The 48057-nt window shown below is 62.0% G+C and carries 46 protein-coding genes and 1 pseudogene; 29 read left to right on the plus strand and 18 right to left on the minus strand.

Going from position 1 to position 48057, the window contains the following annotated elements; genetic code table 11:
* Positions 1 to 183 precede the first annotated feature (183 nt).
* From BGRAMDRAFT_RS27055 to BGRAMDRAFT_RS27060, 3 genes are all read left to right on the plus strand, one after another.
* Positions 184 to 543: a hypothetical protein gene (locus BGRAMDRAFT_RS27055; protein ID WP_006052077.1), complete on the plus strand. Its 360-nt coding sequence runs from the start codon at positions 184 to 186 to the stop codon at positions 541 to 543.
* A gap of 323 nt (positions 544 to 866) precedes the next feature.
* Positions 867 to 1016, plus strand: coding sequence for a hypothetical protein (locus BGRAMDRAFT_RS35095; protein ID WP_006052078.1), 150 nt, complete (start codon positions 867 to 869; stop codon positions 1014 to 1016).
* Positions 1017 to 1021: 5 nt separating this feature from the next.
* A complete protein-coding gene (locus BGRAMDRAFT_RS27060; protein ID WP_006052079.1) occupies positions 1022 to 1300 on the plus strand; it encodes an RNA-binding protein in 279 nt (92 codons plus the stop codon).
* A gap of 39 nt (positions 1301 to 1339) precedes the next feature.
* Here BGRAMDRAFT_RS27060 and nadE read toward each other — a convergent pair whose 3' ends face one another.
* Both nadE and BGRAMDRAFT_RS27070 read right to left on the minus strand, forming a co-directional pair.
* A complete protein-coding gene (nadE, locus tag BGRAMDRAFT_RS27065) occupies positions 1340 to 2200 on the minus strand; it encodes an ammonia-dependent NAD(+) synthetase (RefSeq protein WP_006052080.1) in 861 nt (286 codons plus the stop codon).
* 145 nt (positions 2201 to 2345) lie between these two features.
* Entirely contained in the window at positions 2346 to 3905 is a 1560-nt protein-coding gene (locus BGRAMDRAFT_RS27070; protein WP_006052081.1) for an ABC1 kinase family protein, read from the minus strand.
* 264 nt (positions 3906 to 4169) lie between these two features.
* Here BGRAMDRAFT_RS27070 and BGRAMDRAFT_RS27075 point away from each other — a divergent pair, with 264 nt between their 5' ends.
* The 3 genes from BGRAMDRAFT_RS27075 to BGRAMDRAFT_RS27085 all read left to right on the plus strand — a co-directional run bounded on the left by BGRAMDRAFT_RS27075 (position 4170) and on the right by BGRAMDRAFT_RS27085 (position 7195).
* Positions 4170 to 5699: a PAS domain-containing sensor histidine kinase gene (locus BGRAMDRAFT_RS27075; protein WP_006052082.1), complete on the plus strand. Its 1530-nt coding sequence runs from the start codon at positions 4170 to 4172 to the stop codon at positions 5697 to 5699.
* Positions 5700 to 5885: 186 nt separating this feature from the next.
* On the plus strand, positions 5886 to 6743 hold the full coding sequence (locus tag BGRAMDRAFT_RS27080) for an AraC family transcriptional regulator (protein ID WP_006052083.1): 858 nt from the start codon (positions 5886 to 5888) through the stop codon (positions 6741 to 6743).
* Between the two features lie 44 nt (positions 6744 to 6787).
* A complete protein-coding gene (locus BGRAMDRAFT_RS27085) occupies positions 6788 to 7195 on the plus strand; it encodes a DUF2000 domain-containing protein (protein ID WP_006052084.1) in 408 nt (135 codons plus the stop codon).
* Positions 7196 to 7355: 160 nt separating this feature from the next.
* Here the strand turns inward: BGRAMDRAFT_RS27085 and BGRAMDRAFT_RS27090 are convergent, their stop codons facing one another.
* Entirely contained in the window at positions 7356 to 8564 is a 1209-nt protein-coding gene (locus BGRAMDRAFT_RS27090; protein ID WP_006052085.1) for an acetyl-CoA C-acetyltransferase, read from the minus strand.
* A gap of 104 nt (positions 8565 to 8668) precedes the next feature.
* The gene (locus tag BGRAMDRAFT_RS27095) at positions 8669 to 9436 is read right to left on the minus strand and encodes a 3-hydroxyacyl-CoA dehydrogenase (protein ID WP_044021903.1); all 768 of its coding nucleotides are present in this window, start codon (positions 9434 to 9436) and stop codon (positions 8669 to 8671) included.
* Between the two features lie 216 nt (positions 9437 to 9652).
* On the opposite strand from BGRAMDRAFT_RS27095, the gene BGRAMDRAFT_RS27100 reads away from it, so the two are divergent.
* The 6 genes from BGRAMDRAFT_RS27100 to BGRAMDRAFT_RS27125 all read left to right on the plus strand — a co-directional run bounded on the left by BGRAMDRAFT_RS27100 (position 9653) and on the right by BGRAMDRAFT_RS27125 (position 17795).
* On the plus strand, positions 9653 to 10669 hold the full coding sequence (locus BGRAMDRAFT_RS27100; RefSeq protein WP_006052087.1) for an AraC family transcriptional regulator: 1017 nt from the start codon (positions 9653 to 9655) through the stop codon (positions 10667 to 10669).
* Positions 10670 to 10963: 294 nt separating this feature from the next.
* Entirely contained in the window at positions 10964 to 12652 is a 1689-nt protein-coding gene (locus BGRAMDRAFT_RS27105) for a tannase/feruloyl esterase family alpha/beta hydrolase (RefSeq protein WP_006052088.1), read from the plus strand.
* 210 nt (positions 12653 to 12862) lie between these two features.
* The gene (locus tag BGRAMDRAFT_RS27110; RefSeq protein ID WP_006052089.1) at positions 12863 to 14221 is read left to right on the plus strand and encodes an MFS transporter; all 1359 of its coding nucleotides are present in this window, start codon (positions 12863 to 12865) and stop codon (positions 14219 to 14221) included.
* A gap of 75 nt (positions 14222 to 14296) precedes the next feature.
* Positions 14297 to 15022 carry a nitroreductase gene (locus tag BGRAMDRAFT_RS27115; RefSeq protein ID WP_044021904.1) on the plus strand — a complete coding sequence of 242 codons (726 nt, stop codon included), beginning with the start codon at positions 14297 to 14299 and terminating at the stop codon, positions 15020 to 15022.
* 14 nt (positions 15023 to 15036) lie between these two features.
* Positions 15037 to 16689: an AMP-binding protein gene (locus BGRAMDRAFT_RS27120; RefSeq protein WP_006052091.1), complete on the plus strand. Its 1653-nt coding sequence runs from the start codon at positions 15037 to 15039 to the stop codon at positions 16687 to 16689.
* Between the two features lie 107 nt (positions 16690 to 16796).
* Positions 16797 to 17795: an NADPH:quinone oxidoreductase family protein gene (locus BGRAMDRAFT_RS27125; RefSeq protein WP_006052092.1), complete on the plus strand. Its 999-nt coding sequence runs from the start codon at positions 16797 to 16799 to the stop codon at positions 17793 to 17795.
* Between the two features lie 28 nt (positions 17796 to 17823).
* Here BGRAMDRAFT_RS27125 and BGRAMDRAFT_RS27130 read toward each other — a convergent pair whose 3' ends face one another.
* On the minus strand, positions 17824 to 18612 hold the full coding sequence (locus BGRAMDRAFT_RS27130; RefSeq protein WP_006052093.1) for an SDR family NAD(P)-dependent oxidoreductase: 789 nt from the start codon (positions 18610 to 18612) through the stop codon (positions 17824 to 17826).
* 175 nt (positions 18613 to 18787) lie between these two features.
* On the opposite strand from BGRAMDRAFT_RS27130, the gene BGRAMDRAFT_RS27135 reads away from it, so the two are divergent.
* A complete protein-coding gene (locus BGRAMDRAFT_RS27135) occupies positions 18788 to 19399 on the plus strand; it encodes a TetR/AcrR family transcriptional regulator (protein ID WP_006052094.1) in 612 nt (203 codons plus the stop codon).
* A gap of 30 nt (positions 19400 to 19429) precedes the next feature.
* Here the strand turns inward: BGRAMDRAFT_RS27135 and BGRAMDRAFT_RS27140 are convergent, their stop codons facing one another.
* The gene (locus BGRAMDRAFT_RS27140; protein WP_006052095.1) at positions 19430 to 19873 is read right to left on the minus strand and encodes a winged helix-turn-helix transcriptional regulator; all 444 of its coding nucleotides are present in this window, start codon (positions 19871 to 19873) and stop codon (positions 19430 to 19432) included.
* A gap of 89 nt (positions 19874 to 19962) precedes the next feature.
* Between BGRAMDRAFT_RS27140 and BGRAMDRAFT_RS27145 the strand changes: the two genes are divergently transcribed.
* Entirely contained in the window at positions 19963 to 20823 is an 861-nt protein-coding gene (locus BGRAMDRAFT_RS27145; RefSeq protein WP_006052096.1) for an oxidoreductase, read from the plus strand.
* Between the two features lie 43 nt (positions 20824 to 20866).
* Positions 20867 to 21868, plus strand: a complete 1002-nt coding sequence (locus BGRAMDRAFT_RS27150; protein ID WP_006052097.1) for an NADP-dependent oxidoreductase — start codon at positions 20867 to 20869, stop codon at positions 21866 to 21868.
* 12 nt (positions 21869 to 21880) lie between these two features.
* Here the strand turns inward: BGRAMDRAFT_RS27150 and BGRAMDRAFT_RS27155 are convergent, their stop codons facing one another.
* From BGRAMDRAFT_RS27155 to BGRAMDRAFT_RS27175, 5 genes are all read right to left on the minus strand, one after another.
* Positions 21881 to 23020, minus strand: a complete 1140-nt coding sequence (locus BGRAMDRAFT_RS27155; RefSeq protein ID WP_006052098.1) for an acyltransferase family protein — start codon at positions 23018 to 23020, stop codon at positions 21881 to 21883.
* 425 nt (positions 23021 to 23445) lie between these two features.
* A complete protein-coding gene (locus BGRAMDRAFT_RS27160) occupies positions 23446 to 24453 on the minus strand; it encodes a zinc-binding alcohol dehydrogenase family protein (protein ID WP_006052099.1) in 1008 nt (335 codons plus the stop codon).
* A 161-nt stretch (positions 24454 to 24614) separates the two neighbouring features.
* Complete coding sequence (locus tag BGRAMDRAFT_RS27165) at positions 24615 to 25562, minus strand: ABC transporter substrate-binding protein (protein WP_006052100.1); 948 nt, start codon at positions 25560 to 25562, stop codon at positions 24615 to 24617.
* Between the two features lie 48 nt (positions 25563 to 25610).
* Entirely contained in the window at positions 25611 to 26642 is a 1032-nt protein-coding gene (locus tag BGRAMDRAFT_RS27170) for an ABC transporter permease (RefSeq protein WP_029966054.1), read from the minus strand.
* Positions 26635 to 28194 carry a sugar ABC transporter ATP-binding protein gene (locus BGRAMDRAFT_RS27175; RefSeq protein ID WP_232292376.1) on the minus strand — a complete coding sequence of 520 codons (1560 nt, stop codon included), beginning with the start codon at positions 28192 to 28194 and terminating at the stop codon, positions 26635 to 26637. Before BGRAMDRAFT_RS27175 ends, BGRAMDRAFT_RS27170 begins: the two co-directional genes overlap by 8 nt.
* 239 nt (positions 28195 to 28433) lie before the next feature.
* On the opposite strand from BGRAMDRAFT_RS27175, the gene BGRAMDRAFT_RS27180 reads away from it, so the two are divergent.
* Positions 28434 to 29135, plus strand: a complete 702-nt coding sequence (locus BGRAMDRAFT_RS27180; protein WP_006052103.1) for a FadR/GntR family transcriptional regulator — start codon at positions 28434 to 28436, stop codon at positions 29133 to 29135.
* Positions 29136 to 29258: 123 nt separating this feature from the next.
* Here the strand turns inward: BGRAMDRAFT_RS27180 and BGRAMDRAFT_RS27185 are convergent, their stop codons facing one another.
* Positions 29259 to 30011 (minus strand): SDR family oxidoreductase, encoded by a 753-nt coding sequence (locus tag BGRAMDRAFT_RS27185; RefSeq protein ID WP_006052104.1) that lies wholly within the window; start codon positions 30009 to 30011, stop codon positions 29259 to 29261.
* 99 nt (positions 30012 to 30110) lie between these two features.
* Between BGRAMDRAFT_RS27185 and BGRAMDRAFT_RS27190 the strand changes: the two genes are divergently transcribed.
* Positions 30111 to 31031 (plus strand): AraC family transcriptional regulator, encoded by a 921-nt coding sequence (locus BGRAMDRAFT_RS27190; RefSeq protein WP_006052105.1) that lies wholly within the window; start codon positions 30111 to 30113, stop codon positions 31029 to 31031.
* A 34-nt stretch (positions 31032 to 31065) separates the two neighbouring features.
* On the opposite strand, the gene BGRAMDRAFT_RS27195 is transcribed toward BGRAMDRAFT_RS27190, so the two are convergent.
* Positions 31066 to 31899: an oxidoreductase gene (locus BGRAMDRAFT_RS27195; protein ID WP_006052106.1), complete on the minus strand. Its 834-nt coding sequence runs from the start codon at positions 31897 to 31899 to the stop codon at positions 31066 to 31068.
* A 108-nt stretch (positions 31900 to 32007) separates the two neighbouring features.
* Between BGRAMDRAFT_RS27195 and BGRAMDRAFT_RS27200 the strand changes: the two genes are divergently transcribed.
* The 8 genes from BGRAMDRAFT_RS27200 (at position 32008) to BGRAMDRAFT_RS27235 (ending at position 37502) form a co-directional block, all read left to right on the plus strand.
* Positions 32008 to 32988, plus strand: a complete 981-nt coding sequence (locus tag BGRAMDRAFT_RS27200; RefSeq protein ID WP_006052107.1) for an AraC family transcriptional regulator — start codon at positions 32008 to 32010, stop codon at positions 32986 to 32988.
* A 115-nt stretch (positions 32989 to 33103) separates the two neighbouring features.
* A complete protein-coding gene (locus tag BGRAMDRAFT_RS27205; RefSeq protein ID WP_006052108.1) occupies positions 33104 to 33415 on the plus strand; it encodes a hypothetical protein in 312 nt (103 codons plus the stop codon).
* A gap of 158 nt (positions 33416 to 33573) precedes the next feature.
* On the plus strand, positions 33574 to 34176 hold the full coding sequence (locus BGRAMDRAFT_RS33330; RefSeq protein ID WP_006052109.1) for a DUF4142 domain-containing protein: 603 nt from the start codon (positions 33574 to 33576) through the stop codon (positions 34174 to 34176).
* A gap of 110 nt (positions 34177 to 34286) precedes the next feature.
* On the plus strand, positions 34287 to 34469 hold the full coding sequence (locus BGRAMDRAFT_RS27215; protein WP_006052110.1) for a hypothetical protein: 183 nt from the start codon (positions 34287 to 34289) through the stop codon (positions 34467 to 34469).
* 111 nt (positions 34470 to 34580) lie between these two features.
* Positions 34581 to 34823, plus strand: a complete 243-nt coding sequence (locus tag BGRAMDRAFT_RS27220; protein WP_006052111.1) for a DUF3460 family protein — start codon at positions 34581 to 34583, stop codon at positions 34821 to 34823.
* 70 nt (positions 34824 to 34893) lie between these two features.
* On the plus strand, positions 34894 to 35232 hold the full coding sequence (locus tag BGRAMDRAFT_RS27225) for a DUF4148 domain-containing protein (protein ID WP_006052112.1): 339 nt from the start codon (positions 34894 to 34896) through the stop codon (positions 35230 to 35232).
* 139 nt (positions 35233 to 35371) lie between these two features.
* Positions 35372 to 36667: an MFS transporter gene (gene tcuC, locus BGRAMDRAFT_RS27230; RefSeq protein ID WP_006052113.1), complete on the plus strand. Its 1296-nt coding sequence runs from the start codon at positions 35372 to 35374 to the stop codon at positions 36665 to 36667.
* Between the two features lie 52 nt (positions 36668 to 36719).
* Positions 36720 to 37502: a substrate-binding domain-containing protein gene (locus BGRAMDRAFT_RS27235; RefSeq protein ID WP_006052114.1), complete on the plus strand. Its 783-nt coding sequence runs from the start codon at positions 36720 to 36722 to the stop codon at positions 37500 to 37502.
* 39 nt (positions 37503 to 37541) lie between these two features.
* Here BGRAMDRAFT_RS27235 and dctA (BGRAMDRAFT_RS27240) read toward each other — a convergent pair whose 3' ends face one another.
* From dctA (BGRAMDRAFT_RS27240) to BGRAMDRAFT_RS27250, 3 genes are read right to left on the minus strand one after another with little or no spacing between them, the layout of a single operon-like run.
* Positions 37542 to 38843 carry a C4-dicarboxylate transporter DctA gene (gene dctA / locus BGRAMDRAFT_RS27240; RefSeq protein WP_006052115.1) on the minus strand — a complete coding sequence of 434 codons (1302 nt, stop codon included), beginning with the start codon at positions 38841 to 38843 and terminating at the stop codon, positions 37542 to 37544.
* Complete coding sequence (locus BGRAMDRAFT_RS27245) at positions 38840 to 39769, minus strand: LysR family transcriptional regulator (protein ID WP_006052116.1); 930 nt, start codon at positions 39767 to 39769, stop codon at positions 38840 to 38842. Before BGRAMDRAFT_RS27245 ends, dctA (BGRAMDRAFT_RS27240) begins: the two co-directional genes overlap by 4 nt.
* Positions 39748 to 40683, minus strand: a complete 936-nt coding sequence (locus BGRAMDRAFT_RS27250) for a helix-turn-helix transcriptional regulator (protein ID WP_006052117.1) — start codon at positions 40681 to 40683, stop codon at positions 39748 to 39750. Before BGRAMDRAFT_RS27250 ends, BGRAMDRAFT_RS27245 begins: the two co-directional genes overlap by 22 nt.
* A 359-nt stretch (positions 40684 to 41042) precedes the next feature.
* Between BGRAMDRAFT_RS27250 and BGRAMDRAFT_RS27255 the strand changes: the two are divergent.
* Positions 41043 to 42373, plus strand: a pseudogene (locus tag BGRAMDRAFT_RS27255) (MFS transporter).
* 28 nt (positions 42374 to 42401) lie between these two features.
* Here BGRAMDRAFT_RS27255 and BGRAMDRAFT_RS27260 read toward each other — a convergent pair.
* Positions 42402 to 43364: a LysR family transcriptional regulator gene (locus tag BGRAMDRAFT_RS27260; RefSeq protein ID WP_006052120.1), complete on the minus strand. Its 963-nt coding sequence runs from the start codon at positions 43362 to 43364 to the stop codon at positions 42402 to 42404.
* A 119-nt stretch (positions 43365 to 43483) separates the two neighbouring features.
* On the opposite strand from BGRAMDRAFT_RS27260, the gene BGRAMDRAFT_RS27265 reads away from it, so the two are divergent.
* The 3 genes from BGRAMDRAFT_RS27265 to BGRAMDRAFT_RS27275 all read left to right on the plus strand — a co-directional run bounded on the left by BGRAMDRAFT_RS27265 (position 43484) and on the right by BGRAMDRAFT_RS27275 (position 47069).
* Positions 43484 to 44650: a mandelate racemase/muconate lactonizing enzyme family protein gene (locus BGRAMDRAFT_RS27265; RefSeq protein WP_006052121.1), complete on the plus strand. Its 1167-nt coding sequence runs from the start codon at positions 43484 to 43486 to the stop codon at positions 44648 to 44650.
* Positions 44651 to 44800: 150 nt separating this feature from the next.
* A complete protein-coding gene (gene dctA, locus BGRAMDRAFT_RS27270; RefSeq protein ID WP_006052122.1) occupies positions 44801 to 46159 on the plus strand; it encodes a C4-dicarboxylate transporter DctA in 1359 nt (452 codons plus the stop codon).
* Positions 46160 to 46277: 118 nt separating this feature from the next.
* Entirely contained in the window at positions 46278 to 47069 is a 792-nt protein-coding gene (locus tag BGRAMDRAFT_RS27275; protein ID WP_006052123.1) for an SDR family NAD(P)-dependent oxidoreductase, read from the plus strand.
* A 66-nt stretch (positions 47070 to 47135) separates the two neighbouring features.
* On the opposite strand, the gene BGRAMDRAFT_RS27280 is transcribed toward BGRAMDRAFT_RS27275, so the two are convergent.
* On the minus strand, positions 47136 to 48057 hold a 922-nt coding region (locus tag BGRAMDRAFT_RS27280; protein WP_044021906.1), incomplete at its 5' end, for a serine hydrolase domain-containing protein.

Consider the following 48057-nt stretch of genomic DNA (forward strand, 5'->3'; position numbering starts at 1 on the left):
AAAAAGGTTGAATGCGCCGGAACGCTCGATCCTGTCTCCAACTTTGCGGGCGTGACCCACAAACGCTTTTTGTCAGCGCGTGCCGCCAGCCCGCATTACTTACTTGTCGTCGCCGCTCGCCGTCTTTCAGCACGCGGCTTTCGCATCGAACTCGCCGAATCAACTCATTCCTGGAGAATTACCATGACTTATTCACGTCTTGCCGCAGCGACGCTTGCCGTGCTGAGCGTTGCATGCGCCGTCGGCGCCGCGCCCGTGTTCGCCGCCGAGCCGGCGCATTGCGGCAAAGCCGACGCGCTGCAAATTCGCGGCGATGTGCCCGCGGCCATCAGCTTCGATGTCTATCGTCAACTGCGTCCGCTGAACGCGCAGCGCATCGCGTTGTTCCAGTCGGCCGGGGAAGTGAAGCATCTGCCCGACGGACTTGCCGTGTGCGAAGTGGCGGACGACGGCGTGGACGATCCGTCCGCGGTGCTGGTCGCATTGCCGCAAGGCAAGAACGCGTGGTGGGTGAGCGCGGCCAACGTGCAGGACGCGGACTGACGCTCGCGCGGCGAGCAGCAGCTTCCGTTCGCCGATCGGCGCAACGAACTCCGGCATGCATGCCGCGGTCCGCTTCTTGCAACCCGCGTCTGCACGCGCAATGTTCAGCACAATTTCCAGGCGCCGCGGCGCAGTTAGTCAAAACAGTGTTGCTGCCGAACGGAAAGGGCGCGGTTCAGGTACAGTGCACATTGATCGTGCTACCCGGTGCGAGCTTGTCATGGTGACGCCGCGTCGCATCGCGTGTCCGATCGTAAGTGGCTATCCTTAAACAGGACCCCGGCGGGCTCATCGGAATACCGCGCGGAATATCGGAGATTCAAATGATCGCTTTCTACCTGTCATTGGCCGCGCTCGGCGCGGCGGGCGCCGCACTCATCCGCGAACTGGCCGCCGCACAGGCGAGACAACGGGCGGCATTGCGCCCGGCGCGCGTGCGCGTCGACAGGTCCGGCGGCAGCCGCCAGGAGTAGGCAGCATGAACCTGATCGTGCGCAACATCGCGCCGTCGTGCACCGAGCAGGAAGTGCGCGAATTCCTCAAGCACGAGCTGGGGCATTACGCGCGCAACGTCGAGGTCGTCGACGCGGGCACGCCTGGCGCCTACGCCACGGTCGAACTGGACGCGCAAGTGCCGTATGTCGGCGAAGTCATCGCGCGGCAGATTCATGGCAAGCACCTGGGCGGAATGGCGCTCGAGGCGAGCGCCGATCTTTTCACCGACGACTCGCCGCCCGCCCAGCCGCCCGCGCACTAAGCGCTGAGCTGCGGTTCGCGTTGCGGCTCATGTTGCGGCTCACGTTTCGCTCGTGGGCGCGGGCCAGTCGAACGGCGTGTACGGCAGCGCGCGCTTGTGCCGCGTCACATCGTGGAAACGCAAGATGATGTTGCGTGCCTCGTCGCTGACCGGTTTGCCTTCCAGGAAGTCGTCGATCGTCTCGTACGGTACGCCGTAGGCATCTTCGTCGGGCCGTTGCGGGCGCAACGCTTCGAGGTCCGCGGTCGGCACCTTGTGCGCGAGCGCGTCCGAGGCACCGAGCGCCTTCGCGACCGCACGCACGCGGCGCTTGTTGAGGCCCGCGAGCGGCAGCACATCGGCGCCGCCGTCGCCGAACTTCGTAAAAAATCCCATTAGCGATTCCGCCGCGTGATCCGTGCCGATCACCACGCCCGTGCGCGTGCTCGCCACCGCGTACTGCGCAATCATTCGTTGCCGCGCCTTGATGTTGCCGTGCACGAAGTCTTCCTGCGCTTCGTCCGCGAACGGCAGGCCGCTTTGATGCAGCGACGCGAGCATCGCGTCGGCGGCGGGCTTGATGTCGATGGTCAGCGTCTCGTCCGCACGAATGAAGGCGAGCGCCTGCTGCGCGTCGGCCTCGTCTTTCTGCTCGCCGTGCGGCAGGCGTATCGCGACGAAACGCGCGTCGTAATTTTCGGCGCGCAAGCGCTCGACGGCCAGTTGCGCGAGGCGCCCGGCCGTCGTCGAATCCACGCCGCCGCTGATGCCGAGCACGTACGTCTTCAGGCCGTTGCTGCGCAGATAGTTCGCGAGAAAAGAGATGCGGCGCTCGATTTCCTCGTTGGCGTCGAAGCCGGCGCTAACGTGCATTTCCGCCGCGATGTTGGTCTGAACAGTGGCTGGATCGGTCTGCTTCATGGTTGTCTTGCTCCTTGCTGGTGGCGCAGTGCTTTCTGATGAAGAACGGCTTCCGCGATCGTACGAGCATGTAGCGGACCCGCGAAGTTTTGATCGGCAGAACGCGACGGGCCGCGCAAGCACATCAACACATCAACGCATGACATCACCACATCAACAACACCGTGCCCGCGCCGAGGACGCCGCCGCACAACACACACGCCCACAACAGCGCGCGCGTGCGCCGATATTCGCGGCCGATCTCGGCAAGCAGTCGAGCGTTCTGCCCCGGCGAGCGCGCGCGATCGTGCTCGTGCTGCAGATAGCGCACGGCCAGTTGCGGCACGCGCGGCAGCATGTGCGCGAGATGCGGCAGTTCGCGTGAAATGCGCTTGAACCAGCCGCGATGATCGACGTCGCGCCGCGCAATATCCGCGAGCACACCGCGCGCGATATTCCATGTATCGACGCCCGGATGCAGCGCACGCGCCAGCATCTCGGCCTGCTGGAACGAGCGTTGCGCGGTGGCAAGGCGGCTCGATACGGTGCCGTCGAACGGATGCACCGCGTGCAGCAGATGATGAAACAGCGAGCCCGCCGAACGGTCCTCTGGCGCGGCCGCGAAATGCGCTTCGGCACGCGTGCGCAACTCCGCTTCGAGCAACTCGGCGCGCGTGTCGTGCGGCACGTGTCCCGCGTCGCGATGCAGTTCCGCGAGCCGTCCATAGTCCTGCTCGAACAGCGCAGTCGCGCCGTGCACGAAGAACTCGCGCTCGCCGGTCGACAGGCTCGACATGATCGAAAACTCGGCCAGCACGAGGCGGCCCAGCGAATCCGGTTCGATGCTCACGCGAACCCGCCGCGCGTCGAGCGTCGCGTGAAAGAAGCCGTGTTCGAAAGCCTGCTCGGTCACGACTTCGACGATATGCGCGGCGAGCGGCGCGAGTTTCACGTGATGCGCGTGCAGGCCGCTCAGGTCGCTCGCCGGCAGCGTGTCGATGCGCTGCATGGTGAGCGTGAGGGGCGTGCACAGGTCCCAGATCACGTTGGGCACGACGATGCGCGTGTCGCCGTCGAAATGATGGCCGGTCTGACTCAGGTTGGCGGCTTCGGCGCGCAGATCGAAGCGGCGCAGGATGTCGTCGGTGAAGGTTTGCGCGAGCGCCCGCAGCCGCAGGCGGCGCGCCGTGCCGGACACTTTTTCCAGCCAGCGCGCGACCCAGCGCAACAGCGCGAGTTCGTCGCCGATCTGCTGCAACTGGCCGGCGCGCAGCAGCTTGATCGCCACCTCGCGATGACCGTTGACCGGCATGATGAGCCGAGCGAAATGCGTCTGTTCGGCAAAACCGCTGCGCACCGGAACGAGGTCCACCGCGCTGAAAAGCGTGGCGAGCGGGCGGCCGAACGCGCGCGCCAGCGCCTCCTCGGATTCGCGCGGCGGCAGCGGCGTTTCCAGATGATCGACGGCGTCGATGGCGTCGTGCAATGTCGCGTTCGCCAGTTCCGGACGCTCGACTAGCGTCTTCGCGAAACGGCCGGCAAGCGGGCCGAGCGCGGGCAGCAGGCCGTGCACGCTGCGCGCGCTGTCCGCCGACGCATGCACGCGGCCGACGAGTTCGATCATCCAGTGGAGCTTGCGATCGGACGGCGCGGCGAGCCAGAGCAGGCGCGCGCCATATCGCAGTGCGTGGTAAAGCAGTAGTAAGCGGCGAAACAGTGGCGGCATCGGAGTTCGGTCGACGGCAATGCGGCGCGCGTCCAACTGCCGCGCCGCGGGGCCAGGACGCTCAGATTATCAGGGATGCGCGGTGTGCGGCGTGCGGTCGCATTCAACGACGTGTTGCCGAATACGCACGACCTTCGTCTTCAATTCGATAGCGGCGCCATCAGCAAGCAAACAGGCTTCCGCTTGCCGCCTGAACGGCCCGCGCATGCCGAGGGTAAAATGAGTCCGGTAAGTACATTTTCTTACCGATCTGGAACAACCCTTATGAGTCAGAGTGACGACAGGCAGGATGTGACGCGCGAAACAGAGGAGCAGTTCCGGATTCTCGTTCAGGGCGTCACTGACTACGCGATATTCATGCTCTCGCCTGCCGGAGTCGTCACGAGTTGGAACGTCGGCGCCGAGCGGATCAAGGGGTATCGGCAGTCGGAGATCATCGGCGAGCATTTCTCGCGTTTCTACACGGACGAGGACAAAGCAGCCGGCGCGCCCGCGCAGATACTCGCGATCGCGGCGAGAGAAGGCCGTGCCGAACGCGAAGGATGGCGGGTTCGCAAAGGCGGCAGCCGCTTCTGGGCGCACGTCGTGGTCGACGCGATCCGCGACGAAGCGGGTGCTCTCGTCGGATTTGCAAAGGTGACGCGCGACATCACCGAGCGCAAGGAAGCCGCGGCCGCGCTCGAGAAGGCCAACGCCGCGCTGTTCCAGGCGCAGAAGATGGAAGCGATCGGGCGGCTGACGGGCGGCGTCGCGCACGACTTCAACAATCTGCTGGCCGTGCTGTCCAACGGTCTCGAGGTGCTCGCGCTCCAGGCGCGCACGCCGCTCGACAAGAAAATGATCGATGGAATGCGGCGGGCGATCGACCGCGGCGCGTCGCTGACGCAGCAGTTGCTGTCGTTCGCGCGGCAACAGCCGTTGCAGGCGCAGGTACACGATCTGAACGGATTGATTCGCGAGTTCACGCCCATGCTCTCGCGCGCCGGCAACCGCAACACGCATGTCGAGCTTGGCCTGCATGCCACGCACGCTTTCGCATCCGTCGATGCCGCGCGTTTCGAGGCCGCTCTGCTCAATCTGGTTGTCAACGCGGTCGACGCCATGCCGACCGGCGGCGCGGTCACGATCACCACCGACACGGTCCAGTCGGAGACGGAAGTGACCCCCGCGCTGCCTGCCGGGCACTACGTCCGCATTTCGGTTGCGGATACCGGTAGCGGCATGTCCGAGGACGTGCTCGCGCAGGCGTTCGAGCCGTTTTTCACGACCAAGCAGCCAGGCAAGGGCACGGGACTGGGCTTGAGTCAGGTGTACGGGTTTATCGCCCAGTCGGGCGGCGACGTGCATCTATCGAGCGAAGTGGGCAAGGGCACGACGGTCGATCTTTATCTGCCGGTCGCGGAGCCGCCGGCAGCCGTCGGTCTGCCGTCGACGGCAAGGCATGAGACCGTTTTGCTGGTCGAGGACGAGCCCGACGTGCTCGGCGTTGCGTCCGAACTGCTGATGAACATCGGCTATGAGGTGGTGCCCGCGAGCAGTGCGTCGGAGGCGGCGCTGATTCTCGAGGAGCGGGCTGACATCGACGTTGTCTTCACCGACATCTCGATGGCCCACGGCATGAGCGGGCTGGAACTGGCGCAACTCGTCCGCTCGCATTATCCGGCGATCAGGGTGGTGCTCACGTCGGGCTATTCGCCGGCTCCGCTGCACGACGAGAAGAGTGAACTGCGGGATCTGATATTCGTGCAGAAGCCGTATCGGTTGGCCGATCTTGCGAAGGCGCTGCGAGCGTGAGCGTGAGCGTGAGCGGGAATTGCGGGAGCTCGCTTATGGTCCGCTTTGTCCGCTTTGGCTGATCAACGAGTCGCTTGCGAAGACGCGATACGGCGACTCATCGAGGTTCAGATGATCGGGCATAGGGAACGCATTTACGCAGTAGTCGTGCGCTAACGCAATATGCCGACACCATTGGAGTAAGCGATGACAGGCGCAACCGTGTTTAACGAGCGGACCGATCACTGGCTCGTCGCGCGGCGCGATCCCGAGACGGGCATTGAAGGGCTGCGTGCGCATTTCAGAGGCCACGCCTACGATCCGCACGATCACGACGACATGTTGATCGGCTACACGGAGCAAGGCGTCCAACGTTTTCAGTGCCACCGGTCTTTGCACACGAGCACACCGGGTCGGGCGATCCTGATCGAGCCCGGCGCGCTGCATGACGGCCACGCGCCGGAGGCGAGCGGCTTTACTTATGCCGCGTTGTATCTGCCGCAAGGCTGGGTCGAGCACGCGGCGCGTCAACTGAATCTTCCGGGGTTGCGCGGGGTTGAGGCGGCCTTTAGCCATACGCTGGTGGACGACCAATATCTCGTCGATGCGATTCGGGCCGCTTTTTTCGCCATTTATCACGATGAGGGCAGGTTGGCGCGCGACCAGGCGCTCGATCGCGTGCTGACGCAACTCAGCGGCCACGTGCTTGATGCGCCGTCGACGAATGGCTCCGCGATACCGCTCGCCGCGCTTCGCGTGCGCGATCTTTTGCACGAGCAGATGGCCGGCAACATCGGACTCGATGAACTGGCGACGGCTGCGGGCATCGACCGCTTCCGGTTGACGCGCCTCTTCAAGCGCGCGTTCGGCACGTCGCCGCATGCGTATCTGGTGCGTTTGCGTCTGCGCGCCGCGCGTCAAATGCTGGCGAGCGGTCATCAGCCTGCGCAGGTTGCGGCGGCTGTCGGGTTCTCGGATCAGAGTCATCTTGGCCGCTGGTTTCATCGCGCGTACCGGATGACGCCGGCGGCCTATCGGCGCATGTGCACAAACGTTCCAGACTGATCGCCGCGGATCGTGGACCATGAGCGTTCCAAGGAGGGACGTTCATGTTCGAAACGAAAGTGGCGCTGATCGTGCGCGACGATCTGGCTGTGTGGCAAAAACTCAACGTCGTAGCATTTCTCGCGACGGGCGTGGCGGCTGCGATACCCGATGCGCTAGGCGAGCCTTATGAGGACGCTGCGGGACGTCGGTATGGGCGCATGCTCGGGCAACCAATGCTCGTGTTCGCCGCTGATTTGCCCGGTTTGCAGGCCGCGCATCGACAGGCAGTTAGCCGCGAGCTCGAGATTGTGCCGTATGTCCATGCGATGTTTTCGACTGGACATGACGCGGCGAATCGTGAGGTGTTTCGTGCACAGGATGCCGGTAATCTGGATCTGGTGGGGCTCGCGGTGCATGGGGCGAAGAAGGCTGTGGATAAGGCGGTGAAGGGGTTGGGGTTGCATGGGTGAGGGGGGCGCGTGAAACGGGACGCGCTTGAAATGAGCTCCCGGTGCCACCTAAGGTCGCCGCTGTGGTTGCCTGTCGTGGGCGCGATTCTTCATGCAATCGTCGCCAAGGCTTCCAGTTCTGCCGCCCAAACAGCGCCTTGCAACTGACCCTGATCCCCCCTCACCCCACCTCCACCCCCACCGCCGTAGCCTCCCCCCCACCGATACAAAGACTAGCCACCCCACGCTTCCCCCCGCGTTGCCGAAGCGCACCCAGCAGCGTCACGATAACCCGCGCCCCCGTCGCGCCGATCGGATGACCCAGCGCGCAAGCACCGCCATGCACGTTCACGCGCTCGTGCGAAAGCGGGAGCTCGCGCATCGCGGCCATGACCACCACGGCGAATGCCTCGTTGATTTCCCAAACGTCGACATCGCTCGCCCGCCATCCCACCTTGGCGAGCAGCTTCTGAATCGCACCGACCGGCGCCGTCGTGAACCAGGCCGGTTCCTGAGAATGCGTGGCGTGTCCGCGGATCACGGCGAGCGGCGCCAAGCCATGCTCGCGTGCGGTCGACTGGCGCATCAGAACGAGGGCCGCCGCACCGTCGGCGATGGAACTGGAGTTCGCCGCCGTCACCGTGCCGTCTTTTGCAAACGCGGGTTTGAGCTTCGGGATCTTGTCCAGTTGCGCCTTCGCCGGCGCTTCGTCCTCGTCGATGAGTATCTCGCCGTTACGGCCCGGCACGGTCATCGGCGCAAGCTCCCAGCGGAACAGGCCATCGCGCTGCGCCTGCTGCGCGCGCAGCGTGGAGGTCGAAGCGAACGCGTCTTGCGCCTCGCGTGTGAAATCGAAACGGCGCGCGCAGTCCTCGGCGAAGGTGCCCATGAGGCGGCCATCGGAGGCGAGGCCGTAGTGATCCTCCAGGCCGTCGAAGAACATATGGTCGAGTACCTGGCCGTGTCCCAGACGCTGGCCCGAGCGTGCCTTGGGCAACAGGTACGGCGCGTTGCTCATGGATTCCATGCCGCCCGCAACGATCACTCGTTGACTGCCGCTGAGCAGCAGATCGTGCGCGAGCATCGCCGCCTTCATCCCCGAGCCGCAGACCTTGTTGATCGTGGTGCAGCCCGCCGATAGCGGCAAACCCGCGCCGAGCGACGCCTGGCGCGCGGGCGCCTGGCCGAGGCCCGCGGGCAGCACGCAGCCCATCAGCACTTCATCGACGGCGTCAGGTTGCAGTCCGGCACGTTGCACCGCGGCCCGGATCGCGTGCGCGCCCAGTACAGGCGCCGTCAGCGAAGCGAAGTTGCCCTGGAAACCACCCAGCGGCGTGCGGGCAGCAGCGACGATCACAACGGGATCATCGGAAATCGAAGAGGCAGTCATGCGAGTCTCCATTCGCCGCTTCATGGCGGCGTTGCAAAGGGTGAGGAAGGTGTCGTCGTCGATGAATCATCGCCACTCGAACCCGGCGGCGGCGATGACTGAGTTCACTTCGCCGCCATACGAATGGCGCCATCAAGACGAATCACCTCGCCGTTGAGGTAAGTGTTTTCGACGATATGCAGCACAAGTGCCGCGAATTCTTCCGGCCGGCCCAGGCGCGGGGGAAAGGGCACCATCTTCCCAAGCGCGTCCTGTACTTCTGTGGGCATGCCTTTGAGCATCGGCGTCTCCATGATTCCGGGCGCGACGGCGAGCACTCGAATGCCGTGGCGGGCCAATTCGCGCGCGACAGGCAGCGTCATCGCCACGACACCGCCTTTCGATGCAGCGTAGCCCGCTTGTCCAATCTGGCCGTCAAAGGCCGCAACCGAAGCGGTATTGATGATGACCCCGCGCTCGCCATCGGTCCCGGGCGTGTTCCCGGCCATGCACGCCGCGGCCAGCCGCACCATGTTGAACGCACCGATCAGGTTGATCTGAACGGTGCGCGCAAAACTTTCCAGCCGATGCGGGCCTTCGCGTCCGAGCACTTTCTCGGCGGGCGCAACGCCTGCGCAATTGATCAGGCCATGCAGCGCGCCGAAGGTCTCGCAATACGCGGCCAACGCACGCTCGGCGCTCGCGGAGTCGGATACGTCGGCCCTGGCGAAGTGGGCATTAGCGCCGAGTTCCGCCGCGAGTGAGGCACCGGCGTCCTCGTCGAGGTCGATCAGCAGCACGCGGGCGCCGCCCGCCACCAGACGGCGCGCCGTGGCTGCGCCAAGCCCTGAGCCGCCGCCTGTGACGACGAAACCTTTCCCGTGAATTTGCAATGCTGTCTCCTCAAAGTGACCGGCCGGCAAAGCATATTCGCGACGACCAACTGACTGATCATCGTAAGCGGCACGCGAAACCACGCCCATGTCCATCGACCTCTTCCTGCGTGCGCCTTTCGGACATATCGTGCGGCTCATGCTCAGTGATACCAGGTTTCGCTCGCGCGCCGCAGCGATTAACATCAGTGCACTTTCTGTAGGTAGACCCTGACCATGAATGACGCTCAAGACAAGGGCACAACTTCTATCGGCCTCGTGCGCGAAGCAATTCTCGTCGCCACGCAGCGTAATCTCGACGTGTCGGCGGTTCTCCAGCACGCGGGAATCGCGGCGGAATTGCTGAATGCGCCGAGAGCCCGAGTGCCCGCATTAGCCTTTTCGCGTCTGTGGGCGGCTCTCGCCGACTTGATGGACGACGAGTTCTTTGGTCTCGATAGCCACGCATTGCGGCGAGGCAGTTATGCGCTGATGTGTCACGCCGTGCTGCATGCCGACAATCTCGAGCACGCGCTGCGTCGCATGCTGAAGTTCCTGCGCGCGGTTCTCGACGACATTCATGGCGAGTTGCGCTGCGACGGCGAGCATGCACTGATCGTCCTGCATGACGATGGCCGAACGCGCCGCCTCTTTGCCTACGGGACCTGGTTCATCCTCGTGCACGGCCTTGCGTGCTGGCTCGCACGCAGACGCATTCCGCTGATCGAGATGAGGTTCCGCGCTTCGGCGCCAACGGATGACAGCGACTACCGTATGCGCTTTTGCGAGGATGTGACGTTCTCCGCGGAAGAAACGCTGATCCGGTTCGATCGCAGTTTTCTCGACCTGAAACTGTCCGAGACGGAAGCGAGCCTGCGTGCTTTTCTGCAAAATGCACCCGCCAATATCCTGGTCAAGTATCGCAACGAATCGAGTACTACGGCCCTCGTCAGACGCCGGCTAAGAAACCAGATCCCCGACGACTGGCCGGACCTCGACGAGCTATCGCGACTAATGAATCTATCCGCGGCCACGCTGCAACGCCGCCTGTTGGCTGAAGGCACGAACTATCGGCAACTGAAAGACGAATTGCGGCGTGACATCGCAATCGAGTTGTTTTCGAACAGTACTCTCACGGTCGCAGAAGTCGCTGCACGCACTGGATTTCAGGAAACGAGTGCTTTTCACCGGGCCTTCAGAAAGTGGACGGGGGCGAGTCCGGGAATGTACCGACATGGCAAGGCGAATCCCTAACCGTTAGAACTCATAGCATCGTCATCACACCATTCACGCGTTCAGATGTGCTTGCACGTCTGAATGGTCGAAAGATTCAATCCTCTTCTCCCAATCACGCCTCGCGCGAACGCTCATTCGATTAAGCGGAGCGTGTCCGCACGCCTCATGAAAACTGAGGTCGGCGGACATGGATCGGTGCGCCGAGCAGGCTGACACTGCACTCGCGTTCGGCAGATCAAAGGACGCGTCGCGCCCGGTTGCGCAAAGCAACCGAGCCACTCATTGCGGTATAAAAAATAGACGGAGACGAGAATGAGAACCCGGTTGAGAAGCCGCCGAAGCTCGGCAATGGTGAGTGCTTTATTCGCCGTATCGGCTATTGCCGTATCCGGCTGCGGCGGCAGTGATTCCGCGCCGGCCAACGTCGCGGTCGCGACGCCCGCCGCGAAATGTAGTGCGTTGGCGGGTACGACCGTTCCCGCCGGCTCGATCGGATTGCCGACAACGGGTGCCACTATCGTATCCGCGACGCTCGTTGCAGCTACCGATTCCGGCAACAGCAACGGCGAGTACTGCAAGGTTCTCGGAGCCATTCATCCGGTGGATTTCAATGCGCCGGATATTCGAGTGGAGGCGGATCTACCGACTAACTTCAACGGCAAAGTCGTCCATTTTGGCGGCGGGGGATTTGACGGCACCATCCCCGATACTGAAGGCTTTCCCGCGGACGGGTTCTTATCGGGGGCGGAGCCCGCAGGCGTCAGTACACCATTGCGCAGAGGTTATGTGACTGTCGGCAGCGACGCTGGGCATGAGGGAAACTTTATGGACGGTTCGTTCGCGGCAAACGATGAGGCACTCGCCAACTACTCAGGCGACCACATCAAGAAGACGCGTGACTTCGCAGCGTACATCGCAAAGGCAAGATACGGCTCGGACTTCACGCACAGTTATTTTATTGGCGGTTCAGGCGGAGGCCGGCAAGGTCTGATCGCGGCACAACGATTCCCGCATGACTACGACGGCATCATTTCCACATATCCCGCTTCAGGAATAACAGGACTGTGGCTTCAGATGGGCAGGATCTCGCGATCGCTGCTGGCGCCCGGAGGATACGTCACGCCTGCCAAAGGCAAGGTTCTTCTCGAAGCAGTGATCAAGCAATGCGATGCTCTGGATGGCGTGGCTGACGGCATTATCAGTAACCCCGCGGCGTGCGTATTCGATCCAGCAACGATTCGTTGCCCGAGCGGCGTCGACACTGGCGATAGCTGCTTGTCGGACGCGCAAATCAATACGATGACCACCGCCGGCACGCCGCTTAGCCTTAGCTTCAACCTGGTAAACGGAGTCCAGACTTTCCCCGCATTTAACGCGTTCACGGGAGCAGACTTCTGGTCCGTCGCCTTTGCATGGGGCGCGTCAGCCACCGATGCGATAGTCGAGCCTGGCGTGATCGGCAAAAGCGCGTTCTTCTATACGTTTTCAAATGACATGCTTCGATTCGCGGTTGCTCGCGATCCTGGCTTGAGCACGCTGAACTTTAATCCGGCCAACCCCGGATCATTAACCTCGCGCGTGCAAGCGGTGAGCGCGCTCATGGACAGCACGAGTACCGACCTGAGTCAATTCCAGGCGCGCGGCGGCAAGATCATTCTGCAGCACGGACAATCCGATCAGTTCATTCCGGCGCAATTGTCGATTGATTACTACGACCGGCTGGTATCCCGGTTCGGGCAGGGACCACTGGGTCAATTTCTAAAGTTCTATGTGGTGCCGGGCGCGGCGCACAGTGCCGGCGGGCAATTCAATGGTTCATATGACGGTCTGACGGCATTGGACAACTGGGTGACGAAAGGCGTCGAACCCAAAAATCTGATTATCACCGACCTCGCTCCGCCGACAGTCGGACGCACGCGGCCAATTTGCGAATACCCGCAGTGGCCCAAATACGTCGGCGGCGATCAGAACCTTGCGGCCAGCTTCGTGTGCTCTAACTAATCGCGTTGGCAGCGCGCGCCATGTGCGGTTCCGGGCGTTAGCGTTACACCGGGACCGCCAGTGTCGCAACACCGCAAACGCAGGTGTTCGGCGACCTCACTCATCTTGAAGTTAATGGACATCGACTGTCCGCAGCCTTCGCCCGACACTGCTTGTAACACAGCGGCCTGCGCGGACTTCGGCCACGACATTAAACCAAAGGAGACAAGCATGAACCAGATCGATGTTCATTCACTCGCGGGCCAGGCCAGGTTCAATGGCTTGCACAGGCTGGTCCTGTTCTGGTGCGTGTTGATGCTGATAGTCGACGGCTACGATCTCGCCATCGTCGGTGCAGCGTTGCCGTCGATCATGAAGGGCATGCACATCGACGCGACCAGTGCCGGCATCATGGCCGCATCGGCACTGTTTGGCGTCATGCTCGGGGCTATTTTCCTCGGCACGCTGGCTGACCGTTTCGGCCGGCCCATGATGATCTGCGTGTGTGTGGCGCTGTTCAGTCTCTTTACCGCCGCCGCCGGACTGACGAACGATCCCGTCAGTTTCAGCGTGACCCGATTCATCGCGGGCCTCGGCATCGGAGGCGTCTTGCCGATTGTCACCGCGCAAATGGCGGAGTTCTCGCCCAATGCGTTGCGCACGCGATTGGTCACACTCGTATTCGCGGGATATTCGGTTGGCGGCATTCTCGTCGCGCTTACTGCGAAGGAGCTTATCGGCAGTTATGGCTGGCAATCCGTCTTCTTTGCTGCGGGCCTGCCAGTCCTGCTGATCCCGTTCATCATTAAAACGATGCCTCATTCGATGACATTTCTGGTCAAGAACGGCCGACATAAAGAACTGCGCGCGCTCGTGAAGCGTCTCGTGCCCGACTATTCGTTGAGTGACGACGAGCAGTTTGCAGGACCGTCGTCGGACAAAAATAGAGACGTCTCGGTGCGACGACTCTTTCAGGACGGCCGCGGTTTCAGTACTACGATGATGTGGGTCGCATTCATGACGGGCCTCTTCATGGTGTACGCATTGAGTTCGTGGTTGACCAAGCTCATGGCAATGGCGGGATACAGCCTCGGTTCGGCATTGAACTTTGTGATCGTGTTTAACGTCGGCGCGATTGCCGGTGCGATTCTCGGCGGCTGGCTGGGCGACAGGGTCAATATCAAGCGGGTGCTGATCGCGTTCTACGTCGTGGGAGCCGTCGCACTCTCGCTGATGGGATACACGAAATCGACAGCGTCATTGTTTGTCGTTGTATTCGTTGTGGGCGCATCGACGCTCGGTACTCAATTGCTCGCCTATGCTTATGCGGGCGGCTTCTATCCTCATGCAATCCGCTCTACGGGGGTCGGTTTTGCTTCTGGCGTGGGCCGCATCGGCGCGATCGTGGCGCCCGTGCTAATCGGCTGGCTTGTGTCGCTGAAGCTGCCGCTGGAACAGAACTTCATGGCAATCGGCGTGGCCGGTTTGATTGGTGCAATGGCCGTGACGCTGATCGATCACGCGCGCGCCGATTCCTATCGCGGACGCAGTGCGGCTATTCCCGCAGTTCAGCGCAGTGCAGGGCGCTAAGAGCGCCTATTGCAGGTTATTCACTCGAGAAAAGCCACGTCTACGCGGCAGTACATTTTTAACATGCAGAAAGAAATGGATCGTCTATCTCCGCCTCCTTTCACCTCGTTTATCGACGTCAGTCGAGCCGTCGACTGGGCGCTCGTCACCCGGCGCAGCGTTCGCGCTTTCTTGCCGACACCGGTTGCGCGCGAGGACATCGAGTCCATCCTGGAGGTCGCGCGCTTTAGTGCTACCGGCGTCAACATTCAGCCGTGGCATGTGCACGTCGTGACAGGCGCGAAGAAGTCGCGGCTGTCTGCCGCCATCAACGAGATCAATGACGATCCCGCCCGCAGTTCCGACCTCGACGAGCCCTACGACTACTACCCACGCGAATGGATCGCGCCGTATCTGGACCGTCGCCGCAAGGTGGGTTGGAACCTGTATGGATTGCTCGGCATCGAGAAGGGCGACAAGGAACGAATGCACGTTCAGCACGGCCGCAACTATCGCTTCTTCGATGCACCCGTCGGCCTGTTTTTTACAGTGGACCGCGTGATGCGCGAAGGCAGTCTGCTGGACACCGGCATGTTCCTGCAAAGCGTGATGCTCGCCGCTCGCGCGCGCGGCCTCGACACTTGCCCGCAAGCGGCTTTCAACAAATTCCACCGCGTGATCGCCGACGAACTGTCGATTCCCGACAACCAGATGCTGGTCTGCGGAATGAGCCTCGGTTATGCCGATCACGACTGTATCGAGAATTCGCTAGTGACGGACCGTGTCCCAGTGAGCGATTTCACTACTTTCTATAATGAATGAACGGAGACAAAGTCATGAGTGCAAAGGCCTACTCGCGAGGGCTCGAGAAGAATCCGGCGAACCACGTTCCGTTGACGCCATTAACCTTCCTCGATCGAACCGCCGACGTCTATCCGCAACGCACCGCGATCATTCATGGCGAATTCCGGCAGACGTGGGCGACGACGCGCGAGCGTTGCTATCGCCTCGCGTCGGCGCTCGTTCAATTGGGCATCGAGCCGGGCGATACCGTGTCGATCATCGCACCGAATACACCGGCCATGCTCGAGGCGCACTTCGGCGTGCCGCTCTCGGGAGCTGTGCTCAATGCGATCAATTGCCGGCTGGATGCTGACGGCATCGCGTTTATCCTACGCCACGGCGAATGCAAGCTTCTGCTGGTGGATCGCGAGTTTGCTGCGTTGGTCGAAAAAGCGTTGCAGTCAGTCCCGAATCCGCCGCGTCTCATCGACATCAACGATCATGAAGCGCCCGACGGCGCCGCCATCGGCGAAACCGATTATGAATCGCTGCTCGCCAGCGGCGACCCGGCATTTGCCGGCCGTGGCCCCGTCGACGAATGGACGCCGATCGCGTTGAACTACACGTCGGGCACGACAGGAGATCCGAAGGGCGTCGTTCCGAGCCATCGCGGCACGTATCTGATGAGCCTGCTGCAGATGACGAATTGGCCGCTTCCGCGTGCGCCGATTTATCTGTGGACGCTCCCCATGTTCCATGCGAACGGCTGGTGCTTCACATGGGCGATTACTGCCGCGGCGGGAACGCATGTATGCCTGCGCAAAGTCAACGCGGCCAATATCCTTTCCGCGATCCAGAAACATGGCGTCGATCATTTCTGTGCAGCACCGATTGTTCTCGCAGGCATCGCGAGCATGCCGCAGTCGGAACGGCAGCCGTTGCCGCGTCGCGTGCGCGTTCTCACCGCCGGCTCGCCGGCGCCCGCTGCGGTGCTCGAAGCCGTCGGCGCAATGGGCTTCGACGTCGATCACGTATTTGGAATTACCGAGATCTCCGGCACGCCGATTAGCTGTGCATGGCACGACGAGTGGGATACGTTGCCGCCGGAGCAGCAAGGCAAATTGAAAGCGCGGCAAGGCGTACGTGCGGCAGCGTTCGAGAAAATGTCGGTCGCCGATCTCGCGACGCTCGAACCGGTGCCGGCCGATAGCCAGTCGTGCGGCGAAGTTCTCGTCCGCGGCAATACGGTGATGATGGGATATCTGAAGAATGCCGACGCAACCGAAAAAGCTTTCGCCGGCGGCTGGTTTCATACCGGAGATCTTGCGGTCGTTCATCCGGACGGCTATATCCAGATCACGGACCGCTCGAAGGACGTCATCATTTCAGGCGGAGAGAACATTTCATCCGTGGAAGTGGAAGAGGTGATCTACCGCATGTCGGGCGTACTCAATGCAGCCGTGGTCGCGCAGCCGGACGACACATGGGGCGAGACGCCTTGCGCTTTTATCGAACTAAAGCCGGATGCAGCCTATATAACCGAGCAGGACGTCATCTCGTTCTGCCGTGAAAGACTGGCTCATTTCAAATGCCCGCGCCGCGTCGTTTTCGGCGAATTGCCGAAAACCGCTACAGGGAAGATCCAGAAGTTTCGTTTGCGCGAGCAGGCGGGCAGTCGGATAGCAATTACCCGCCTGGCCGGATGATGCACGTTGTCTTGCGAAGCCGCCATTCGCTGTGCAGCCAAGCGCGGCTGCAATCACACGCATTAGTAGGTATGCTGATGATTGTGTAAGAGAGACGGAGATAGAGCGTGAAAAGCTTCGTTGGAACAAGCTTCGACATCGGCTCCTATGCGTTAGTTGATGAACCGATGCCGGATCCCGGTCACGGACAACTGCGCATTCGCATCGAAGCAACGGCTCTGGGTTTCGTCGACGGGCTGATGATGCAAGGCCGCTATCAGATCAAACCGCGCTTGCCTTACGTGCCCGGCGGAGAGATTGCCGGCGTCGTCGACGCTGTGGGTCCGGGCGTGACGCGGCCGCTTGTCGATGAACGTGTCGTCACCTGGCAGCTTGGCGGCGGCCTCGCGGAATACGTGGTGGTCGATGCCGCTGACGTTGACATCGCCCCGAGCGGGCTACCCATGCCCATTGCCGCGGCCATGCTGGTGGACTACCAGACGGCACACTACGCGTTGTTCGATCAGGCGCGTTTAACAGCCGCCGATACGCTGCTGGTACTCGGAGCGGGCGGCGCAGTGTCGTCCGCCGCCATTCAGCTTGCGGTGCATGCGGGCGCTCGTGTGATTGCGGCGGCATCGAGCGAGTCCAAGCGCAAAGCCGCATGCGAACTCGGCGCCGTGGCCGCGATCGACTACAGCCTTCCCGACTGGCGCGAGGCGCTCAGGAGTGTGGCGCCCGAAGGCGTCGACGTCGTGCTCGACCCCGTCGGCGCAAACATGCTGGAGCCTGCATTCCGCTCGCTTGCGAAAGGCGGCCGCTATCTCGTGATCGGATTTGCGGGCGGCGCGATTCCGTCGCTGCCGGTCAATCTCGCGCTTCTCAAGAACGCCACGCTGCATGGCGTCGATGTGCGCTATTTCCTCGCAACCCGGCCGGAACAGGCGCGGCGCGTACGCGCCGCGCTGTTTTCGATGGTCGCGCGCGGTCATCTTCGACCGCCTGCGACCATCGCTTTCCCACTCGCTAACGCAAGCGACGCTGTGCTCGCAACCTTCGACCGCGAAAGACGCGGGAAAATCGTCGTGCTTCCCGAAGCGGTCATCGGTTCGAGCGACGCGGGCTAACGCCTGCGCTCCGCTCAACCGAAGCGGATCAGGCCGTCGCCCGATAACGCTCCGCCGCTTGCGCTTGCCGGATATCGGAGAGCAAACCCTGGCGCGCGGCGTCGAGTGCATCCCAGCGTTCGGCGACGTGAAGCGGCGGTATGGTCACCAACTCGCGGCGGTCGTAGCCGATCAACGCGGCATCCACCAGTTCACCCACTTCCATCACTTCGGGCAGCGTATCGATGTCGATACCGGCGCGCTCCCAAATTTCGGTGCGCGTGGCCGCCGGCAGCACGGCTTGCACATACACGCCTTTGGGCGTCAGCTCCAGGCTCAAGCCCTGCGACAGGAACAGCACGTACGCCTTCGTTGCACCGTACACGGTCATGCCGAACTCGGGCGCGAGACCGACGACCGAGCCGATGTTGACGATCGACCCTTCGCCGGCTTGCGCAAGGCGCGGCGCGATGGCGGCCGCGAGCCGTGTCAGCGCGGTGATGTTGAGCGTCACCAGACGATTGATGGCGTCGGCGCTCTGCTCGACAAAGCCGCCTGACTGCGCAAGGCCGGCATTGTTGATCAGCACGCGAATGTTCGCGTCTTCGCGCAGGCGCGCTTCGACTGCGGCGAGATCGGCGGGCTCCGTCAGATCGGCCTGCAACACGTCCACATCGACCTTCGTTTCATCGCGCAAGCGGCTCGCCAGCGCTTCGAGCCGCGCCTTGTCGCGCGCGACCAGAACGAGAGGGTGGCCACGGCGCGCAAAACGCTCCGCATAAACGGCGCCGATGCCCGAAGAGGCGCCGGTAATGAGGACAGTGGGCAGGGCTTTCATCTTGGTGTTCCTTGGCTTGAGTGGGGACCGCTGCCGCCCATCAGCGATGGGCGGCGGTGCAGGCTGGCGTTAATAATGATGGTCGTCATCAAAAAAGTCAACGACTTTGATGATGATCGACATCAATGTATAGTTAACACTTTAGCGTGGCGTTAGTCGAAGAGAGGCACCGAACATGAAGGTCACTAAGGCGCAAGCGCAGGCGAACCGGGCGCGCATCGTCGAGACGGCTGCGACGCTGTTTCGCGAGCGAGGCTACGACGGGGTGGGCGTCGCGGACCTGATGGCGGCCGCCGGTTTCACGCACGGCGGCTTTTATAAGCACTTTGGCTCGAAGGCCGATCTGATGGCGGAGGCGGCGGCCTGTGGCTTTTCGGAGTCGGCGGCCGGCAGTGAAGGGATCGACATTGCCGCGTTCGTCAAGCAGTACTTGTCCCGCGAGCATCGCGATACGCCCGGCACGGGCTGCACGATGGCGGCGTTGTCCGTGGATGCCGGGCGTCAGCCGGAACAGGTCAAGCAAGCCTTTGCCGACGGCATTGAACGGCTGCTGACCAGCATGGTGAGCAAGCACGGCGCGAGTGGCGCGACTAACGCGACTAACGCGACAAGCGCCGCGGCCAAGCGTGAAGCGCGAGCCCGCTCGATCGATGCCATCGCGCAACTGGTGGGCGCGGTCGTGCTCTCGCGCGCCTGTCCCGATGACTCGCCTCTCGCGGACGAAATCCTCCAAGCCTGCGAGTCGGGCGCGCTTTCGCGCCTGTCCGCGCCGAAGAAGAAGCCGTAGCACTTGTCGGCCCGAGGCGCGAACGCTTCGTCAATCTTCATCGACATTCACAATGCGTATCGGGCGCGTCCCGATCTTCGCGCCGGTGACTTCGTCGATCGCAATCGCCTTGATCTCCGTTCCCGTTTCCGCGTCCAGGAAGCGAACCAGCTTGCTATCCCCGCGGTGCTGCCGCCCCCATGCGCCGATGATGAACAGCACCGGCAGGAAGTCCATGCCTGCAGCCGTCAGCACGTATTCGTCGCGCGGCGGGCGCTCCGAATAGCGGCGTTTCTCCAATAGACCTTGTTCCGCCAGCGCGGCCAGACGCCGCGTCAGCATCGTCGGCGCTATGCCCAGACTTTTGCGGAACTGGTCGAAGCGCGTCAGACCCGCGTGGGCGTCGCGCAAGATAAGGATGCTCCACGCGTCGCCCGCGACAGCCAGGCTGCGCGCGATCGGACACGGGTCATCGCACGAATTGATGTCGTCCATACTATTTTGATAGTGACATGGATTTGATTTCCCAGTATAGTCGATTTCAATTTGATAGTGACGCGGGCGTTCCGCACATGGAGCTTGAAATGACTGACAAAAAGCCGTTGGGTGTCGCCCTTGTCACAGGCGCGTCTTCGGGTATCGGACAGGCCGCCGCGCAGCGATTGAGCGAAGCGGGCTACAAGGTTTTCGGCACGAGCCGGCGGCCAGTGCCTGCGGGCCAGCATTCGTTCGACATGCTGACGCTCGACGTCACCAGCGACGAATCCGTCGACGCCGCGGTCGCCCAGGTTATGCGGCGAGCCGGCCGCATCGATCTGCTCGTGAACAACGCGGGCTTCGGCGTCGCGCCCGCGGGCGCCGAGGAAAGCTCGATTGCGCAGGCGCAGTCAATCTTCGACACGAACTTCTTCGGCGTCGTCCGCATGACCCGCGCGGTCGTGCCTTATATGCGGCGGCAGGGCAGCGGCCGCATCGTCAACATCGGCTCAGTCCTGGGTTTTGTGCCGATGCCGTACGGCGCGCTCTACGCGGCAACGAAGCATGCAATCGAGGGCTATTCCGAATCGCTCGATCATGAATTGCGCGGCTGGGGCATCCGCGTATCGGTCATCGAACCGGCTTATACGAAGACGCCGTTCGACGCGAACTTCCTCGCACCCGATTCCACGCTCGATGCGTATCGCGAAGCCCGTGCGGTTGTCAGCAAGCGGGTCAATGAGGTGATGGCAACGGCGACTGAGCCTTCGGTCGTGGCTGAAGTCGTGTTGAAGGCGGCCGTGGCCGCGAAACCGAAGCTGCGCTACCCGGCCGGCGCGCTTGCGAGCCGTCTGCAAATGCTGCGCAGATTCGCGCCGGCCGCGCTCGTGGATGCCGGGCTTCGTAAAGACCTTCGACTCGACACGATACCGGCGTCGCAGTCGGTAAGCCCTCTCTTGCAAGAATGAAAAACATGCAGCGCCAGATCACACCAGGGGACCCGAAAGCATCATGAGAGCATTCATTCTCGAGCGATACGGACGCAAGCATGGCGCGCATATCGCCGACGTGCCGGAGCCGCAACTACGCGACGACGACGTCCTGATCCAGGTCCACGCCGCCAGCCTCAATGTTCTGGATTCGAAAATACGCGACGGCGAATTCAAGCTGATTTTGCCGTATCGTTTGCCGCTGATTCTCGGCAACGATGTAGCCGGCGTGATCGTGCGAGTCGGACCGCGCGTGCAGCGATTCAAGGTCGGCGACGAAGTTTACGCGCGGCCGGATAAAGATCGGATCGGCACCTTCGCGGAACTGATTGCAGTGAAAGAAGCGGACGTGGCCATCAAGCCCAAAACACTCACGATGGAAGAGGCCGCCTCGATTCCGCTCGTGGGTCTCACTGCGTGGCAAGCGTTGATCGAAAACGCGCAGTTGCGGAAAGGACAAAAGGTCCTGATTCATGCAGGTTCCGGCGGCGTCGGAACGTTCGCGATCCAACTGGCGAAGCACCTGGGTGCATTCGTCGCGACGACAACGAGTACGGCGAACGTGGAATGGGTGAAGGGCCTCGGGGCCGATGTCGTCATCGATTACAAGAAGGACGACTTCGAGAAAACGCTCGCCGGCTATGACGTGGTGATAAACAGTCTGGACGCGGCGACGTTGCACAAATCGCTTCGCGTGCTGCGACCCGGCGGTCGGCTTATCTCGATCTCGGGGCCGCCGGACCCCGACTTCGCAAAAGAGCTTGGTTTGCCGGGCTTCCTGACGCTGGCGACGCGTCTACTCAGTTACCGGATCAGGAAGGCGGCCAAACGCCTGAAAATCAGCTATTCCTTCCTGTTCATGCGCGCAAGCGGCGACCAGCTCGCGCAGATCACATCGCTTATCGAAGGCGGCGTGATACGCCCGGTTGTCGATCGCATCTTTGCATTCGATTCGATCGGAGAGGCGATGGCCTATGTCGATAGCGGACGCGCCAAAGGGAAAGTGGTTGTCAAGATGCGGTGATGGGCGCGCGCATCATTGTTCTTCCACGGTCGCTGCCAGGATAGGTGCCTCCTGGCGGCGGCCGTACCACGAAGCCGCGAGACGTTTTCCGAGCGTATTGCCTGCATCTTCGACGAACTTGTTGCTGAGCATCGAGAGCGGCAGAGTGATAATCAAAGTCGACACGCCCAGTAATGAAGCCATGAGCAACGGCTGCTGTTGAACGGCGGATGTTCCAAGAGCTTTTACCACGCAGGCTCCGAGACCGAACACGATCGGAAAATGCAGCACGTACACGCTGTATGAGATTGTGCCCATGTACTCGAATATCGGCCGATCCAGAAGCGGCATCCTTCTCTTGTTGTGAAACAGGCAATAGACGATGCCGAAGGCAATCAGAATCTCCATCGTTTCTATATTCTTCACATCAAAGATACCTTCCAGCAGGATGCGCGAATACATTAAGACCGGGATGAGGCCGAGGCCGATCAGGCGGTAACGGAAATGGCTGATTCCGCGCGTGAGCGGAATCAGCGCGCCGAGACCAAAGGCCAATGCATAGTGCAGCGACAGCGTGCGCGGAATCGGAGCGAGCGCGACCAGTGCCAGGAAAACGAGAAACGGCTTGCGCGTGCGCGGGTTTTGCACGAGCAGATAGATTGCCGGGAACAGAACCGAATAAAACAGCTCCACGCGAAGTGTCCACATCGGCCAATTCAAATGGACGTATATAGATGCGAGCGAGAGGCCGACCAGCGGAGCCGAGATCTTTGCCGGGAAGGCGCTCGTCGCCCAGGCGCTATAGGCCGGAGAGGACAGTCCCGTCTTGATGAGCGGCCACAGCGCGAGCGCAAGCGCGATCGACAACCACAACGCGGGATAAATGCGGAAAAATCTTTTTACATAAAACGTCTTGACCCACGACGGCTTATTCGCGGCTGAACCGCTCATCAACGACAAAGCGAGTACACATCCGCTGAGAACAAAGAAGACTTCGACTGCGGCTTGTCCGTTGAACGTTCTGTCAACGAATATGGCTATCTTGTTCTGAAACGAATCCACGCCGTATCGCGCGGTGATCAGGCGCTGAAGATCGAACAGGGTCCAGACATGAGTTCCTACGACAGCCAGACAGGCCAAACCACGGAGTGAAGTAAAACTCTTGATATTCATTCGTCACTTCCTCCCCGAAGAAGACAAACGCATCCGAGGTCGGGAGACATCGGACAGGATTTAGTGCTTTCTGAAAACTTTCGATGCCGAGGCGGACCCGGCAAGCGGCATGTAGATAGCGGACTAGCGTGGCACTCTTGAGTGCCGTCACGCAGCGGGGGAGTATAGGTTCAATCGATGCGCGCGATGGCTTGTGAGTCTCCATATCGCGAACTGTTGGCGCATTTCGATTAGTGAATACGGCTTTTTCGGCGGTTGTCGTTTAGCGCGGGCGCGTATCGCGTATAAGTAAAACGCGCCATGTGATTAAGCGCAGTGGCCTTCTGCGCTTAAATCTTGCGACTTCGTTGTTTGCAATAGTTCGCAGTACGCGGATTTTTTGGTTTGTGACAGCACTGCGTTCCGTTCGACCCAACGGACTTAAATCAGCACTCCACCAGCGCCTTGACGACGGTCTGTCCTGGCTCCATCAGCTTCGGGAACTCGGTGGGTACATCCGACAAGCTCATTCGGTGTGTATTGAGTGCCTTGTCGGGTATGCGGCCCGCGCGCATCGCTTCGAGAACTGTCTCGAAGTCTTCGGCGGTCGCATTACGGCTGCCGAGCAGCGTCGCTTCACGCTTGTGAAATTCCGGATCGGAGAAGGTAACTTCGCCGGGCACGATCGAAATCAGCACGTATTTGCCACCGTGAGCAATGAACTGGAAGCCGCGATTCATCGCGTTGATGTTTCCGGTTGCATCGAATACGACGTCGAAGAACTCGCCGCCTGTCATCGCCGCGAGTTCGTCGACGTCGTTCGGTCCGATCTGAACCGCCGACACTCCAACATGCTCGCGGCAGAATGCGAGACGATCCTCGCGCGTGTCGAGACAGGTGACCTGTGCGCCACGCAGGTTCGCGAACAGCATGGCCGCCATGCCGATCGGGCCCGCGCCCACGACAAGAACGCGCTGGCCGGCCGACACATCGGCACGGCGAACCGCGTGCGCGCCGATCGCGAGAAATTCGAGCATGGCCGCCTGATCGAGCGTGACGCCTTCGGCCTTATGCACGAACTGCGCGGGCACCGAGAGAAATTCCGTGAGCGCGCCGTCGCGATGCACGCCGAGCACTTTGATGTTGACGCAACAATTGGTCTTGCCCTGCCTGCACGCGATGCAGCTTCCGCACGACAGATACGGCATCACATAAACGGCGTCGCCGGGCACGACGTGCGCATTGGCATCGGCCTCGGCGACGATAGCCGACAGTTCGTGGCCCATCACTCGCGGATATTGCAAGTAAGGCTGGTTGCCGGAATAGATGTGCATATCGGTCCCGCAAATACCCACGCGGCTGACGCGTAAAAGCACTTCGCCTTCGGCACGGTGAGGTGGTTCGCGGTCTTCACGGCGCAGCACGCCAGGCGATTCGCAAATGACGCTAAGCATTTCGGCATCCTCTTGATTGGTCTTGTCGATCACCGGACGGCGGATCGATTCTGTAAAAAAACGGCATACGTTGCCGATAAAACGTTGGCGTGGGCACGAAGGTGATCCGCATGGGCACATGCCGGCGCGCAGCTATAAAGCGTCGCGCCGGCGAACGCTCATCAATAGAGAACGTTCTTTGCCTCGGACGAATCGAGGTTCTGTTTCTCGACCATCATCACTCCAGTGTCGACCTGCTTCGACACAGGCTTGCGCTCGATCACCTTCACGATCGTCTCGATTCCCTTGTAGCCCATCTGATACGAGCTTTGAACCGCAATGGCCTGGATCGTGCCGTCGCGAACAAAGCCCTGCAAATCCTGATTGCCGTCGAAGCCGATGGCAATCACCTTGCCGCTTTTCCCAGACTGTTGAAGGGCGCGTCCCATGCCCACGGCGGTCGGCTCGTTCGCGCCGAAGACGCCCTTGAGATCGGGATTGGCCGACAGTACATCGGTGGTCTGATTGAGCGCGTTCGCCATCTGCGACTGCGAGTAGAACGGGCCGACCAGTTGCAGCTTCGAATGCGCGGCAATGTACTTGCGGAATCCGCCGACGCGGCCCACTTCCGATCCGGCGCCCGGCACATATGACATGACCGCCACCTTGCCGGTCTGTCCGACACGGTCGATCATCGCCTTTGCGCAGAGTTCGCCGGCCTTCGCGTTATCGGTCGACAGGAACGACTGGTAGTACTGCTTGCCGGCATCGGACACGGACGAGTCGATCAGCACGACGGGGATATGGGCTTCCCACGCTTTCTTCATCGCGGGCACGAGCGCATCCGGGTCCGACGGCGCGAGGACGATGCCCGCCACATGCCGGTTCACAGCGTTCTCGACCATGTTGACTTCGTCCGCGATAGCCGACTCCGTCGCGGGACCCTGGAAGGTCATCGTGTAGCCCTTCGCATCGGCCATTGCAGCGGTCGCGCCTTTCTGGACGTTCTGCCAGTAGTTGGAGTTGGCCGTCTTCACGATCACGGCAATCTCGCCGCCTGCCGCTTGCGCATACGCGCTGAACATTGCACACATCGCCGCGGCCGCAGCCAGTACGGATACCTTTTTCATGTCTCGCTCCTTGATTTGTGGTTTCAACTGCGTCTTCTGATTACGACTTTATGACTTCCGGTTTCGGAGTTGATCGATCCATACGGTGCCGAGAATCACCACACCGATGATGATCTGCTGGATAAAGCTCGATACGCCGTTCATGTTGAGCCCGTTGCGCAGCACGCCGATCACGAATGCGCCGATGGCCGTGCCGGAAATCGTGCCGACGCCGCCCATCAGCGACGTGCCGCCGATCACCGCGCTCGCAATCGCATCGAGTTCATACATCACACCTTCGTTCGGCTGCGCGGTGACGAGGCGCGACATCAGCACGCAACCGGTCGCGCCGGCCAATACGCCGGACAGCACATAAGTGAAGAGCTTGACGCCTTGCACGTTGACGCCGGAAAGCCGCGCTGCTTCCGCGTTCGATCCGACCGCGTAGATATGACGGCCAAGGGAGGTGCGCGAAAGCAGTATCGACACCGCGACGAACAGCACGACCATGATCACGACCGGATACGGAATGCCCGGAAAAACCGTGTCGGGAAAACCGTCGGCGCCGATGTGAGAGACCTTGAAAAGCGCGCCATTGCCGAGTTCGCCGAAGGCGTCGCCGAGACCGGAGACAGGTCTTGCGCCCGTGATCTGCAACGCGACGCCGCGGGCGACGAGCATCATGCCGAGCGTTGCGATGAACGGCGGCAAGCCCATGCGCGTGACGCAAATGCCGTTGACCCATCCGCACGCTGCGCCAACCAGCATGCCGCCCAGCATCGCGACAGGAACCGGTACGCCCGCCTTGACGAGCAGCGCGGCCGCGACACCGGCCAGCGCCAGCACCGATCCCACCGACAGGTCGATGCCGCCCGTGATGATCACGCACGTCGCGGCCACGCCGAGATACGCGATCGACGTGACCTGGAGCGCAACGGTCAGCAGATTGCCCACCGAGAAAAACGCGGCACTGGTCAGCGAAAACGCGACGACCAGAACTGCCAGGCTCCCGAGCGCCGCGAATTTCTGGATCAGGTCGCGGCGTCGCTGCCGCGCCTGCTTCTCGATGGCCTGCTCGCGGCCCGATGTGATCTCAAGCATGACTTCTCCCTGATGCATGGTGCAAGATCTCCTCCTGATTCGTTTGTCTTGTCTCGAGGACCGCGGTAATGCGCCCTTCGTGAAATACGGCAATGCGATCGGTCATGCCGAGCAGTTCCGGCAACTCCGAACTGATCAGCACGACGCCGACGCCTTTCGCGGCCAGTTGGTCCATCAGCGTATAGATCGCGTACTTCGCGCCGACGTCGATGCCCCGCGTCGGCTCGTCGAAAAACAGGATGCGCGAGCCGCGGTACAACCATTTGCCGATCACGATCTTTTGCTGATTGCCGCCGGACAGGTTCCGCGTAATCTGCCTGACCGTCGGCGTGCGGATCGCGAGTTCGCGAACGTAGCGTTCCGCGATTGCCGTCTCTTCGGCGAAACGCAGAAAGCCGCGCGACGAGATGGCGCGAACGTTGGTGAGCGTGATGTTTGCCGACACCGGCATCGACAGCGCGAGGCCGTCTTTCTTGCGGTCCTCGGACAGATACGCGATGCCGTGACGAATCGCTTCGCGCGGTGAGCGGATCTCGACCGGCGTATCGCCGAGCAGAATCGAACCCGAGTCGGGCCGCTCCGCGCCGAAGATCGCGCGGGCGACTTCGGTGCGTCCCGCGCCCATCAAGCCCGCGAAGCCGAGAATTTCGCCCTTGCGCAACTCGAACGAGACCGGGCCGAAGGTGCCCGCTCGCTGCAGATCGCGCACCCTGAGCAGAATGTCGTTCGTCGGAGTGGACTGACGCGCGGGATAGGCGTCGTCGAGCGCGCGGCCCACCATCCGCGCGACGATTTCATTCACGTTGGTCGCCGCGAGATCGGTCGTTGCGATATGACGGCCATCGCGCAACACCGTGACGCGATCGACGATCTCGGCCATTTCGTCGAGCCGATGCGAGATATAAAGAATCGCGACACCGTCGGCGCGCAGTTCCTTGATGATGCGAAACAACTGGACCGTTTCCGATTCAGTCAGCGACGACGTCGGCTCGTCCATGATGAGCACGCGCGCATTCAGCGACAGCGCCTTCGCGATTTCCACCATCTGCTGCTGCGCAATCGACAGCGCGCCGACCAGCGTAGTGGGCGACACGTTCAGCGCAATGCGTTGCAGCAGGCGCTGCGCGTTGGCGTTCATCGTCCGGTAGTCGACGAACGGGCCGCGCTTCGGTTCGCGCGCAAGGAAGATGTTTTCCGCGACGGACAGATGAGGCACCAGGTTCAGTTCCTGGTGAATGATCGCGATGCCGGCCGCCTGCGCCTCCGAGGTGGAAGAGAACTGCACGGGCGCGCCGTCGTAGCACATCACGCCATCGTCCGCGTGATATTGACCGCTGATGATTTTCATCAGCGTCGACTTGCCCGCGCCGTTCTCGCCGCAGATCGCGTGCACTTCGCCGGAGCGCAGATCGAGATCGACGCCGTCCAGCGCCACGACGCCGGGGAAACGCTTGCCCACTCCCCTGAGTTGCAAGACCTCCCGGGGAACTGGCGGCTCAGGCGCCTGGCCTGGCCGCGGCTGCGCGGTCGTTTGTGTCAATCCCGTCTCCATTTGTTCAGGAATCTGCGAGCCGGCACACAGGAACGGAATCCCGCCGACTGGTCAGTCCAATTTGAGCAAATTAGAGCGCATAACCGCTTATCTGGTCAAGCCAATTTAGCGTTGCACAACTGGTCATTCCAATAAGGGAAACCCTGAGTTCGCAACTGCACGCGTGGCCGGGCCTCGTGGCCGCGTGCTAGACTTTGCCGCGGCCGCGCTTTGCGGCCCTCCGACGGACCCTGCGGACAATGAAGCAAACTGAGCCAAAGCGGCTTTACCAATCTGTGGCGACGCAGATTCTCGCGCTAATTCAACAGGCCGGGCTGCAGCCGGGCGCGCGTCTGCCCGCCGAACGCGAGCTTGCCAATACGCTCGCCGTATCGCGTCCTTCGTTGCGTGAAGCGTTGATCGCGCTCGAAATAGGCGGGCAGATCGAGATACGGATGGGCTCGGGCGTCTATGTCCGCGATTCGAAGACCGGCGGCGACAATGCGGTGCCGGCCCTCGGCGAGAGTCCTTCCGAACTGATGCAGGCGAGGGCGGCAATAGAGGGGACTGTGATCGTGCTGGCAGCAGGCAAGCTGTCGGCGGCCACGCTCGACAGATTGCGCCGCACGGTGCTGCGAATGAAGCGCCTGGCGGCCGCGGGCAAATCGCCGGTCGATGCCGACCGGCAATTTCATATGCTGATCGCGGAGATTGCCGGCAATTCGGTGCTGAGCCGCTTCGTTGCCGAGATGTTCGATAGCCGCCATGACCCGATTGCGGCGGCGATTCGCGATCACTCCGAAAGCACCGAAACCTGGTCGGCCGCGGTACGGGAGCACGAGGAAATTCTCAAGGCGCTGCAGAGCGGCGATCCGATTGCCGCGCAGACGGCCATGCGGACGCACCTCAAAGCGTCGGAGGAACGTTGGATAGCAGGTGTATTGCGGCAGGGCGACGTTTAAGTTTATCTTGCGTCGCTCGCCGCAAGTGCATGCCGGCCATGTCGGAACATGGCGGCCAATGCGCGACTAATTAGTTAGGATGGCGAACGTCGAAGTACGTTGCCGATACGACGGACAATTCCATTAGCGTAGGCCGCGCGCGTTGTACCACTCGACAGCGTCTTCTCCTGCGGGAATATTGAACGGGCTCGAAGAATCGGTGGCCGCGAGCCAGACAGCTTCCGCGACATCTGCTGCGTGCGTGACGGTCGTCTCTTTCTCCCAGTTTGCGAATATCTGCTCGACGAGCGCGCCGTAGGGCTCGGGAAAGCCGCTTTGCATCCGCGACCGTGCGTTCTCGCCGAAGCGCGTGGAAGGTGCGCGTCCCGGCAGCACCACCCGTACGCGCACATTGAACTGCTCGAGTTCGAGCGCGAGCGATTCGCTGAACGCATTGACCGCCGACTTGCTCGCGGTATAGACCGAGAGCAGATGCAACGGCCTGCACGTCACCGTCGACGTGACATTGACGACCACGCCTTCGCGGCGCTCGCGAAACTGCGGCAACACGGCCTGGGTCATTGCGATGGTGCCGAGCGTGTTGGTCTCGAAGATCTCGCGCGCGGTGTCCATCGGCGTACCTTCGACGGCGTTCAGAAAGCCGATGCCGGCGTTGTTGACGAGCACGTCGATCGGACCGGCCGCATCGACGGCGGCGCGAATGCTTTGCGCGTCCGTTACGTCGAGCGGAAGAATCAAAAGACGGTCGGAAGCTGCGAACACATCGTCGCGTGGCGTGCGCATGGTGGCGATCACGCGCCAGTCGCGAGCGAGAAAATAGCGCGCGATTTCCACGCCAAAACCGGACGAGCAGCCGGTAATCAAAACGGTCTTCATGTCGACTCCTGGGGTCGGTGACAGTCCCCAGACGATACTTCGTGAAGGGTCGGACTTGCTACAATCGAACGTCCATGTTTCATTCGAAATCGTCCATCCATGACCGATCCGCTCGCTGAAGTCGTCACCTTGCTTCAGCCGACTCCGACCTTCTCGAAGGTGCTGAGCGGCGCCGGGCGCTGGCGCGCGAGCCGCACGGAAATCGGACAGCCGTTTTATTGCGTGGTGCTCGACGGGTCGCTGCGTCTGTCCGTCAACGGCTGCGAGCCGCTCGTTCTGCAGGCCGATGACTTCGTGCTCGTCCCGGAGGTTTTTGGCTTTTCGGTAACGAGCATGGAGCCGCCCGACGACGACGCGTTGCCTCAGAGCGCGCCTACCGCGCTGCCCGACGGCACGTTTCGTTTCGGCGATCCCTCCGCCGCGCCGGAAGCGCAGTGGCTTGCCGGCCTCTGCGCGTTCGGTTCGCCGGATGCCGCGTTGCTGGTCTCGCTTCTGCCCAGGCTCGTGCTGGTGCGCGGCGATCGCCGGCTCGCGACGCTCGTCAAACTCGTGCGGGACGAATCGCGCGCGCAGCGGCCCGCGCGCGAAGTCGTGCTCGCGCGCCTGCTCGAAGTGCTCTTCATTGAAGCATTGCGATCGACGCAAACCGGCGCATCGCCCGGACTCATCCGCGGTCTCGCCGACGCGCGTCTCGCGCCTGCGATTCGCCAGATGCACGAAAGCCCGGAAAAGCTTTGGACCGTCGCAGAACTCGCGAAGGCCGCCGCGCTCTCACGCTCGTCGTTTTTCGACCGATTTAGCCGCGCAGTCGGCGTCGCGCCGATGGAATACCTGTTGTCGTGGCGCATGGCGATCGCTAGAAACCTGCTGCGCCGGGCCGAAGTCGGCGTCGCAACCATCGCGACGCGCGTAGGTTATAGCTCGGCGAGCGCATTCAGCGTCGCGTTCACACGTCATGTCGGCATGCCGCCGACGCAGTACGCCCGCGAGGCTTCAGGCGCCGCGCTTCGAGAGGAATAGGCAATGCAGCGTGCTTGCACGTTGCCTGGCATGCTCAGCCATCCGTCGAGACAGTGACGCTTTCCCACGCGCGGATTTCATCTTCGAGCGACGACAACTTGCCTCGCACCAACGCGAGTGCATCGCTGCCGAGCAAGAGATGAACGGGCGGATTGGCTGCGTCGATTGCGGCAAGCATCGCGCGCGCGGCTTTGCGTGGATCGCCCAGTTGCTTGCCGCTTTTTTCCTCGCGAGCCTGGCGCACGGGATCGAACGTCTGGTCGTAGTCCGCGATCGAGCGGGGTGTCCGTTTCATCGAACGGCCGGCCCAGTCGGTGCGGAACGAGCCGGGCGCCACGGCCGTCACCGCGATACCGAATGGCTTGACCTCTTTGGCAAGCGCTTCGGACATGCCTTCAAGCGCGAATTTGCTGCCGCAATAGTAAGCAATGCCAGGCATGGTGATGTAGCCGCCCATCGACGTGATGTTCAGAATGTGGCCGCGCCGGCGCGTTCGCATGAAGGGCAACACGGCTTTGATCATGGCGACAGCGCCGAACACATTCACATCGAACTGTCGACGCATCTCCGATAAAGGCGATTCCTCGAGAATGCCTTCATGACCGTAGCCGGCATTGTTCACGAGCACATCGATCGGGCCCACGCTGGTTTCGATTTCGGCCACGACGCCGTCGATGGCATCGAAATCGGTCACATCCAGAATGCGTCCAATAGCGCCGCTCGCGCTGAGCGACTCGAAGTCGCGCCTGGCTTCCGCGCTTCTTACCGTACCGACGACCTGGTGGCCCATCGCGAGCGCTTCTTGCGCGAGCGCCCGGCCAAAGCCGCTGCTGACGCCCGTGATAAGCAGAGTTTTGCTGGATGACATTGAAGCACGCTCCGTCGTGTTGAGTGAAAAGTGCATGCTAATCTTGCGAGCGGGACACCGAAAGCCCGGTTCCACTAATTTTCTTGCCTAAAGCTATGAACGCAAACTATGAACGCAAAACGCGTCTTCGCCGAGCAGCCTGAACTGTTGCGCGCCAACCAGAAGCGCATCGTTGCGCTGCTGCGCAAGCTCGCGCCCGACGAGGGCTACAACCTGACCGCGTTGCCGGGCGTGCGCATCCTGCGCTCGAACCGGGCGCTGTCGCGTACGCCGGTGCTCTACGATCCCGGCATTGTGATCGTTTGCCAGGGACGCAAGCGAGGTTACTTCGGCGATCAGCTTTATCTCTACGACGAGCGCCATTACCTTGCCGTGTCCGTGCCCGTACCGTTCACGATGGAAACCGACGCGAGCCCGGCGCGTCCGCTGCTTGCGCTGTATCTGCATCTCGATCTCGCGATGGCCGCGGAACTCGCCGCGCAGATCGATCGCGAAGGCGTGACGGAAGCCGCGACGGAAGCCATCGAGGCGCCCCAGAGCATGATGTCGACGCCGATGGATGCGGCCATGCAGTCGTCGGTATTGCGCTTGCTCGAAGCGTTGCATCGGCCGCTCGAAGGCGCTGTCCTCGGTCCGGGGCTGCTGCGCGAACTGTACTTCCGCGTGCTCACCGGCGCGCAGGGACGCTCGATGAGAGAGGCGCTGGCAATGCGCGGACCGTTCGGCCGCATCGGCAGATCGCTGCGCCTCATCCATGCCGCTTTTGCAGAGCCGCTCGACGTGATGCAGCTTGCCGACGAGGCGGGCATGAGCGTGCCGAGCTTCCATAGCCACTTTAAGGCGGTCACCCAGGTGTCGCCGATGCAGTACGTGAAGTCGACGCGTCTGCATCAGGCTCGTCTATTGATGGTTCGCCAGGACCTGACTGCGGAAGCCGCCGGTCACGCCGTGGGCTACACGAGTCCTTCGCAGTTCAGCCGCGAGTTCAAGCGCCTGTTCGGCTTGACGCCGGCGGCGGAGGCGAAGCGCATGCGCGAAAGTTTCGCGCTGCCGGCTTTCGCGGATGCGACGTATGTGTCGTCGCATTGAGCTCTTGCAGACTTGGCCATCTTCGCCGACGTCCGCACTGTGAGCCAGGAACACGGCATGCGCCGCCGTGATCGTTGGATCAAGTTTGGCTAAGTTGGATTAAAGGAGACACCACATGAAGATCGCGACGAAGTTCGAGCCGCTGCTTGCGGCGTTGGTGCTCTCGCTCGCCGGTTGCGCGACGGGCGGCATGCAGCAGACCGCGCAACGGCATCTGAGCGCCGCGCAATGCCGCGATCTCACCGATCTGCGCAACAAGGCGCCCGCCACGCACGAGCGCAGCATGAGCGAGCTGACGGCGCTGCGCAGCGCGGGCTATCACCCGGAATGGCGCTTCGATCCTTATTACCCGGCCGATCTCGAAGCGGCGCAGCGCCAGGTGAACATCTGGTACGAGACCGAATGCACGCAAGCTCAACCGGGCTGATCGCGCGCCAGGCATAGCCCATGCTCGGTACGTCGTCGAGATGAACTTGCGCCCAGGCATCCGCGTATCGCGAGCGGATGAACGAGGCCGCCATCGCCTTCGACGAGCAACGACCGCTGCCCACGCATCGCAGGCGGTTGCATCCGGGAGAGCCGACTATGAATCGCATCGACAGCACTAGCGGCGCGTCAACCCAGGCGCGCAACACGTCGCGCCACGCGCCGCGAAGCCGGTTCTTTGCTTTTGCCGCGCTGTGTTGCGCCACGATGCTCGCCGCAGCGGGATGCCGTTTAATGCAGTCGGGCGCCGAAGTCACGCCCACCGATCAGCAGTTCATGCTGACGGCGGCGAGCGTCGGAACCGCTGAAATCGACCTCGGCCAATTGGCGGCGACGCGAGGCAGTTCGCCGGAAGTCCGCTCGTTCGGCGAGCACATGGTCGCCGAACATACGCGGATCAACGCCGAGCTCACGCAGCTCGCGGACACGAAACATGTCCGGCTCCTGAAGGCGATGGACCCCGCGAATCACACGCTTTACTCGGAACTGTCGCATTTGTCCGGAGCGCAATTCGATCGCGAATACATGATCTCGCAACTGCACATTCATCGGATGGGTAACTCGCTCTATGCCAGCGAGGCCGCGCAGGGCGAAGACCGGGACGTCAAGGCATTCGCGGCGCGAGGTGTGCCCGTCGGCAAGGAACATCTGCAACATGCAGCCGAGCTGGCACAAGCGCTTGGGGTGTCTTCGTCGAAGTGACCTATCGAAGCGCCGCTCGCGAAGCAGCGCTTGTTTTTTTGGACCAGCGACGTGTGCGGCTCGCGCGTCGCTGGATCGTTACCGCGCCATGCGCAAATGGAGGACCAATCGTGAAGACCGCTCCCCCCGATAATCGCACCGAGCAGGACGCCAAGGCCGAAGCAAACTCCGGCAAGCCTGCAACGACGCCCAGCGGCAAGCCGGGCAGCGGACAACACGCGGCGAATCACACCAAGGCCGGCAAGGACCACGGAGCCGGCGGCGGCGCAAAGCAACGGCACGGGCCGCGTTAGCGCTTGTTGCCGGTATGCGCCGCGTGGCACGCGGCTAGCTGTATTCAGCAATGCACACGCGCACGCGCGGTTCGGCGTGCGCCTTCAATGTGGACGATGTGAGAGAGTGAAATGAAGCTATTCGGCCGCTCGTCAAATAACGCTTCGGATGCGACAAAAGGGCTATACGTATCGCCCTTCGAGCAGTTTCTCAATCAGTACAAGGCGACGCATCCCGAGGTGGACAGACAGCAGATGGAGGGCAGGGCGTTGCTGTGGGACAAGTTTCCGATGCAAGGCAATACGACCGATGAACCGTACGGACAGGTTCGTCTGCGTCAGCCGGGCTATGTGTACTACAGTGGAGACGAATAGACGCTGTTCCAACATTCGCGTGTAACGGTCGTAAATTCGACATGCAGTATTTTTGTGGAGCGCAACCGGTATGAGCACACGGCAAACATTTCGGCCGGCACGGTGGGCACTGCCGGCAGTGTGGGCATCGTCGGCTTTCGCGCTTCTGCTCGCCGGTTGCGTGGTCGGCGGCGCGCCATACGCGGGACCGCATCTCAGCCCGACGGAGTGCCGCGACCTCGCGGCGCTAAAAACCAACGCGCCGCCGACGATGGGCCAACATCAAAGCGAACTCGCGGCTCTCAGGAAAGCCGGCTACGACCCGTCGCCCTGGTATGACGATCCCTACTATCCCGACGATCTGCAAGCCGCGCAGCGCCTCGTCGACTACTGGTTTCAGACGGAGTGCCCGCAATCGCAGACCGGTTGAGCCGCGCCGCGATTGATAACCACCGTGCATCGATCATTCAGAAAATAGCACTTATCGTTTCCCGCGCGCCGGGCGAAGATTCGACAAACAACAAACCGCCCGCACCCCCGCGAGTTCGAAATTTCTGGAGACACCCTCGATGCATGCTTCCTCAACGCCTGTGGCTCCCGGGCAATCGAAGACATCCGCCGTGCTGCGCGTGACGGCAGGCAACTTCCTCGAGCAGTTCGACTTCTTCCTGTTCGGCTTTTACGCCACGCAGATCGCCGCCGTGTTTTTCCCGGCGGGCAGCGAATTCGCTTCGCTGATGATGACGTTCGCCGTGTTCGGCGCGGGCTTTCTGATGCGGCCGCTCGGCGCGATCATCCTCGGCGCGTATATCGACGATGTCGGCCGGCGTAAAGGCCTCATCGTCACGCTGTCGATCATGGCGAGCGGCACAATCCTGATCGCATTCGTACCCGGCTACGCGACGCTCGGACTTGTTGCGCCGGCGCTCGTGCTGATTGGACGCCTGCTGCAAGGTTTCTCGGCGGGCGCGGAACTGGGCGGCGTCTCGGTCTATCTCGCCGAAATGGCGACGCCGGGCCGCAAGGGTTTCTTTACCAGTTGGCAGTCGGCGAGCCAGCAAGTGGCGATCGTGATCGCGGCGGCGCTCGGCTTCGGGCTCAATCAGTGGCTCGATACGGCGGCGATCGCTGCGTGGGGATGGCGCGTGCCGTTCTTCGTCGGCTGCATGATCGTGCCGTTCATCTTCATCTTGCGACGCAATCTCGAGGAGACGCGGGAATTCAAGCAGCGTCAGCATCGCCCGAGCATGAAAGAAGTCTTCGCGACGCTCGTGCAGAACTGGAATGTCGTGGTCGCGGGCATGCTGCTGGTCTCGATGACCACCACGAGCTTCTATCTGATCACGGTGTATGCGCCGACCTTCGGCAAGACGGTCCTGCATCTGAGCACCGCGGACAGTCTGCTCGTCACGCTGTGCGTGGGCATCTCGAATTTCATCTGGCTGCCCATCGGCGGCGCGCTGTCCGATCGCATCGGGCGTCGTCCGCTGCTGCTCGGCATGACGCTTCTGGCGATCGCGACGGCCTATCCCGCGCTGTCGCTGCTGGCTCACGCGCCGAGCTTCGTCAACATGCTGCTGGTGCTGCTGTGGCTCTCGTTCATGTACGGCATGTACAACGGCGCGATGGTCGTCGCGCTCACCGAAGTGATGCCGGTCGAAGTGCGCGTGGCTGGCTTCTCGCTGGCATACAGCCTCGCGACCGCGGTGTTCGGCGGCTTCACGCCCGTCATCTCGACCGCGCTGATTCACATGACAGGCGACAAGGCCGCGCCGGGCTACTGGATGAGCTTCGCCGCGATGTGCGGCCTCGGCGCGACCATCGCACTGTATCGACGCCGTGCCGCGCCGCTGCGTGCAGCTTAGTGATGCATCGCTGCGTCGCTCGTTCGGACTTCACACTGACATTCTTCCGACCATGAAATCCTTCTTCCTGAACTTGTGTACCGTGGCGTTGCTCGGCAGCGCCGCCGCTGTGACGAATGTGCAGGCCGCCGATCTGCGCGTGATGAGCTCGGGCGGCTTCACGGCCGCCTACAAAGTGCTCGGACCGCAATTCGCGGCGTCGACGGGCAATACACTTGATACCGCGTTCGGCCCGTCGATGGGCAAGTCGCCCGAAGCCATTCCGAACCGGCTCGAACGCGGCGAGCCGGCCGACGTGGTCATCATGGTCGGCTATGCACTCGACGACCTCATCAAGCAGCGCAAGGTGATCCCCGATTCGCGCGTCGAACTCGCGGATTCGCGCATCGGCATGGTCGTGCGTGAGGGCTCGCCGAAGCCCGACATCGGCTCCGAGGCGGCGCTTAAGCAAACCTTGCTGCATGCCCGCTCGATCGCTTACTCGGACAGCGCAAGCGGCGTGTATGTCGAGCGCGAACTGTTCAAGCGGCTCGGCATCGAGGAACAGATGAAGGGCAAGGCGAAAATGATCCCGAAGATCCCGGTGGCGTCGGTCGTTGCAAGCGGCGATTACGAATTGGGATTTCAGCAGGTGAGCGAGTTGCTGCCCGTGAAGGGCGCGGCGTACGTCGGCAAGATTCCGGAGTCGCTGCAGTCTGTCACGCGCTTCGCGGCCGGCATTCCGGTCGGCGCGCAGCATCCGAAGGAGGCCAAAGCGCTGCTTGAGTATCTTGCGTCGCCCGCCGCGCAGCCGGAAGTGCGATCGACCGGGCTCGATTCCGTCGCCTCGCACTGACGAAGGCAACCATTCAACGCAATCATTGAAGGCAAGCACTCAGCCCGGCAGATCGGCGGGCTGATCGAATGCTTCTTCCGGCGCGTGCGCGAGGCTCAATGCTTCTCCCAGACGCGTCCGGTCGCAGGCACGCTCCCACATCGATACGAAGATCACCGCGCACGCGTTGCTGATCACACTCGTCAGCGCGCGCGCTTCGGACATGAATCGATCGATTCCGACCAGCAGCGCGACACCCGCAAGCGGCAAGTCGGGAATCACGGCGAGCGTCGCGACGAGCGCGACGAGCCCGCTGCCCGATACGCCCGCCGCGCCCTTCGACGTCAGCAGCATGACGGCGAGCATCGTCGCGATCTGGCCGCCGGAGAGCGGGACATCGCAGGCTTGAGCGATGAACATCGAGGCAAGCGTCAGGTAGATCGCCGTGCCGTCCAGGTTGAACGAGTAGCCCGCAGGCAGCACGAGACCCACGATGCCCTTGTCGCAGCCGAGCGCTTCGAGCTTGACGATAAGGCGCGGCAACACCGGTTCCGTCGACGACGTCGCGAGCACGATCACGAGTTCCTCGCGAATGTAGCGCAGCAGCCTCCACAGCGAGAAGCCATGCAGCCGCGCGAGCGGACCGAGCACGCAGATCACGAACAGCAGACACGCCACGTAGAACGACAGCATCAGCATGCCGAGCGAGCCGATCGAACGAATGCCGAAGCGGCCGACCGTGAACGCCATCGCGCCGAACGCGCCGGCGGGCGCAAGCCGCATGATCATCGCGAGGATGCGGAAGAGCACGTCCGCGACACTGTCGATCATTTCCTGCACCCGCCGCCCGGCTGTTGGGCTCGCGTTCAATGCAAAGCCGAACAGAAGGGCGAGCAGCAAAACCGGCAGCACTTCGCCTTTCTCGAACGCGCCGACGAGCGTCTGCGGAATCACATGCAGCGCGAATTCGACGAGTCCGTGCGACTCGGTGCGCGCCGAATAGTGCGCGAGGATGGCCGTATCCAGATGATGCGCGTCGATGTGCATTCCCGCGCCCGGATGCAGCGCGAACGCGGTGCCGAGCCCGAGAACGAGCGCGACGATGGTCAGACAGTAGAAGAGCGCCAGCGCCTTCAGGATGGTCCGGCCGATCTTCGAGCCGCTCGCGAGCGAAGTAATGCCGGTGACGATCGTGCAGAACACGATCGGCGCGATCATCATGCGTACCAGCGCGACGAACGCATCGCTGAGCGGTTTGAGCGATGCGCCGATCTGCGGCCACACATGGCCGACGGTCATGCCGAGCGCCATGCCGAGCAGCACCTGCACGTAAAGCAGCCGCAATGGCCTGGCCAATGTCATTTCGAAGTCTTCTTGGCCGCGCGCGCCGTGCTGCTGCGTCTGGCCTCGAGAATCATCTGATGGAACTGTTGCGCGGCCGGCGCAAGCGGGCGGCCGCGGCGTTTGAGAATGCCGACGCGCCTCGTCACGACCGGATCGACGAGCGGCACGCCGGTCAAGATGGGATGATCGCGCATCGGCATCGCCATCGAAGGCACCGCGGCCACACCGAGTCCCGCTTCGATCAGGCCGAGCAGGGTGGTCACATGGCGCGTCTCGCAGACGCTCGGCACGGGCGGCGCCACGCTGGTCAACGCCTGATCTAGCAGCAGGCGGTTGCCGGATGTCTTGTCGACGGAAACGTATTCGTGTTCATAAAGCTCGCTCCAGGACACGCGCGTCTTGCGGGCGAGCGGATGATCGCGCCGGCATGCCGCGACGAACCTTTCCTGTAGCAGAACCTTGAACTCCACCTCGGGCTCCTGGCTGCCCATGAAGCTGACGCCGAAGTCGGCTTCGCCGCTGATGACCGAGCCGAGCACTTCGTTCGCGCTCGAGTCGAGCAGCTTGACGCGGATGCGCGGATAGCGGGCGTGATAGGCGGCAACGACGCTCGGCAGGAAATAGTACGCAACCGACGGCACGCAGGCGATGGTCACATGACCAAGGCGGCTGCTGGAAACGTCGCGGATGCCAAGCAAGGCGACGTCGAGATCGTCGAGAAGCTGTTCCGCGCTCGGAGCGAACACGCGGCCGACGGTGGTCAGCGTCACGCTGCGCGTGGTCCGCTCGAACAGCCGCACGCCGAGCGCCGCTTCGAGTTTCTCGATGCGCCGGCTCAGCGCCGGCTGCGAGATATTGACCGCCTCCGCTGCCTTGCGGAAACTGCCCAACTCCACGACGGCTCGAAACGCCTGCAAATCGTTCAGGTCGAAGTTGACGCCCAAGAGCCATCCCCCGTATTTGATTCGACGCTCGCCGTCACCAGCTCGCGCAATCCTCGATAAGCCTGCTTCAACGTCTTGCCGCTGGTGTCGTAAGCAACGTCCGCGCGCGCATAGAGTTCCGAGCGGCCGGCGAGGATGCGGCGCAGGTCGTCCATGGCTTCGCTTCGGCCTGCCATCGGCCGCAGATCGCCCTGATCGATAACACGCTGCATGTGGTCCTCGGGCGTCGCGCGCAACCAGACGGTGAAGCAGCGCGACAGAAGCAGGTTGAATGTGCGCGTCTCCGATACCAGTCCACCCGGCGACGCGATGACCGCTTCCGCTTCGCGCTTCAGGACTTCTTCGAGGGCTCTGAACTCATAACGCCGATAGGCGGTCGCGCCATACAGCGCATGAACCTCGGACGGCTTGCAGCCCGCAATCCGCTCGATCTCGCGCGTGAGTTCGATAAACGGCAAGCCCATTGCATCGGCCAGCATTTTGCCGAGCGTCGATTTGCCGGCGCCTCGCAAGCCGATCAATGCAATCCGCCGATAGCGGCCAGGGTCCGCGGAACGGGCGGCGAGCGACTGCCTGAGTGTTTCGAGCGAGTGCTGCAACGCAGCCGGTGGCTGATCGCGCAACAACTCCAGGATCTGCTCGCCTTCGGCCGAGCAACTCAACGGATCGCCGACGAGCGCCGCGACTGAGCAGCCCAGCGTTTGCGCGAGTTGCGCGAGCACGAGCAGGGACGCGTTGCCGCTGCCCATCTCCAGATTGGCCAGATGACGTTCGGACACGTTCGACTGATGAGCCAGATCGCGCCGCGTCATGCCTCGCCGCGCGCGCAAAAGACGGACGCGCTCACCCAGTGCGACGAGCACGGGCTCTTTGGGCGCTGCGTCGGCGGCCGCGTCGGTCGGCGATGAATTCATTCGATTCCCACGAAGGCGGACGGCTGAAGTAGCCGAGTATATCGCCGCCCGGCGGCCGTCGACGGAGCGGCCCTCCGCGAGCCCTCGTCGACCCGATGCAACGCGCTGCGCTAGTGTTAACGAGCATTATGGTGCATGTTAAGTGTGCTCTATAGTGCATTCACTCGGGGCGGGCGGGTTTCGCGATGCGGCTAACGCTGCCGCCGCGTGCATCGAACTGACGAACGGCAATACAGCCGCGCCGAAATCCCGCCAAGGGCACTTACACGAGCGGCAATCCCAATCAGGCCGCCAGCTACACCTGTTCCTGGCACGCCGTGCGCGTGCGCCTCGTTCAAGCCGGTTCAAGGAGAACCAACATGCGGCACATCGATATTCACAAGCTTGGCGACGACGCGCGCTTTACGCGTCTACATGCAATCGTGCTCGCCATGTGCACGCTGGTGATCATCTTCGACGGCTACGATCTGGCGGTCGCGGGCATCGCGTTGCCGTCGATCATGAAGGAGATGGGCATCAAGGCGACCAGCGCCGGCTTCATGGTCAGCACCGCGTTGTTCGGGATGATGTTCGGCGCGGTGATCTTCGGCACAATCGCGGATCGTATCGGCCGGCGCTGGACGATCGCTGCTTGCGTCTTGCTGTTCAGCGTGTTTACCGCGGCGGCCGGCTTCGCCAGGGACCCGGTGACGTTCGGCGCGTTTCGCTTCGTCGCCGGATTGGGTATCGGCGGTGTGATGCCCAACGTGGTCGCGAAAATGTCCGAGTACTCGCCGCGCAAAATCCGCAGCACGATGGTGACGTTGATGTTCAGCGGCTATTCGGTCGGCGGCATGCTGGCGGCGCTGCTGGGCAAAGGTTTGATCGAGCGCTTCGGCTGGCAGTCCGTGTTCATCGCCGCGGGTCTGCCGGTTCTGCTGATTCCGTTCGTATTGCGAATGATGCCGGAGTCGATGGCGTTCCTGCTTCGCACGGGCCGCACCGACGCGTTGCGCTCCATCGCCGCGCGTCTCGTGCCCGATTACGTTCCGCAGAAGACGACCGCTTCGTTTTGTCCGATGGCGGCACGGCGCGCGCGACGCCGATCGGCAAGCTGTTCCAGGATGGACGCGCGTTCGGCACCGTCATGCTGTGGATCGCCTTCTTCATGTGCCTCTTCATGGTCTACGCGCTGAGTTCCTGGCTCGCGAAATTGATGGCGAGCGCCGGCTACACGCTCGGCTCGGCGCTGACGTTCGTGCTGGTGCTGAACCTCGGTGCGATGATCGGCGCGATCGGCGGCGGGTGGCTCGCGGATCGCTTCAACATCAAGCATGTGCTGGCTTGCATGTATGCGCTCGCCGCCGTGTCGATCACGTTGCTCGGCTTCAAGATGCCGACGCCGGTACTGTTCTTCGTGGTCGGACTCGCCGGTGCGTCGACGATCGGTACGCAGATTCTCACTTACGCATATGCGGGGCAGTTTTATCCGCTGGCGATCCGGTCGACGGGAATCGGCTGGGCGTCGGGGTTTGGCCGAAGCGGGGCGATTCTCGCGCCGATCATCATCGGCATTCTGATGGAAATGGCGTTGCCGCTGAAGCTGAACTTCGTCGCCATTGCGGCGCCGGCCGTGATTGCCACGATAGCCGTGCTGTTCATGGATAAAAACAGACAGAGCGTGGCCGCAGTAGAGCAAGCGACGGCGTGAGTGGCTCAGGGCACTAGGCACGTCGCCATCATTTGCGCGCGTTTCGTTTATTCCGTTCACGCGGTTGAACGCCTGTTTCGACCGGCGTGAACGGCGCCTGAAACCGGCTGACCAAAAAGTCGATGAAGGCGCGCGCGCGAACCGTCTGGTTCTTCTGCCGAGGGTAATAGACAAACAGATCGGCCGATGGAAGCACCGTGTTGGGCAGCACGAGATTGAGCCGTCCGCTCTGCACGTACTTGGCCAGATCCCATTCGGAGCGGATCAGGATTCCATGTCCGTCCAATGCCCAGCGAAGCACGATGTCGCCGTCGTTGCTGGACAGCGCGCCTTTTACCTTGATCGCCTCGATATGGTCGTTGACGATATAGCGCCAGACGCCGTACGCATCGTCGTTTTGCCGATGGATGATGCAGCGGTGTTCGGCGAGATCGTCAACGCGCTCGGGCGTGCCGTACTTCTCCAGGTACTTCGGCGATGCGCAGAGAAAGCGGCGGTTGCTCATGATGCGCCGCGCGCTGAGCCGGCTGTCCGGTAGTTCGCCGAATCGTATTGCCATATCGAACGCGCCTTCGACCAGATCGACGGGGCGGTCCGTTACTTCGAACTGAACTTCGACGGCCGGAAAGCGCTTCGCGAACTCCGAGACGAGCGGGGCAATCGTCGTGCGGCCAAATCCGAGCGTCGCGTTGATGCGCAGAAGACCTTGCGGGTCGCGCTTCGCTCCCGAAATCGCCTCTTCCATCTCGCGCACTTGCCCGACGATTTGCGACGCATATCGCAGATACGTTTCGCCTTCGGGCGTGAGACTCACGCTTCGTGTGGTTCGATTCACGAGGCGCACGCCGAGGCGCTGCTCGATCACGCCGAGTCGCTTCGTCGCGGCGGGCGGCGACAGATCGAGCGCTCGCGCTGCCCCGGACAAGCTCCGCAGTTTCGCAAGCAGAATGAAAAACTCGAAGTCGGTGGCGGGTTGGGTGGCAGTATTCACCGAATGTGAAAAATGAAATGAATCGAAGTGCAGTTTAGCAGCGTTTCCGGCGATTAAGCTACGTCACATATTGCAATCGACGTATCGCAATCCTCTGCCAAAACTCTGGAGACTGTGCCGTGAGAATCGTTGAAATCCGCGAAAAGACCGTTCCGATCAGTTCCCCGATCCGCAACGCGTATATCGACTTCAGCAAGATGACGCTGAGTCTGGTCGCCGTCATCACCGATGTGATCCGCGACGGCAAGCCGGTGGTGGGCTACGGCTTCAATTCGAACGGCCGCTACGGCCAGGGCAAGCTGATGCGCGAGCGCTTCATTCCGCGCATTCTCGAAGCGGACCCTGCCTCTCTCGTCAACGATGCAGGCGACAACCTCGATCCGCACAAGATCTGGGCGACCATGTTCACCAACGAAAAGCCCGGCGGTCACGGCGAGCGCTCGGTTGCAATCGGCACGATCGACATGGCGATCTGGGATGCAGTGGCGAAGATCGAAGGCAAGCCGCTGTTCCAGTTGCTCGCGGACCGTTATGGCAATGGCCAGCCGGATCGCAAGATCTTCGTGTATGCGGCGGGCGGCTATTACTACCCCGGTCAGGATCACGAGAAGCTGAAAGACGAGATGCGCAGCTATATCGACCGCGGGTATACGGTCGTGAAGAAGAAGATTGGCGGCGCGTCGCTCGATGAAGACCTGCGCCGCATCGACTCGATTCTCAGCGTGCTGCAAGACGGCCAGAAACTCGCCGTCGACGCGAATGGCCGCTTCGATCTCGATACCGCGATTCAGTACGCGAAAGCGCTCTCGCAATACGACCTGTTCTGGTACGAGGAACCGGGCGATCCGCTCGACTTCGAATTGCAAGCCACGCTGCGCAACTATTACGACAACCCGATGGCAACCGGCGAAGACCTGTTCTCGATGCAGGATGCCCGCAACCTGATTCGCTACGGCGGCATGCGTCCCGACCGCGACTGGCTGCAGTTCGATTGCGCGTTGAGCTACGGCCTCGTCGAATACCTGCGCACGCTCGACATGCTGCGTCAGCACGGCTGGTCGCCGAGCCGCTGCATTCCCCACGGCGGCCATCAGATGTCGCTGAACATCGCGGCTGGACTCGGCCTCGGCGGAAACGAGTCGTATCCGGACCTGTTCCAGCCGTATGGCGGCTTCCCCGATGGCGTCAAAGTCGACAACGGCTACATCACGATGCCGGACTTGCCGGGTATCGGCTTTGAAGGCAAGTCCGATCTGATCGCCGAAATGCGCAAGCTGTCCGTATAAAACCTCGCAGTAAAAATGCATCGGCGGCGCCCGTCGGTGCACACATAAAAAATACAACGAAGGCGAAAGCGAGCCGTGGTCGCCAGGGCGGATTGCTCCGCTGTGGCCGCACGTCCTCTTTCCAGAAGACGCCAGTCACAGGAGACAGACATGCTGGTATCGAAAGGCAGGAAAATCGTCTCGAAGCTCTACGTGCAGGTTCTCATCGGCATCGTCGCCGGTATCCTGGTGGGGCACTTCTATCCGGACATTGGCTCGCAACTCAAGCCATTGGGTGATCTCTTCATCAAGCTGATCCGGATGCTGCTTGCACCGATCATCTTTGCCTCTGTCGTGGTCGGCATTGCGCGCATGAACGATCTTCATGAAGCGGGGCGAGTCGGCGTGAAGGCCGTTGTTTACTTTGAAGTTGCATCGACGATTGCGCTCTTGATCGGAATGGTGGTCGTCAATGTCATCAAGCCGGGTAGCGGAATGAACGTCGATCCGTCGCATATCGACGGCGCGGCAATCGCGACTTACACGCACGCGGCGAAGCAACACGGCATGCTCGAGTTCTTCATGAGCATTGTTCCGAACAGCATTGTCGGGGCATTCGCAAATGGCGAAATGCTGCCGATCATTTTCTTCTCCGTTCTTCTCGCCATCTCGCTTGCCAAGCTCGGCCCACGGACCGCGCCGTTTGTCGACATGCTGGACATGTTCTTGCAGGGCATGTTCGGGGTGGTGCGGATCGTCATGTACGTTGCACCGATCGGCGCGTTCGGCGGCATGGCGTTCACGATCGCGAAGTACGGTATCGGCACGCTGGCGTCGTTCGGCGAACTGATGCTTTGCCTGTATCTGACGTCGATTTTCTTTGTCGTTGTCGTGCTTGGCTTCGTGATGCGGCTATGCGGACTTTCGCTCTGGAAGTTCCTTCGCTATATCAAGGACGAAATTCTGATTACGCTTGGCACGGCGTCGACGGAAGCCGTATTGCCGCAAATGCTCATCAAGATGGAGAAGATGGGATGCTCACGTCCGGTAGTCGGCATGGTGCTGCCGACCGGCTACACGTTCAATGCGGATGGCACTGCGATTTACCTCACGATGGCGGCGTTGTTCATCGCGCAGGCCATGAACATTCATCTGTCGATCTGGGACCAGTTGCTCGTACTCGCCGTGCTGTTGCTGACGTCAAAAGGATCAGCGGGTGTCGCAGGAGCGGGATTCGTTGCATTGGCGGCAACGCTGGCGTCGATGCACAAGATTCCCGTCGAAGGGCTCGTATTACTGCTCGGTGTCGACCGCTTCCTCAACGAGGCGCGCGCGGTCACGAACCTGATCGGCAATGGCGTTGCGACTGTCGTGGTGGCGCGTTGGGAAGGGCAGATCGATATGGATAGAGCCCGTGTGGTGCTGAATCGCGAGAACACCGACGAGATTGAAGAGTTGCGGCCGGCCGCGCATCCGGCCGCGGAACCAGCGTCTGCGAGCGAAGCGCCGGTTGGTTCGAACGCGCATTGAATTAGTGGAGGCGAGCGCGAATAGATAGCGAGTATGTCAATATCAGCATGACGGCATCCGGTTGTTCAACACCGGATGCCGTCATTTCTATTTCATCCACGGAAAAGGAAAATTGCTGATGGACCTGAACCTGAAAGGCAAACTCGCGCTGGTTAGCGGAAGCACGGCCGGCATCGGCCTCGCTATCGCAAGCACATTGGCGCAGGAAGGCGCTCGTGTGATCGTCAATGGCCGCTCGCAGTCGTCGGTGGATGAAGTGGTCGCTCAACTGAAAGCGGACACCGGCGGCGACGTGCTTGGATTCGCTGGCGACCTCAGCACGGCCGCCGCAGCCGACGAACTCGCGCGACGCTATCCCGCTGTCGAAATTCTGGTCAATAACCTGGGCATTTTCGAGCCGAAGCCGTTTGAAGAGATTCCCGACGCGGACTGGCAGCGTTTCTTCGACGTCAATGTGCTGAGCGGCGTACGCCTTGCGCGCCTGTATCTGCCCGCGATGAAGCAGGCGAACTGGGGGCGCATTATTTTCATTTCGAGCGAAAGCGGCGTGCAGATTCCCGCCGAAATGATCCACTACGGCGTGACGAAAACCGCGCAGCTCGCGGTCTCGCGCGGGCTGGCCGAAGCCGTCGCGGGCACCGGCATTACGGTCAACAGCGTGCTGCCGGGGCCGACCAAATCGCGCGGCGTGGGCGAATTCGTGGAGACGCTCGCGAAGGCCGACGGCAAATCGTTCGAAGCATTCGAGAAGGAGTTCTTCGAGAAGGTGCGTCCCACATCGCTCATCAAGCGATTCGGTTCGCCGCAGGAAATCGCGTCCCTCGTCGCGTATATCGCCAGTCCGCTTGCGTCGGCCACGACCGGCGCTTCGTTGCGCGCCGATGGGGGCGTCATCAAGAGCGCGTTCTAGACGACAGATGGCCGGCATCGCGCCGGCCTCTGCACACTTCGACTTGGCGATTCGCGGCGGAACATGTCACGCGCTGTGGACGGCATCGACCGCATCGAGCACCAGTCCAAAGAACTCGTTGGCGGCAGCCGGATTCAACCAGCGGACCACAACGGTCATGCGTCGCTCGGGCTCGATCCACGTAAAGGAACTGCCCGCGCCGACGCCGAAATAGCTCGATGCCGGCACGCTCGGAAACACCTTGCGGTCCGTATTGAGCCACACGAGATAGCCGTAAAACGGCGCGATCGCGCAAGGCGTGCGCATGCGCGCGATCCATTCGCGCGACAGAACACGGCGGCCGTTCGCGACGCCTTCGTCGAGCAGCATCTGCGCGACCTTGAGTTGATCGTTTGCGCTCACCGACATGCCGCCGCCCCAATGCGTGCCGCCCGGCACCGATTGCATGCGCCGTCCGTCTATCTCGACCCATGCGTTGTCATAGCCGACCCATTGCCAGTTTTCGCTGGCGCCGGCCGGGCGCATGAGGGCTTCGCGAAAGACCTCGGGCAACGGTCGACGAAACAGATGAAGCAGCGCGAGCGACAACTGGTTGATCCGCACGTCGTTGTATTCCCAGTACGTGCCGGGACGCTGCAACGGACGCAAGTCGCCCTTCTTGCCATCCGGCGGTGCGGCGAAGTTAACGGCGCGATAGTGATCGGCCTGGTCGGACAAACCGAAATAGGTGCCTTGCCACTCGCTGGTTTGCTGAAGCAGTTGCGCCCAGGTGACGGCTGCGTTGTGCTCGTCGTCGAAACCGATGTTCGGCACGCGCAGACGCACGGGCTCGTCCACATCGGGCAGCAAGCCGCGATCGTGCGCGACGCCTGCGAGCAACGCGAGGTACATCTTCGCGACGCTGAAGGTCAGGTCCGCGCGATCGGGTTCGCCCCAGGTGGTCAGCACACGGCCGTCGACGGCGATCGCGCCCGACACCGCCCGCGAT

Source organism: Paraburkholderia graminis C4D1M (assembly GCF_000172415.1).
Taxonomy (GTDB): domain Bacteria; phylum Pseudomonadota; class Gammaproteobacteria; order Burkholderiales; family Burkholderiaceae; genus Paraburkholderia; species Paraburkholderia graminis.

Coding starts and splice junctions, on each gene's coding strand:
- BGRAMDRAFT_RS27055 (WP_006052077.1), top strand. CDS start 184: ATGACTTATTCACGTCTTGCCGCAGCGACGCTTGCCGTGCTGAGCGTT.
- BGRAMDRAFT_RS35095 (WP_006052078.1), top strand. CDS start 867: ATGATCGCTTTCTACCTGTCATTGGCCGCGCTCGGCGCGGCGGGCGCC.
- BGRAMDRAFT_RS27060 (WP_006052079.1), top strand. CDS start 1,022: ATGAACCTGATCGTGCGCAACATCGCGCCGTCGTGCACCGAGCAGGAA.
- nadE (WP_006052080.1), bottom strand. CDS start 2,200: ATGAAGCAGACCGATCCAGCCACTGTTCAGACCAACATCGCGGCGGAA.
- BGRAMDRAFT_RS27070 (WP_006052081.1), bottom strand. CDS start 3,905: ATGCCGCCACTGTTTCGCCGCTTACTACTGCTTTACCACGCACTGCGA.
- BGRAMDRAFT_RS27075 (WP_006052082.1), top strand. CDS start 4,170: ATGAGTCAGAGTGACGACAGGCAGGATGTGACGCGCGAAACAGAGGAG.
- BGRAMDRAFT_RS27080 (WP_006052083.1), top strand. CDS start 5,886: ATGACAGGCGCAACCGTGTTTAACGAGCGGACCGATCACTGGCTCGTC.
- BGRAMDRAFT_RS27085 (WP_006052084.1), top strand. CDS start 6,788: ATGTTCGAAACGAAAGTGGCGCTGATCGTGCGCGACGATCTGGCTGTG.
- BGRAMDRAFT_RS27090 (WP_006052085.1), bottom strand. CDS start 8,564: ATGACTGCCTCTTCGATTTCCGATGATCCCGTTGTGATCGTCGCTGCT.
- BGRAMDRAFT_RS27100 (WP_006052087.1), top strand. CDS start 9,653: ATGAATGACGCTCAAGACAAGGGCACAACTTCTATCGGCCTCGTGCGC.
- BGRAMDRAFT_RS27105 (WP_006052088.1), top strand. CDS start 10,964: ATGAGAACCCGGTTGAGAAGCCGCCGAAGCTCGGCAATGGTGAGTGCT.
- BGRAMDRAFT_RS27110 (WP_006052089.1), top strand. CDS start 12,863: ATGAACCAGATCGATGTTCATTCACTCGCGGGCCAGGCCAGGTTCAAT.
- BGRAMDRAFT_RS27115 (WP_044021904.1), top strand. CDS start 14,297: ATGGATCGTCTATCTCCGCCTCCTTTCACCTCGTTTATCGACGTCAGT.
- BGRAMDRAFT_RS27120 (WP_006052091.1), top strand. CDS start 15,037: ATGAGTGCAAAGGCCTACTCGCGAGGGCTCGAGAAGAATCCGGCGAAC.
- BGRAMDRAFT_RS27130 (WP_006052093.1), bottom strand. CDS start 18,612: ATGAAAGCCCTGCCCACTGTCCTCATTACCGGCGCCTCTTCGGGCATC.
- BGRAMDRAFT_RS27135 (WP_006052094.1), top strand. CDS start 18,788: ATGAAGGTCACTAAGGCGCAAGCGCAGGCGAACCGGGCGCGCATCGTC.
- BGRAMDRAFT_RS27140 (WP_006052095.1), bottom strand. CDS start 19,873: ATGGACGACATCAATTCGTGCGATGACCCGTGTCCGATCGCGCGCAGC.
- BGRAMDRAFT_RS27145 (WP_006052096.1), top strand. CDS start 19,963: ATGACTGACAAAAAGCCGTTGGGTGTCGCCCTTGTCACAGGCGCGTCT.
- BGRAMDRAFT_RS27150 (WP_006052097.1), top strand. CDS start 20,867: ATGAGAGCATTCATTCTCGAGCGATACGGACGCAAGCATGGCGCGCAT.
- BGRAMDRAFT_RS27155 (WP_006052098.1), bottom strand. CDS start 23,020: ATGAATATCAAGAGTTTTACTTCACTCCGTGGTTTGGCCTGTCTGGCT.
- BGRAMDRAFT_RS27160 (WP_006052099.1), bottom strand. CDS start 24,453: ATGCTTAGCGTCATTTGCGAATCGCCTGGCGTGCTGCGCCGTGAAGAC.
- BGRAMDRAFT_RS27165 (WP_006052100.1), bottom strand. CDS start 25,562: ATGAAAAAGGTATCCGTACTGGCTGCGGCCGCGGCGATGTGTGCAATG.
- BGRAMDRAFT_RS27170 (WP_029966054.1), bottom strand. CDS start 26,642: ATGCTTGAGATCACATCGGGCCGCGAGCAGGCCATCGAGAAGCAGGCG.
- BGRAMDRAFT_RS27175 (WP_232292376.1), bottom strand. CDS start 28,194: ATGGAGACGGGATTGACACAAACGACCGCGCAGCCGCGGCCAGGCCAG.
- BGRAMDRAFT_RS27180 (WP_006052103.1), top strand. CDS start 28,434: ATGAAGCAAACTGAGCCAAAGCGGCTTTACCAATCTGTGGCGACGCAG.
- BGRAMDRAFT_RS27185 (WP_006052104.1), bottom strand. CDS start 30,011: ATGAAGACCGTTTTGATTACCGGCTGCTCGTCCGGTTTTGGCGTGGAA.
- BGRAMDRAFT_RS27190 (WP_006052105.1), top strand. CDS start 30,111: ATGACCGATCCGCTCGCTGAAGTCGTCACCTTGCTTCAGCCGACTCCG.
- BGRAMDRAFT_RS27195 (WP_006052106.1), bottom strand. CDS start 31,899: ATGTCATCCAGCAAAACTCTGCTTATCACGGGCGTCAGCAGCGGCTTT.
- BGRAMDRAFT_RS27200 (WP_006052107.1), top strand. CDS start 32,008: ATGAACGCAAAACGCGTCTTCGCCGAGCAGCCTGAACTGTTGCGCGCC.
- BGRAMDRAFT_RS27205 (WP_006052108.1), top strand. CDS start 33,104: ATGAAGATCGCGACGAAGTTCGAGCCGCTGCTTGCGGCGTTGGTGCTC.
- BGRAMDRAFT_RS33330 (WP_006052109.1), top strand. CDS start 33,574: ATGAATCGCATCGACAGCACTAGCGGCGCGTCAACCCAGGCGCGCAAC.
- BGRAMDRAFT_RS27220 (WP_006052111.1), top strand. CDS start 34,581: ATGAAGCTATTCGGCCGCTCGTCAAATAACGCTTCGGATGCGACAAAA.
- BGRAMDRAFT_RS27225 (WP_006052112.1), top strand. CDS start 34,894: ATGAGCACACGGCAAACATTTCGGCCGGCACGGTGGGCACTGCCGGCA.
- tcuC (WP_006052113.1), top strand. CDS start 35,372: ATGCATGCTTCCTCAACGCCTGTGGCTCCCGGGCAATCGAAGACATCC.
- BGRAMDRAFT_RS27235 (WP_006052114.1), top strand. CDS start 36,720: ATGAAATCCTTCTTCCTGAACTTGTGTACCGTGGCGTTGCTCGGCAGC.
- dctA (WP_006052115.1), bottom strand. CDS start 38,843: ATGACATTGGCCAGGCCATTGCGGCTGCTTTACGTGCAGGTGCTGCTC.
- BGRAMDRAFT_RS27250 (WP_006052117.1), bottom strand. CDS start 40,683: ATGAATTCATCGCCGACCGACGCGGCCGCCGACGCAGCGCCCAAAGAG.
- dctA (WP_006052122.1), top strand. CDS start 44,801: ATGCTGGTATCGAAAGGCAGGAAAATCGTCTCGAAGCTCTACGTGCAG.
- BGRAMDRAFT_RS27275 (WP_006052123.1), top strand. CDS start 46,278: ATGGACCTGAACCTGAAAGGCAAACTCGCGCTGGTTAGCGGAAGCACG.